This is a genomic window from Microcoleus sp. B4-D4, from assembly GCF_036705185.1.
Taxonomy (GTDB): Bacteria; Cyanobacteriota; Cyanobacteriia; order Cyanobacteriales; family Microcoleaceae; genus Microcoleus.
Window position 1 is genome coordinate 1 of sequence record NZ_JAUBTX010000052.1, and the last position, 45,090, is coordinate 45,090.

Annotated in this window: 12 protein-coding genes; 2 read left to right on the top strand and 10 right to left on the bottom strand. The window is 42.5% G+C overall.

Annotated features, from left to right (window positions below; all coding sequences use genetic code 11):
- The 9 genes from QUB13_RS25805 to QUB13_RS25845 all read right to left on the bottom strand — a co-directional run.
- The coding region (locus QUB13_RS25805) for an ATP-binding protein (protein WP_333386633.1) at positions 1-4,620 on the bottom strand (4,620 nt) is incomplete at its 3' end.
- Positions 4,621-4,689: 69 nt separating this feature from the next.
- Complete coding sequence (locus tag QUB13_RS25810) at positions 4,690-10,080, bottom strand: trifunctional serine/threonine-protein kinase/ATP-binding protein/sensor histidine kinase (RefSeq protein WP_333386636.1); 5,391 nt, start codon at positions 10,078-10,080, stop codon at positions 4,690-4,692.
- Between the two features lie 69 nt (positions 10,081-10,149).
- Positions 10,150-16,005 carry an AAA family ATPase gene (locus QUB13_RS25815; RefSeq protein ID WP_333386639.1) on the bottom strand — a complete coding sequence of 1,952 codons (5,856 nt, stop codon included), beginning with the start codon at positions 16,003-16,005 and terminating at the stop codon, positions 10,150-10,152.
- Positions 16,006-16,078: 73 nt separating this feature from the next.
- Positions 16,079-21,535, bottom strand: a complete 5,457-nt coding sequence (locus tag QUB13_RS25820) for a trifunctional serine/threonine-protein kinase/ATP-binding protein/sensor histidine kinase (RefSeq protein ID WP_333386642.1) — start codon at positions 21,533-21,535, stop codon at positions 16,079-16,081.
- A gap of 69 nt (positions 21,536-21,604) precedes the next feature.
- Entirely contained in the window at positions 21,605-27,526 is a 5,922-nt protein-coding gene (locus tag QUB13_RS25825) for a trifunctional serine/threonine-protein kinase/ATP-binding protein/sensor histidine kinase (RefSeq protein WP_333386645.1), read from the bottom strand.
- A 52-nt stretch (positions 27,527-27,578) separates the two neighbouring features.
- Complete coding sequence (locus QUB13_RS25830) at positions 27,579-28,859, bottom strand: hybrid sensor histidine kinase/response regulator (RefSeq protein WP_333386648.1); 1,281 nt, start codon at positions 28,857-28,859, stop codon at positions 27,579-27,581.
- Positions 28,860-28,880: 21 nt separating this feature from the next.
- Positions 28,881-31,592 carry a hybrid sensor histidine kinase/response regulator gene (locus tag QUB13_RS25835; RefSeq protein WP_333386651.1) on the bottom strand — a complete coding sequence of 904 codons (2,712 nt, stop codon included), beginning with the start codon at positions 31,590-31,592 and terminating at the stop codon, positions 28,881-28,883.
- Between the two features lie 133 nt (positions 31,593-31,725).
- Positions 31,726-37,956, bottom strand: coding sequence for an ATP-binding sensor histidine kinase (locus QUB13_RS25840; protein WP_333386653.1), 6,231 nt, complete (start codon positions 37,954-37,956; stop codon positions 31,726-31,728).
- 66 nt (positions 37,957-38,022) lie between these two features.
- On the bottom strand, positions 38,023-43,539 hold the full coding sequence (locus QUB13_RS25845; RefSeq protein ID WP_333386656.1) for a trifunctional serine/threonine-protein kinase/ATP-binding protein/sensor histidine kinase: 5,517 nt from the start codon (positions 43,537-43,539) through the stop codon (positions 38,023-38,025).
- 343 nt (positions 43,540-43,882) lie between these two features.
- On the opposite strand from QUB13_RS25845, the gene QUB13_RS25850 reads away from it, so the two are divergent.
- Positions 43,883-44,092 carry a hypothetical protein gene (locus QUB13_RS25850; protein WP_333386658.1) on the top strand — a complete coding sequence of 70 codons (210 nt, stop codon included), beginning with the start codon at positions 43,883-43,885 and terminating at the stop codon, positions 44,090-44,092.
- Positions 44,093-44,374: 282 nt separating this feature from the next.
- Positions 44,375-44,755: a hypothetical protein gene (locus tag QUB13_RS25855; RefSeq protein WP_333386661.1), complete on the top strand. Its 381-nt coding sequence runs from the start codon at positions 44,375-44,377 to the stop codon at positions 44,753-44,755.
- Positions 44,756-44,892: 137 nt separating this feature from the next.
- On the opposite strand, the gene QUB13_RS25860 is transcribed toward QUB13_RS25855, so the two are convergent.
- A partial coding sequence (locus QUB13_RS25860; protein WP_333386664.1) for an ATP-binding protein occupies positions 44,893-45,090 on the bottom strand: 198 nt, incomplete at its 5' end.

Sequence of the window (45,090 nt, forward strand, 5' to 3'; positions counted from 1 at the left end):
AGCCGACATCTTTTCGCTTTGAATCATTTGCAATTGGCTTTGCTGCAAGTCATGCAAGGCTTGCTCTAGCTGTTGGGCATAAGTTTGTGACTGCTCATAAAGTCGGGCATTTTCTAGGGAGATAGCAGCTTGAGCGCAGAGTAAATTGAGCAGTTCAACGCGATCGCTCGTAAATGCCCCCGTTACTAAAGTATTTTCTAGATATAAAATGCCCATCAACTTGCCCTGATTTAAAATAGGGCTACACAAGATACTCTTCGGCTGCTGACGAATAATATACGGGTCATTAGCTAAAGTCGGATCGGCGATCGCATCAAGTAGCACAACAGTCTGCTTGCTGTGCTTGACTTTATAAATTAGTTTCAGGGGAATGTCCTGACTCTCTTCAACCGGAATCCACTGCAACACAACTGGCTCTGTATTTTCAGTTATTGACCCCTTAACCAGCAAGCGATCGGATCGCAAGAGCATTAACACACACTTATCTGCTCCCGCATTTTCAACAACAATAGAAAGCAACGATGAAAGCAGTTTGGACAGTTCGATTTCACTGGAGAGAGTTTGGGAAGCTTTGAGAATTGCAGCTAAATCTAAAGCTACAGAGACACTACTACTACTGGAAGTGGCTCCACTGGTGGATGTAACAGTTCCCAAGGTGAAGATAGTTTCGTGAGGGGAGAGGGGAGAACGAGTTTGTTGGAGAATGGGAGCAAGCAGTTGCCGATAGCGTGTTTCCAAGTCGGCGACTTTGGCTTTGGCACCCCAACGAGCATAGCCATAGTAGGCGTTTGTCATGTATTCTCCAGCAATGCGCTGTTTGCCCCATTCCAGGTAGAACTTTGCCGCCAGTTCGTTAGCCAGTGCTTCTACTTGGATATAGCCGTTGGTTTTTGCTCCTGCGATCGCGCGATCGTAGCTATCTCCTGCTTCATAATTATTGCCTAAAACCCGATATTTTTCAGCTTCTACTAGGTCGTATTTATGTTGAAAGTTCATCGGTGCGGAAACTGCACGATGGTAGAGTATGGCTTGATTTTTGGAAACCCGCTCCAGCAGTTCGGTTTTGTCTGTGGCTTCGGTATAGGTAGCCAGTGCTGTCAGGGAATCGTAAAAGTAAAAAACTAATTCGCTAATCCCGCTTCCTGCAACTGCTAGGGTTTGACGCACTTCTATTGCATCTTGAATTGCCTGTGGATATTGATTAAGGAGATAGGAAGTAGTCAGGCTATAGACCCAATAATAATGCAATCCAATTAAATCATTAGTAGCGGTGAGTGCGGCGTGTATTTGCTCTGTTTTATTTGTCAAAGTTGACTGGTTTTGACTATTTTGGAGCCGTTCAACTGCTTGTAAAACAATGTAAGAGTAGTTTAAAGATGTTTTGAGATTGAGCTTGGATAGGGTATTTAAATAAGGTTCTGTTTCTGTCACCAAAGTATTTAAATCCTTACCAGTTATATAAACGCACTGACACAGATGGTGGACGTGATAGCCTGCAAACTCTGAATCGCCGACTTCCTGGGCTGTCTGGAAACCTTCCCTGTATAAAGCTAAACTGTTGCGAAAATGAGATTTATAGTGGATAAAAAATGCGGCCAGGAGAAGATTAACTTTTGGCTGCATAAAACGTGCATTGAGTTTTGCCACTAATTGTGATGACATCTGAGCAAAGTCATAAGCTGTATCCAAATCCCCTAACATCTTACTCAATAAAACCGCATAGTTACTGTAACTAAAAGCTGATAGGGAGTTATTACCTTTCTGAATCGACAACAGAACTTGAGTCAGAACAATAAATGGAAATAGTTGGGAAGCAGAAAGATAGGCTGCGCCGGTAACACTAGAAAGTAACTGCATAATTGCCAATGCTTCTGGTTCGGTCATCACCGGCAAATCGAGTAAATCTTCAGCAGTTCTACCATTAAGCAATTCCGTTACCTTTTCTACAGCCGATGTTATATCTGTCGGTGTCGGTTGCTCTGGAAGATAAGTGTTAAATTTGGTTAAAGCAGTCTGGGCAATCGCGATCGCCTCTTGAAATCTCCCCTGGGTTGTATAGGCTTGAATCTGGATTTCGTAGGCTTTGACGTACTCCGTCGCTTGGAGATTTGCAGCTAAAATTACCTTTACTCCCTGCTCAATTTGCTCGTAATTACCGCATAAATACGCCGCTTCTGTTGCTCCTTCCTGCAATCCTAAGATCAGGCTGGTTTGGGTCTGCCAAGCACCATCAGACAGCAAATTTATACCTGTAGTGAAATATTTAAAAGCTGGTTCGTAAGCATTTGAGGCTTTAGCTTTGCGTCCAGCAATTAAATTAAGTTGGGCAAGATTATCTTTTTCCGATTGGTCAAGGATAATTGCGATCGCCCTGTTCCAATGGTTGACAATCTCGAAAATCTTGGCTTCTAGTTCGGTGTCTGGGGTGCTTTGTCGCAGCAACCGAGCGATCGCTAAATGAGTTGACTGTTGTCGATCTTCTGGAATCAAGGAATAAGCCGCTTGTTGAACGCGATCGTGTAAAAACCGATAAGTAGGATTTGCTGAAGCTTTGAAAACTTGTTCGCTATCTGATTGGGTGAAGAATTTATAGATTTTTGTTGTGGGAATTACTAACCCTTCTTGCAATGCTTTCCATAAATCTGTAGCCGTTTTACCCGCCGTTTTCTCACTGACAATTACCAAAGTATTCAAATCAAATTCAGCCCCAATACAAGCCGCCAACTTCAGGATTTCCTGAGTTGCTATCGACAATTTCTGTAATTGCAATGCCATAAATTCTACTACATCATCAGTAATTGCTAAGGCTTTAACTCGAGCAAGATCGCATTGCCAATGTTGAGTTTCCCAATCAAAACTAATTAAATTTTCATCATGTAATGCTTTAAGAAACTGAGTTGCAAAAAAAGGATTTCCTTGGGTTTTTTGATTGACTAATTTAGTTAGGGGTTTAGCTAGAGATAATTCACAATTCAGGGTATCTGCTACCAACTGATTCATGTCTGATTCCCTTAAGGATGACAATGTAATTTTATTTACTGTTGCTCCAGCTTTCACAATCTCATCTACAGTTAAAATAAATGGATGGACGGGAGAAACTTCATTATCCCGATAAGCTCCTAATACTAATAAATATCCCGTATCCTGAATTAATAACTTTAATAAATTCAAGGAAGCAGAATCTGACCATTGCAAGTCATCTAAAAACATCACTAAAGGATGTTCTTTGGTTGTGAAAACTTGCACAAAATTTTGAAATAGTAAATTAAAGCGATTTTGGGCAGCAGTTCCTGATAATTCTGTCGCTGGTGGCTGTTTGCCGATGATGTTTTCCAATTCAGGAATTACGTCAATTAAGACTTGTCCATTATCCCCCACTGCTTCGAGAATTTGGGTTTTCCAAGTTTGCAATTGCTCATCGGATTCTGATAATAATTGCCCCATTAAATCTCGAAATGCTTGCACGAAAGCACTAAAGGGAATATTGCGATTTAATTGGTCATATTTACCTTTAATAAAATAACCACGTTGTCTAACAATGGGTTTATGAACTTCGTTGACAACCGCAGTTTTCCCAATTCCAGAAAACCCAGCTACCAGCATCATTTCTATTGCACCCAGACTGACTCTTTCAAATGCTTGTAGTAAAGTTTCTACTTCGGTTTCTCGACCATAAAGTTTTTCTGGGATAATGAAGCGATCGCATACATCCCTTTGTCCAATTTCAAAGCTCTCAATCGAACCCGTAACTTGTAGTCGATCTAAACACTTTTCTAAATCAAACTTCAGTCCCAATGCACTTTGATAGCGACATTCGGCATTCTTTGCCATCAATTTTGTGACAATTTCTGATAGTACAGAGGGAATTTCCGAATTAATTTCATGCACTAAGGGCGAGGCTTTGGCAATATGAGAATGTACTAATTCCATTGCATCTTTGGATTCAAAAGGTAATTTCCCGGTGAGTAATTCGTAGAAAGTCACACCTAAAGAATAAAAATCAGTTCGGTAGTCTATTCCCCGATTCATTCGGCCTGTTTGTTCTGGAGAAATATAAGCAAGTGTCCCTTCTAAGATATTGGGATTAATTAGTGTTTGGGTTTCCCTTGGTAGTAAAGAGGCAATACTAAAGTCAATTAATTTGACTTGTTTGGTCTCAGGATTAATTAAGATATTACTGGGTTTAATATCTTTGTGAATGATGCGCTCGCGATACAATATATCTAAGGTATTGCACAGTGCGCTCGCCATTTCTAAAAACTCTCTCAAAGATATTGCATTCTTCCCTTTAATCACCCATTCCTGAAGGGAAATCCCACCAAAATCTTCCATGATTAACGCATAGCCATTTTGATAGGGTTCCAGGTTATAAGTTTGGACTATACTAGGTGAGTTGAGATTTTTGGCAATGGTATATTGATTGCGAAACTGTACCAATTCGCTAAAGGTAGGATAGTCGTTTTTCAGCAGTTTGATGACGACAGGTAATTGGTCATTGGTACGGACGGCCCGATATACTAAAGTTCGACTTCCTGAATAAACTGTCTCGATAATTTTATAGTTGGGAATTTGAACGGTTGTGTGAGGTTTGCTGGAGGAGTGAGAGTTATTAATGGTCATAGTTTTTTGAGGATTTATGAGTGAGCGATCGCTTACATGAGTCCGAAGAAGAGGGAAGAATTAACTTGTTTATGCCGCCTTGATGGGTAAGGTGATGATAAATTCTGTTCCTTTTCCTAGTATAGAGTTAACGTTCAGGGAACCGCCATGTTTTTCCTCAACAATTTGACGTGCGATCGCCAAACCCAATCCCGTGCCTTTCCCGACTGCTTTCGTCGTAAATAAATGGTCAAATATCTTTGATTTGACTGATTCAGTCATCCCCATACCATTATCAGCAATGGTAATTTTAACTAGATTATGTTCTACTGAAGTTGTAATGGTAATGCAGTTAGGATTAACTTTGATTTCCGCAAAAGTCCGCCCATGATTTGACTCATCTAAGGCATCGATCGCATTGGCAAGAATGTTCATAAACACCTGGTTAAGCTGTCCAGGGAAACAATTAATCGCCGGAAGATTGCCATAGTCTTTCACTACTTCAATGGCAGGTCGCTGATCGTTGGCTTTCAATCGATATTTGAGAATTAAGATCGTGCTGTCGATGCCAGAGTGGATGTTAAAAGGAACTTTGTAATCTTTGTCAGCTCGGGAAAACGTGCACAGGCTAGTGCTGATATCTTTGATGCGATCGCAACCCAATTGCATCGAGTCAATCATTTTGGGCAAATCTTCGATAATATAGTCTAAATCGATATCTTCGGCATGGTCGGCAATCTCTATTTCCGGGGCGCGATCGCTATAGAGATGGAGATGCTCTACTAAGTCTTGAACTGTGGATTTAGCTTCATTCAAATTGCCAGTTAGGAAGCCGACGGGGTTATTAATTTCATGAGCAACGCCAGCAACTAAGTTTCCCAATGCCGACATCTTTTCGCTTTGAATAATTTGTATTTGTGATTGTTCAAGTTGGTGGGCATAGTTTTGAGACTGCTGATAGAGCCGAGCATTTTCTAAGGAGATCGCTGCTTGGGTACAGAGAAAGTTGATCACTGAGAGTCGATCGCTAGTAAAAACCCCCGCAGTTATTTCATTTTTCAGGTAGAGAATACCTACTAAATGTCCTTGATTGAGAATTGGTAAACATAGTACACTCTTAGGATTATGTTGAATCAGATAATCATCAATGACTGGTAAATCTGTTTGCAAATTGTCGATCACCACCACAGATTGGGTGCGTTTTACATACTGAATTAATTTGATCGGCACATCGGGATGATCTTCTAAGGGTTCGGAGCAAAGTTCTGTAGTTTCTGGGGTGGAAATAGCTCTCACATGCCAAGTTTCCTGATCGGGCAAGACTAATATACACCTATTACCCCCGGAGTTTTGGAGAATAATTTGGGTAAGTTGCTTCAGAAGTTCATCAAGTTCGATCGTACTAGAAAGAGCTTGGGCAGCTTTGATTACTGAGGCAAAATCTAAAGAATCAGAAATACTGGTACTAAAAACTTTAGTGGCTGAGTGAGTAATACTTGTCAAGGTTTCTAGGGCATTGAAGCTGGTTTGGGATTGCTGTAAGATCGATTGGAGTAGTTGGGGATAGCGGATTTCTAGATCGACAACTTTGGCTTTTGCACCCCAGCGAGCATAACAGTAATAAGCTTCAGTCATGTAGACTTGAGCGATTTTTTCTTTACCCCATTCCAGATAGAACTTAGCCGCCAGTTCATTAGCCAGAGCCTCTTCATTAACAAATTCGTTTTCTTTGGCTCCAGAAATAGCTCGATCGTACATTTCCATTGCTTCGGCGTTGCGTCCCAAAACCCGACACTTTTCTGCTTCAACTAAACACCATTTATGCAGGGTATTCATGGGGGCAAAACCTGCCCACTTGTGCAATTTCTGCTGATTTTTAGCGATGTGATCTAGGATTTGCTGTTGCTCTGATTTTGTTGAATGGGGATACAATCCTAGCTGGGATAAAGAATCGTAGAGGTAAAATGGCACAGTGACATATAAGGCAGTACCACCGTCTACATATTGTTTTGCAAGAGTCGCTTGCTGGCAGGCCTTGGCAACTTCACCAAATAAGTAACTTAAATAGGTTTGGTTAACATAATAGACAAATAACCCTGTGCGATCGCCCGCTGCTTTTGCTTTTTGACTAGTGTTTTGCGTTGCCGAATAAGCTGAACCCTCAAGTAAACTAGGGTTACTAGATTCTCCAATTAAGTTTAATGTGATCTGATGATACATACTGGCATAAAATAAAGGATTATGCTGCTTGGCTTGCCTAATCATCTCTACGTAATAGTGCAGCGTTTGGGCTAAACTTAAAAGCTCAGATCCACACCAATATAAATGGCTACCCATGTTCGCAGCACACGCAGAAGCAGACTCTAGGTCGCCAGTTTCCAATCCAATTTGATAGCCTTCCTGAAATCCCAATAAAGTGGAACGGAGGTGCTGTTTCCAATGGAAAATGGTGCAATTCACGGCGGCTAGAACTTTGGGTCGAAGATCCTTTGCATTGAACTGATCTAAGATTTGTAATGACAACTGACCAAACCTATAGCCCTGATTAATATCGCCTAAAGATCCACATAAAATAATCCCATAGCAACTATAAGCAGCGGCAGACAGGGGCGTATTGCCGGATCGCACCGACAAATTTACTTGTTGGAACATCAATAAAGGAAGTAGTTTTGATCCACGAAGAAAAGCCCCACTTATCGCCATGGCAAGTATCCGCATAGCCGCTAATTTTTCCGGACTTGACATAATCGGCAGATTTAGTAAATCATGCCTTGTTTTGCCAGCTAGGATGAGTTTGGTTTTAGCTAACCCTAGTAAAACTTGCAACCTATTTGGGGATCTGGGCAACTGAATCCCAAGTTGGCTGAGGACATTCAGAGAAGTCTGCATTGCTTCTGCCAGACAATTCTGGGCCAGATATACTTGAATTTGAGTTTCGTAGGTGGTGATTTTATCTAGCAGGGTTTTGGCAGATTTCAAGGTGATGGCGGCGATCGCCTCAAATTGCTCAAACTGCCCACTTAGATAAGCAACTTCGCCAGTTGCTTCATGAAGAGCAAGGGTTAGTTCATAATTGGAGTTCCAGCAATCTTCAGGCAATAATTCCATCCCAATTGTGAAATAGGCGATCGCCGCATCATAGGCAGTGGATAATCTTGCTTTCTTGCCTGCGGCAAGATTGAGTTGAGCGAGTTCTGTTCGTTCTCTAGTTTGAGTAATCAAAGATTTTCCCATATTAAAATGTCCGACAATATCAAATATCTTCTCCTCTCTTTCTTGCTCTGAGCAATTTTCCTTAATTAGCTGTCCAATTTTGAGATGAGTAATCTGTTTATTTTCTTCAGGAATTAGCAAATAGGCAGCTTGTTGGACACGATCGTGCAAAAACCGATAAGTAGAATTAGCTGCCGCATCAGCACTAGACACATTATCAGACTGGATAAAGAACTTATAGTTTTCCGTATTGGGAATAATCAAACCTTCTTGCAAAGCCTTCCATAACTCCGTAGCTGCAACTTCTGCTGACCTCTGACTGATAATTGCCAAGGTATCCAAATCAAACTGCGCCCCAATACAAGCAGCCAATTTAAGAGCATCCTGAGTCTCCCTCGGCAACCTCTGCAACTGCAGAGCCATAAACTCTACCACATCATCAGTAATAGCTAGGGCTTTAACTTGAGCAATATCACACTGCCAATACCGTTCGTTTTGATCAAAGATAATTTGCTGATCTTCATACAAAGACTTGAGAAATTGCGTAGTAAAGAAGGGATTGCCTATGGTTTTCTGATAAACCAACTCAGTCAAAGGTTGAGCGATCGATAAATCACAATTCAGAGTGTCAGCTACTAAATAATTTGTATTTAATAAACTTAAAGGTTGGAGCGTAATTGTATTCACCACTGCTCCAGCTTTGCTCATCTCATCTACAGTCGAGATAAACGGATGAGCCGGAGAAACTTCATTATCTCGATAAGCTCCTAAGATCAATAAATACCTTGTATCTTGCATCAACAATTTCAGTAAATTCAGCGAAGCCGAATCAGCCCACTGCAAATCATCAATAAATATCACCAAAGGATGCTCTTGACTAGTAAATACTTTGATAAAGTTCTGAATTAGTAAGTTGAAGCGATTTTGGGCGGCGGTTCCTGATAGTTCCGTAGCGGTGGGTTGTTCACCAATAATCAGTTCTAGTTCGGGGATTACCTCAATTAAAACCTGTCCATTGTCACCCACAGCTTCCAGAATCTTAGTTTTCCATATTTGTAATTGAATATCTGATTCTGATAGCAACTGCCCCATTAAATCTCGAAAGGCTTGAACAAATGCACTGAAGGGAATGTTGCGTTGAAATTGGTCATATTTGCCTTTGATAAAATAGCCACGCTGCCGAGTGATCGGTTTATGAACTTCGTTAACCACGGCGGTTTTACCGATACCTGAAAAACCAGCAACGAGCATCATTTCTGTGTTGCCATCACTAATGCGATCGAAGGCATTCAGCAGTGCCTGAACTTCTTGTTCTCGACCATAGAGTTTTTCGGGGATGATGAAGCGATCACTCAAATCCCTTTCACCTATTTCAAAATATTCAATCTGACTGGTTTTTTGTAATTGTTGGAGACAAAGCTCTAAATCATACTTAATTCCCAAGGCACTCTGATAGCGATCTTCGGCATTCTTTGCCATCAACTTAGTGATGATTTCCGATAATACTAAGGGAATCTGGGGATTGATCTGATGTGCAGAAATAGGAGTTTGTGCCAAGTGACAGTGGACTAATTCCATCGGGTCGTTGGATTTAAACGGCAACTCTCCTGTTAGTAATTCATAAAAAGTTACCCCCAAAGAATAGAAGTCACTGCGATAGTCAATCCCCCGATTCATTCTGCCTGTTTGCTCTGGGGAAAGGTAGGCAAGGGTTCCTTCTAAGGAGTTGGCATTTTGGATTTCTTGGGTTTCTCGTGGTAACAGCGAGGCAATGCTAAAGTCGATTAATTTAATTTCTTTGGTTTCGGGATTAATCAGAATATTGGCAGGTTTGATATCTTTATGAATAATGTGCTGACGATACAATATATCTAAGGTGTTGCAGAGGGCGATCGCTACTGCTAAAAATTCTCTCAAAGATAGTGAGTTCTTCCCCGAACCCGCCCATTCCTGAAGAGAAATACCCCCAAAGTCTTCCATTACTAACGCATAGCTATTCCGATAGGGTTCTAGACTATAGGTTTGGATGATTCCAGGTTGACAAAGGTTTTTAGCAATGGTATACTGGTTACGAAACTGCACGAGTTCGCTAAAGGTAGGATACTCATTTTTCAGGAGTTTGATGACAACAGGTAATTGGTCATGGGTACGGATGGCCCGATATACTAAAGTTCGACTTCCTGAATAAACTGTCTCGACAATTTGATAGTGGGGAATTTGAACGGTTGTGTGAGGTTTGCTGGAGGAGTCAGAGTTATTAATGGTCATAGTTTTTTGAGGATTTATGAGTGAGCGCTCGCTTACAGGAGTCCGAAGAAGAGGGAACAATTAACTTGTTTATGCCGCCTTGATGGGTAAGGTGATGATAAATTCTGTTCCCGATCCTAGTATAGAGTTAACGTTCAGGGAACCGCCATGTTTTTCCTCAACAATTTGACGTGCGATCGCCAAACCCAATCCCGTGCCTTTCCCGACTGCTTTCGTCGTAAATAAATGGTCAAATATCTTTTGTTTGACTGCTTCATTCATCCCGCTACCATTATCAGCAATACTGATTTTTACCTGGTTATTTACTAATAATGTTTGAATGATAATGCTGTTGGGATTAGCCTGGATTTCGGCAAAACTGCGATTTGTATTTGATTCTTCCAGTGCATCGATCGCATTGGCCAAAATGTTCATAAACACCTGGTTAAGCTGTCCAGGGAAACATTCGATCGCAGGAATATTCCCGTAGTCTTTCACTACTTCAATGGCAGGTCGCTGATCGTTGGCTTTCAATCGATATTTGAGAATTAAGATCGTGCTGTCGATGCCCTCATGAATATTAAAAGGAACTTTGTAATCTTTGTCAGCTCTGGAAAACGTGCGGAGACTCGTGCTGATACCTTTGATGCGATCGCATCCCAACTGCATAGAGTCAATCATTTTGGGCAGGTCTTCGATAATATAGTCTAAATCGATATCTTCGGCATGGTCGGCAAGCTCTGTTTCTGGGGCGCGATCTCGATAGAGATTGAGATGCTCCACTAAGTCTTGAACTGTGGATTTAGCTTCATTCAAATTGCCAGTTAGGAAGCCGACGGGGTTATTAATTTCATGAGCAACGCCAGCAACTAAGTTTCCCAATGCCGACATCTTTTCGCTTTGAATCATTTGCAATTGGGTTTGCTGTAAGTCATGTAAGGCTTGCTCTAATTCTTGAGATTTTTGGATAATACCGGCTTCGGCACGTTTGCGATCGCTAATATCCAAAAACAATCCATCCCAAACGAGTGAACCATCAGCAAATCTTTGGATTTGAGATTCCCCATGAATCCACTTGATAATTCCTGATGGGGTGATGATTCGCCCTTCCCAGTGCCAGGAAGATTCGGTTTGAATGGTGTGAGTTTGAGACTGTAGAAAACTTGCGATGTCATCTGGATGCACCATATTGGTGAAAAACTGCCAATTGGACATAGCTTGCTCTGGGGTAATTTCCAGCAAGTTGTAACAGTCAGCACTAATGTAGCTCAACGATATAGCCCCATCGGCAGTCATGGGATATTGAAAAACTACCCCAGGCACATTGTTTACCAAGCTATGGAAGCGAGAGTTAGTCGCACTCAACTCATTGAGCGATCGCTCTAGCTGTTGGGAATAGGTTTGTGACTGCTCATAAAGTCGCGCATTTTCCAGAGAAATTGCCGCCTGAGTGCAGAGTAAATTGAGCAGTTCAACGCGATCGCTTGTAAATGCCCCCGTTGCTAAATTATTTTCTAGATATAAAATCCCCATCAACTTGCCCTGATGCAAAATCGGGCTGCACAAGATACTTTTAGGCTGCTGACGGATGATATAGGGGTCATTAGCTAAGGTGAGATCGGCACTCGCATTAATTAGCACAGCAGTCTGCCTGTTGTGCTTCACTTTATAAATCAGCTTCAGGGGAATGTCTTGACTGTCCTCAATGGGAAGACGCTGCAACACGACTGGTTTTGACCCCTCGATAATTGACCCTTCGATCAGCAAGTGCGAGTCTCGTAAGAGCATTAATACACACTTATCAGCCCCCGCATTTTCGATGACGATCGCAAGTAACGATGCAAGCAGTTTTTCCAGTTCAATTTCACCGGAAATAGTTTGAGAAGCTTTGAGAATCGCTTTTAAATCTAGGCTATCTGAGACACTACTACTGGATGTGGCGGAACCGGTGGAAGTGACACTCCCCAATGCGAAGATAGTTTCGTTAGTTGAGAGGGGAGAACGGGTTTGCTGTAATATCGGAGCAAGTAATTGGGGATAGCGAGTTTCTAAATCAGCGACTTTGGCTTTAGCGCCCCAGCGAGCATAGGCATAGTAGGCTTGGGTGATGTATGACTGAGCTATGTGCTCTTTGCCCCATGCGAGGTAGAACTTTGCCGCCAGTTCATTGGCAAGGGCTTCTTCTTGGACATATTCGTTGGCTTTAGCTCCAGAAATAGCCTTGTCGTATAGCTCAATTGCTTCACTTTTCTGTCCTAAGACTCGACATTTTTCAGCTTCTACCAAATCAACCTTATGCTGATAATTCATCGGGGCATGGTGCGCCCAATGCTGTAACTTAGTTTGGTTTTCTGCCACCCGCTCTAATACTTTTGATAACTCCCCTAAAGATTGACTCGATAGTGCCAGAGCAATCAAAGAATCATAGAGATATAATGCAGGTTCACCGACTGTTCCCACACACCCAATTAAATAGTTTCTGCCCTCAACTGCATAATTGTTAGCTGATTCAAATTCCCCAAACAAAAAGCAAAGCATTACCTTATACAAATAGAAGTAATACAACCCATATAGGTCATTTCCAGACCGGAGCAGAGAGAGAAATTCCGTCTCTTGGAGGACTGACCCAGACAAAATGGTGGGATGCTCCGCAAAACCCAGTAAATTTAAAATAGATTGCCAATACATCAGACAGTAATTAGCTGATGTCAATTGGTTAATTGACGCTAAACCATTGTAGTAAGTGCGTGTATCTTGCTCCAAGGTAACAAGGGGTTGACCGCACCAAAAAGAATGCCGACAGAAATTGTGGCCATTATATCCGGCGTATTCCAGGCTTCCGACTTCCAGAGCATTCGCGTAGCTCTCCCTAAAGAGTGGTAACGTTTCTTTGATGTGAGATTTGCGGTGGAGGATAAAACAAGCCAGCAACATTAATACTTCAGGTTTAGTCGCTTTAGCATCGAATTTTGAAACTACATTCAATGCCAACTGCCCAAACTGGATAGCTAAATCCACATCCTGCTGCATATTACAGACAATCATGCTATAGCAAGCATAGTTAAAAGCTGAAATAGCGATGTTTCCGTACTGCAAAGACAATTTGACTGATAAGGAAGTCAGTAATGGGAACAAAGGAGGGACACAGACGTAAGCTGCTGGCATGAGGCTGGTGGCCATCTGGATAATGGCAATTTTGTTTGCATCAGTCATGACACTGAGGTGCACAAAATCTTCAATTCCCCTATCTCCAATCAGTTCGCTAATCTCTTGCATTGACTGTTGAATATCGGTCAGCGTGGGTGTTTCGGGAAAGGTCACACCCAATTGTCGCAATATCTGGATGCCGAGCGCAATGGCTTCAATCAGTTTATTCTGAGAGGTATTGACTTGAATTCTCAGGCGGTAAACATTGAGCTTTTCCAGTAAAGAGTGTGCCTGTTTAATAACAATATCAATCAACTGTTCCATCGTCTCAAAGTCACTGCCTAGCATTGCCACTTCCGCTGCTAATTCATAGAAGGCGAGGGTGATTTCATACTGCTGTTGCCAAGCGTTTTCCCGCAACAGAGACAATCCCACTGCGGCATATTCACGAGCCGCTTGATAGGCGGTAGCGGCTTTGGCTTTGCGACAGGCGATGAGGTTAAGTTTTGCTAGTTCATCTCGTTCTGTTTGCTGGGTAATTAAAGACTTTCCGTGATTTAATTGATTAACAATTTCAAAAATACGGTCTTCTGTTGCTGAGGAGGAAATCTGTTGTAAAAGCAGTTGTCCGATTTGGTAATGAGTCGTCTGTTTTTGGTCGTCTGGAATCAGGGAATAGGCGGCTTGTTGTACTCGGTCATGTAAAAATCGATAAGTTGGATTCGCTGCTGTATCAGCAACCAATGCACTGTCAGACTGAATAAAGAACTTATATATCTCTGTATTCGGAATAATCAAACCTTCTTGTAAGGCTTTCCATAAATCATCTGCGGTTATTTCCGGGGATTTTTCTGAAACAATCGCCAGGGTATTTAAATCAAACTGTGCCCCAATACAAGCAGCCAGTTTAAGAGTATTCTGAGTTGTCAGCGACAATTTCTGTAATTGTAGTGCCATAAACTCGACGACATCATCTGTCAGAGAAAGCGATCGGACTGCCGTAATATCGGATTGCCAATGTCGTGTTTCCCAGTCAAAAGTAATGTATTTATCTTCATGCAATGATTTCAGAAACTGGGTAGCAAAGAAGGGATTACCCTGAGTTTTTTGGCACACCAATTCGGTCAAAGGTTGAGCTAAGGATAATTCGCAATTTAGCGTATCTGCTACCAACTGATTCAGATTGACTAAACTTAATGGTTGTAGTGTAATGGTGTTGACTGCTGCGCCAGTTTTAACTATTTCATCTACAGTGAGAATGAAGGGGTGAGCGGGTGACACTTCATTATCTCGATACGCACCCAAGACTAATAAATGTCCGGTTTCTGACATCAACAATTGCAGCAATTTCAGTGAGGCTGAATCCGCCCACTGCAAGTCGTCCAAAAATATCACTAAGGGATGTTCAACGCTAGTGAAAACTTGCACGAATTTCTGCATGAGCAGATTAAAGCGATTCTGGGCAGCAGTTCCTGATAGTTCTGTGGCTAATGGTTGAGCGCCAATAATGCCTTTGAGTTCGGGAATGACATCAATCAAAACTTGTCCGTTGTCTCCAACGGCTTCCAGAATTTTGCTTTTCCATGTTTGTAACTGAGCATCGGATTCAGAGAGCAATTGCCCCATCAAATCTCGAAATGCTTGCACAAAAGCACTGAAGGGAATGTTGCGATTAAATTGATCATATTTGCCTTTGATAAAATAACCCCGTTGCCGCACAATTGGTTTATGAACTTCGTTGATAACTGCTGTTTTCCCAATTCCCGAAAAACCAGCGACCAGCATCATTTCTGTTGCACCAAGGCTAACTCGCTCAAAGGCTTGTAATAAAGTTGATACTTCGGTTTCTCGACCATAGAGTTTTTCAGGAATCGAGAAGCGTTCGCACACATCCCGTTGTCCAATTTCAAAGCTCTCAATTGAACCCGTTTCTTGGAGTTGAGTTAAACATTTTTCTAAATCAAACTTAATTCCTAATGCACTTTGATAGCGGTTTTCAGCATTTTTTGCCATCATTTTCATCACGAGATCGCAAATAACTTGGGGAATTTCTTCTGTATTCCCTAAAAGTGGTGGTTGTTTGGCAATATGAGAATGTACCAACTCCATTGCATCATTTGATTCAAAAGGTAACTTCCCTGTCAGTAATTCGTAGAAAGTTACACCCAAAGAATAAAAGTCAGTCCGATAGTCAATTCCCCGATTCATCCTTCCTGTTTGTTCTGGGGAAATATAAGCAAGTGTCCCTTCTAAGACATTGGGATTGATTAGTGTTTGTGTTTCCCTTGGGAGTAGAGACGCAATACTAAAGTCAATTAATTTGACTTGTTTAGTTTCGGGATTAATTAAAATATTGCTGGGTTTGATGTCTTTGTGAATAATGCGATCGCGATACAATATATCTAAGGTGTTGCAGAGTGCGATCGCCATTTCTAAAAACTCTCTCAAAGATATTGCATTCTTCCCTTTAATCACCCATTCCTGAAGGGAAATCCCACCAAAATCTTCCATGATTAACGCATAGCCATTTTGATAGGGTTCCAGGTTATAAGTTTGGACTATACTAGGTGAGTTGAGATTTTTGGCAATGGTATATTGATTGCGAAACTGCACGAGTTCGCTAAAGGTAGGATACTCATTTTTCAGGAGTTTGATGACAACAGGTAATTGGTCATGGGTACGGATGGCCCGATATACTAGGGTGCGACTTCCTGAATAAACTGTGGAGACAATTTGATAGTTGGGAATTTGAACGGTTGTGCGATCGTTGCTGGAGGAGTGAGAGTTATTAATGGTCATGGTTTTTTGAGGATTTATGAGTGAGCGATCGCTTACATACATGAGTCCGAAGAAGAGGGAAGAATTAACTTGTTTATGCCGCCTTGATGGGTAAGATGATGATGAATTCTGTTCCTGTTCCCATTATAGAGTTGACGTTCAGGGAACCGCCATGTTTTTCTACTACAATTTGACGCGCGATCGCCAAACCCAATCCCGTGCCTTTCCCGACTGCTTTCGTCGTAAATAAATGGTCAAATATTTTTTGTTTGACTGATTCATTCATCCCGCTACCATTATCAGCAATACTGATTTTTACCTGGTTATTTACTAATAATGTTTGAATGATAATGCTGTTGGGATTAGCCTGGATTTCGGCAAAACTGCGATTTGTATTTGATTCTTCCAGTGCATCGATCGCATTGGCTATAATGTTCATAAACACCTGGTTAAGCTGTCCCGGGAAGCATTCGATCGCAGGAATATTCCCGTAGTCTTTCACTACTTCAATGGCAGGTCGCTGATCGTTGGCTTTCAATCGATATTTGAGAATTAAGATCGTGCTGTCGATGCCAGAGTGGATGTTAAAAGGAACTTTGTAGTCTTTGTCAGCACGAGAGAAAGTGCGGAGTGAAGTGCTGATACCTTTGATGCGATCGCAGCCCAATTGCATCGAGTCAATCATTTTGGGCAAATCTTCGATGATATAGTCTAAATCGATATCTTCGGCATGGTCTGCAAGCTCTGTTTCCGGGGCGCGAGATCGATAGAGATTGAGATGCTCCACTAAGTCTTGAACTGTGGATTTAGCTTCATTCAAATTGCCAGTTAGGAAGCCGACGGGGTTATTAATTTCATGAGCAACGCCAGCAACTAAGTTTCCCAATGCCGACATCTTTTCGCTTTGAATCATTTGCAATTGGGTTTGCTGTAAGTTTTGTAAGGCTTGTTCTAGCTGCTGGGCATAGATTTGTGACTGCTCATAAAGTCGGGCATTTTCTATAGAAATTGCCGCTTGAGCGCATAACAGATTGAGTAATTCGACGCGATCGCTCGTAAACGCTCCCTTGGCTAAATTATTTTCTAGATATAAAATGCCCAATAATTTACCTTGATGCAAAATCGGGTTGCACAAGATGCTCTGAGGCTGTTGACGCACAATATACGGGTCATTGGTTAAAGTCGGCTCGGCCGTCGCATCCAGCAGCACAACAGTCTGCCGATTGTGCTTCACTTTGTAAATCAGCTTCAGGGGAATGTCCTGGCTATCATCAACAGGAAGGCTTTGCAACACAACTGGCTGCGTCCCTATAGTAATTGACCCTTTAATCAGCAGGCGCGAGTCTCGCAAGAGCATTAACACGCATTTATCAGCCCCCGCATTTTCGATGACGATCGAAAGCAACGATGCCAGCAGTTTTTCCAGTTCGATTTCGCCTGATATAGTTTGGGAAGCTTTGAGAATAGCGGCTAAATCTAAAGCTACAGAGATACTGCTACTACTGGATGTGGCGGAACTGGTAGAGGTGACACTCCCCAATGTAAAGATAGTTTCGTTAGTTGAAAGCGGAGAACGGGTTTGCTGTAATATTGGAGCCAGCAGTTGGGGATAGCGTTGTTCTAAGTCGGCGACTTTGGCTTTTGCTCCCCAACGGGCATAGCAGTAGTAAGCTTCTTGCATATAGCTGGCGGCGACTTTCTCTTTCCCCCAATCGAGATAGAATTTAGCTGCAAGTTCATTTGCTAAGGCTTCTTCTTGAATGAAACCGTTGGCTTTAGCGCCCGCAATGGCCCGCTCATAGCCATCAATTGCCTCTGAGATATTGCCCAAAACTCGACATTTTTCTGCTGCCAAGAGAGCCACCTTGTGCTGGTGATTCATAGGGGCATTCTCTGCCCAGGTTGATAGGTTAGCGTGATGCTGTTCCGCTAAAGCAAGTAGTTGTAACTGCTCATCCTCAGACTTACCTGCTACCACCGCTAAATAGGTTAGCCCCCCATAAAAATGCAAGGCGGGAATATGCAGCATTCCGACAATACTACCTAAATATTGGCTAGCTTCATTGAGATATTCAAGGGCGCGGTTATAATCACCAAACAAATAAGCCAAGATCAGCTTGTAGGTGTAAGCAATCCCAAGACCTGTTAGTTGCTTATTTTGAAGGTACTGTGGAAATATTTTCGTCTCGTCATAAGCATCTCCAATCAACAGAGTTGGTTGATGGGTTTTTTCAAGCAAGCGCCCAAACAATGCTTGGTTCATTGTTAAGAAGGCTAGGGCATTATCCTGCTTTAGTGAAGCAATGACCGAACAAAACTGAGCGATTTCTGATTGAAGGGCAGATAATTCCTTTCCGGCATAGAAATAAGCGTAAAAATAGTGGGCCATACAATAGCTTAAATACAAAAAGTCACCGACTTCTATTCCTACTAAATATCCCTGCTTGAGCAAAGCAGCCATAGAAATCATAGATTCTTTTTGATGCTGGACACAGGCAGCAAAATGAAGTATTGTCAAACACTTGTACGCTTTTGTATTGAGCCGATCGATTAAAGTTAAAGCCATTTTCCCCAAGTGATAGCCCCGCTCGACTTGACCCAAGCCCGTCGTTAAGACCAAGCCATAGGTAGCATAGCCAACACTCGAAACAGGAGCATTGCCAAACTGGAGCGACAAGCTCACAATTTTTGCACAAACAAAGGGCAGAAATGTAGGTCGAGCTTGTAATACCATTGGCATGATCGTTCCCAGCAGTTCCATTGCAGCAATTGTCGTCGGGTCAGTCATTACAGGCAAGTTGACCAAATCCTCAATGACTTTCCCCTCTAGCTCGACTTCCGCATTTTGTATGGTTTGTTCGCTTAGGCTCGGTGTGATGTCTGAGGGAAATTCTATCCCCAATTGAGTGACGGCTTGAGCAGCAATGGCGATCGCATCCGCCAATTGATTCTGAGCCGTCAACACCCTGATTTGCACCATATAAACAGGCACTTTATCCAAAACCGTCTGAGCCTTATCCAAAACCTGTTGAACTTGGGCGATCGCTTCCTCAAAATCAGCCTTTGAACAGGCCACATCTGCGGCGATCTCATGGAGTTTTAAGCTCAACTCATACTGAGTTTGCCAACTATCTTCCGAGAGTAATTCCAGTCCCACCGTCACCAAGTCTCTCGCCACACCGTAAGCGGTTGCCTTTTTCGCTTTTTCGATCGCAGCTAGATTTAGTCGAATCAAAGACTCACGTTCGGCTTGATGACTTAGCAACCCACGACTTAGATTTAGATGACTGACAATATCAAATAACTTCTCCTCTCGCTCTGCTTTTGACAAACGAGTTTGGAGTAACTGACCCATTTTGAGGTGAGTGGCCTGTTTTTGGTCTTCAGGAATTAGTGAGTAGGCGGCCTGTTGCACGCGATCGTGGAAAAAGCGATAGTGAATTTGCTCCGAAATCTCTTCACTCAGGGATCGATGCTCCTGGGGTTGATTATCATCCAAATAAAACTTATAGATTTTACCCTCCGGCACAATCAGCCCCTCTTTGAGCGCAGACCACAAAGTCAAGGCTACTTGAATTTCGTCTTGTTCTGAAACAATCGTCAAAGTCTTGAGGTCAAATTTTGCCCCAATACAAGCGGCAAATTTAAGCTGTTCTTGGGTGGTAACGGGCAGTTTTCGTAACTGCAAAGCCATGAATTCCACCACATCATCGGTTAAGGCTGCATCCTGTACCTGCACTAGGTCGCATTGCCAGTGACAAACCTCCCGGTCAAAAGTAATCAGACTATCTTGATGTAATGCCTTAAGAAATTGGGTCGCAAAGAACGGATTGCCCTGGGTTTTTTGTATGACCAGGTTGGTTAAGGGCTGCACAGCGCTTTGTGAGGCTTGAAAAGCATCAGCAATTAGGTGATTGAGGCTATCAGCACTCAAGGGACTGAGGGTGAGAGTTTCAAGGGTAACATCGGCATTTTCTAGGGTCTTAACTGTCATCAAAAAGGGATGACCGGGAAATACTTCATTATCTCGATAGGCTCCTAAGACTAAGAGACATTGAGAGTGAGATTGGGCTTCCGTCAACAAACTTTGCATGAGGTTCAAGGAGGCGGAGTCAGCCCATTGCAGGTCATCGATAAAGATGACTAGGGGATGTTCTACCTTCGCAAAAACCTGAATAAAGTTTTGGAACAGGAGGTTAAAGCGATTTTGGGCTGCCTCACCAGAAAGTTCTGGAGTGGGAGGTTGTGACCCAATAATCCGTTCGAGTTCAGGAATCAAATCGATGAGGACTTGACCGCTATCTCCTAGTGCTTTGAGCAGGTTTTCTTTCCAGGTTTGTAACTGCCGATCGGATTCTGAGAGTAGTTGATTCATCAAATCTCGCAGTGCTTGGACAAAGGCTAACAGGGGAATGTTGCGGTTGAATTGGTCGAATTTGCCTTTGATGAAGTAGCCTTTTTGCTGGGTAATGGGTTTGTGGACTTCATTGACTACGGCGGTTTTGCCAATCCCAGAGAATCCCGCCACTAGCATGAGTTCTGAGCTGCCTTGGGAAACGCGATCGAAGGCTTTAAGTAATGCTTGAACCTCAGTTTCTCGACCATAGAGTTTCTCAGGGATGAGGAAGCGATCGCATACATCCCTTCGCGCAATTTCAAAACTTTCAATTTCACCAGTTTCTTGAAGTTGAGTTAGACATTTTTCTAAGTCAAACTTCAATCCCAAAGCACTTTTATATCTATCTTCGGCATTTTTTGCCATCAATTTGCTGACAATTTTTGATAGTACAGAGGAAATTTCCGAGTTAATTTCATGTATTAATGGCGAGGCTTTGGCAATATGAGAATGTACCAACTCCATTGGATCATTGGATTCAAAAGGTAACTTTCCGGTTAGTAATTCAAAGAAAGTCACACCCAAAGAATAAAAGTCAGTCCGATAGTCCATTCCCCGATTCATTCGGCCTGTTTGTTCTGGGGAAATATAAGCAAGTGTCCCTTCTAAGACATTGGGATTGATGAGTGTTTGTGTTTCTCGCGGCAGTAGAGACGCAATACTAAAGTCAATTAATTTGACTTGTTTAGTTTCGGGATTAATTAAAATATTGCTGGGTTTGATGTCTTTATGAATGATGCGATCGCGATACAATATATCTAAGGTGTTGCAGAGGGCGATCGCAATTTCTAAAAACTCTCTTAATGAGAATGCGTTTTTCCCCGAACCCGCCCATTCCTGAAGAGAAATACCCCCAAAGTCTTCCATTACTAACGCATAGCTATTCCGATAGGGTTCTAGACTATAGGTTTGGATGATTCCAGGTTGACAAAGGTTTTTAGCAATGGTATATTGATTGCGAAACTGTACCAATTCGCTAAAGGTAGGATAGTCGTTTTTCAGGAGTTTGATGACGACAGGTAATCGATCGTGGGTACGGATAGCCCGATATACTAAAGTTCGACTTCCTGAATAAACTGTCTCGACAATTTGATAGTGGGGAATTTGAACGGTTGTGCGATCGTTGCTGGAGGAGTGAGAGTTATTAATGGTCATAGTTTTTTGAGGATTTATGAGTGAGCGATCGCTTACATGAGTCCGAATGCTAGGGAACTATTAACTTGTTTATGCCGCCTTGATGGGTAAGGTGATGATAAATTCTGTTCCCGCTCCTAGTATAGAGTTAACGTTCAGGGAACCGCCATGTTTTTCCTCAACGATTTGACGCGCGATCGCCAATCCCAATCCGGTTCCTTTCCCGACTGCTTTCGTCGTAAATAAATGGTCAAATATCTTTTGTTTGACTGATTCATTCATCCCCCTTCCATTATCTGTTATGCCAATTTTTACTGCATCATTTTCTACTGATGTTTGAATAGTAATGAGGTTGAGATGAGCCTTGATTTGGGCAAAAGTTAGCCCAATATTTGATTCATCTAAAGTATCAATTGCATTGGCTATAATATTCATAAATACCTGATTTAGCTGACCGGCAAAGCACTCAACTTTAGGTAAATCTCCATAGTTTTTCATGACTTCTATGGCAGGACGTTGATCATTAGCTTTTAGGCGATGTTTGATAATTAAGAGCGTGCTGTCAATGCCTTCGTGAATGTTAAACGGCACTTTGTAGTCTCGATCTGCACGAGAGAAAGTACGTAAACTGGTACTGATATTTTTTAGCCTGTCACACGCCGTAGACATGGAATCAATTATCTTAGGTAAGTCTTCTAAGCTATATTCCAAATCAATTTCTTCGGCATGGTCGATAATTTGCTCGCTCTTGTTGTGGAAAGTTTCTTGATAGAGTTTCAAGTGTTCGATCAGCTCTGCAATAGTAGGTTTAGTTTCTTGAAGACTGGCAGCAATGAACCCCAATGGGTTATTCATTTCATGGGCGACACCAGCAACTAAATTACCTAAAGCCGACATTTTTTCACTTTGAACCATTTGTAATTGGGCGTTTTGCAAATCGGTTAGTGCTTGTTCTAAGTCGAAGGATTTTTGCTGTAGGGCAAGTTCGGCCCGTTTGCGATCGGTAATATCTCGCATCACAACTACCGCACCGACTTTGTTACCCCAAGGATCGAAAATCGCTTGTCCGCTAGCTAACAAACTCCTCCGAGAACCCTGCTTCGGTGCAATGACTATTTCGGCATTTTCGACGATTTCTCCTTGCAAAGCGCGAAACAGAGGAATTTCCGTTGATGATAGCAGTGTTTGACCATCAGGTTGATAGAGTGAGAAATGTTCTGCCCATTGTTCTGGTGGTACTGATTCCACTGGTAAGCCATGAAATTCGCGAGTTGCATTGTTAAATAAGGTCAAATTACCACTAGCATTACAGACAACAATGCCATCGGTAATATTATGAATGATCGCATTCAAAAACTCTCGCTCTTTAGCTAGAGATGCTTCGGTTTGTTGTAATTGTTCGAGCGATGCTTGTAATGACTTGGATTTTTCCTGTTCTAGCTCGTAAAGTCGGGCATTTTCTAGAGAAATAGCGGCTTGAGCGCAGAGTAGGTTGAGTAGTTCGATGCGATCGTGGGTAAATGCTCCCGTTGCTAAGTTGTTTTCTAGATATAAAATGCCTATTAACTTACCTTGATGCAAAAGCGGGCTACACAAAATACTCTTGGGTTGCTGATTAATGATATATGGATCGTGAGCTAAAGTCAGATCGGCATCCACATCAATTAGCACAGTAGTCTGCTTGTGATGCTTGACTTTGTAAATTAGTTTCAGGGGAATTTCTTGACTGTCTTCAACGGGAATGTGCTGCAACACGACTGGCTCCATCCCCACGCTAATTGACCCTTTGATTAGCAGGCGCGAGTCTTGCAAGAGTATTAACACGCACTTATCGGCTCCTGCATTTTCAATCACAATAGAAAGCAACGATGAAAGCAGTTTTTCGAGTTCGATTTCGCTTGAGATAGTTTGGGAAGCTTTGATAAGAGTTTTTAAATCTAGGGTATCTGAGACACTGCTACTGCTAGAAGTGGCAGAAGTTGTGGAGGTGACACTTCCCAAGGCGAAGATGGTTTCATTAGTGGAGAGGGGAGAACGGGTTTGCTGTAATATGGGAGCCAGCAGTTGGGGATAGCGTTTTTCTAAGTCGGCAACTTTAGCTTTAGCACCCCAACGAGCATAGGCATAGTAGGCGTTCGTGATGTATGACTGAGCTATCAGCTCTTTGCCCCAGTCGAGGTAGAATTTGGCGGCCAGTTCGTTAGCAAGTGCTTCTTCTTGGATATAACCGTTTTCTTTGGCTCCTGAAATGGCGCGATCGTAATAGTCGATCGCTGAGGCTTTTTCACCTAACACTCGATGCTTTTGGGCCTCCACCAAATGCCACTTGTGCAAGTGGTTCATCGGTGCATGGTGTGCCCGCTTCTGCAACGAAGCCTGATTTTCTGCTACCCGTTGCAGGCGATCGGTCAAATCAGAATCCCCACTACAATCTCCAGTTAAAGCAGCAAGAGAATCATAGAAGTAAAAGATTGGCACCGTAACAATACCTGCCCCTGCTGCTAAATACTGTCTGCCCTCAGTCGCAATCTCTGACAGGGATTGCGCCGTTTCACCAAACAGGTAGCCAAGAATCAGTTTATGCAGATAGAAGAAATGAAGCCCCATCAGATCGTTGGCTGCCAACAACTGGGGTAGGAACTGCGCCTCGTCGCACAGATCGCCCACCAAAAGCTGGGAATTGTGAGCATTGCCCAACAGTTTTAAAACCGCCTGTCTGAGTATTTGAAAGCAGTTAAACGTCTGAACCTGCTTGAGATTCTTCGGCATCTGACTGTAGACGTGGATATCTCGCTCCAGGGTTAAGAGTTCCTGACTGCTGAAGTAGGCAATTTTGCAGCTATGAAATGCAGCATAACCCGCAAATTCCAAATCTCCGGTATCTAATCCAATTTGGTAGCCTTCCCGTAGAACTGGCACTGACATTTGCAAATGAGTAGTTCCATGCAGAACAAATGCCCCCAATATGACGCGGATTCTACATTCAACCTCCTTGGCATTGAGTTTTTCGATGACCGCTAACGCTAGCTTGCCAGCCCGCTCTGCCGCTTCCATGTCTTCTAAAATGCCATTCAAGAGCAGGCCATAGCTGACATAAAAGAAGGCAGAGAACGGTGCGTTGCCATGTTGAATCGAGGCATTTACCTGCGAAAAAATCAGTAATGGATATAACAAAGGATTTGTATTATAAATGCCTGGTGCAGCGCTGGCGGCAATTCTCATCGCTGCCAGGGGTTCAGATGCCGTCATGGGGGGCAGGTTTAATAACTCCTCGATCGGTCTACCTGCCAACAGGTTCACCGTATACTGAAATCCCTGCTGGATATCTTCCTGAGTAGGACAATCGGGTAATTGAATACCCAATTGACTTAGCACTTGTTTCGCCAAGGCGAGCGCATCCAAGAATTGATGCTGGAATATATGGTTTTGAATCTCTATCTCGTAGATTTTCACCCGATCGAGTAGTGTTTTCGCTTCTTGCAACACTATCTCGGCCCAATGTTCCATTTGCTCAAGTTCTCCAGCAAGAAAGGCATTTTCAGCCGCCAATTCATGCAACATTAGAGCCAATTCATACTGACTTTGCCAGCAATCGGGCTTTAGCAGCGTGATTCCTGTAGTTGCGTAGGTCATAGCAGACTCATAGGCGGTTGCAGACCTGGCTCTTTTGGCAGCGAGTCCGTTTAATTGGGCAATTTTCTCTCGTTCTGCGGGCCGGGCGACCAATTTCAATCCCCTGTTCAGGTGATTGACGATATCAAATAGTTTGTTGTTCTGTTCTATGTCCGATGTGCGATCGAGCAGCAGTTGACCTATATTCAGATGGATTGAGGCTTTCTGGCGATCGGGAATCAGGGAATAGGCGGCTTGTTGGACGCGATCGTGTAAAAAGCTATATTTAGCTATTTCTTTAGAGCTATTCTCACTTTCCACTGCCGATTCTTGCCGCTCTTCCCCATGATAAAATTTATAAAGACTACTAATTGGTAAAATCAATCCTTCTTGCAATGCTCTCCACAAATTAGAGGCAGTTTCTACCTCTGAGTGTTCCGAAACAATTGCCAAAGTTACTAAATCAAACTGATTGCCAATACAAGCTGCTAACTGCAATACCTGTTGAGTTGAGGGAGGCAGTTTTTCTAATTGCAATGCCATAAAAGCCACAATATCATCCGTAACCGCTTGCTGCTTCACTTGTGCAATGTCACATTGCCAATAACCCTCAGTACAGTTAAACTGAATCAGTTGCTCTTGATGTAATACCTTGAGAAACTGTGTAGCAAAAAAGGGATTTCCTTGGGTTTTATGAAATACCAATTGAGAAATAGGGAAGGCTAAATTTTCTCTGCATTTCAGGGTATCAGCAACTAATTGATTCACTGTGACTTGACTCAGTGGTGCTAAAGTAATCGTATTAATTGTGAACAGTGTTTTTTGAATCTCACTCAAGGTCAACATCAAAGGATGTGCTGGATTAACTTCGTTATCACGGTACGCACCAATTAATAAAAGATGACTTGTATCAGCCATTAATAATTGCATCAACTTCAGCGATGCTGAATCTGCCCATTGCAAATCATCTAAGAACATTACTAAGGGATGTTCAGCACTGGTAAAGACTTGGGTGAATTTTTGAAACAATAAATTAAAGCGATTTTGGGCGGCTGTTCCTGATAATTCTGGTGCGGATGGTTGTTCACCAATAATTGTTTCTAGTTCGGGGATGACTTCAATAATTACTTGACCATTTTCTCCAACTGCTGATAATATTTGGTTTTTCCATTGGTGGATTTGTGGATCGCTTTCGGTTAACAATTGTCCCATTAAATCTCGGAACGCTTGCACAAAAGCACTGAAGGGAATATTCCGTTGAAATTGGTCAAATTTTCCTTTGATAAAATAACCGCGTTGCCTGACAATGGGTTTATGAACTTCGTTGACAACGGCTGTTTTTCCAATCCCCGAAAAACCAGCGACTAGCATCATTTCTGTGGCTCCAAGACTGACTCGCTCAAAGGCTTGGAGTAGAGTTTCTACCTCGGCTTCTCGTCCGTAGAGTCGATCGGGGATGAGGAAGCGATCGCTCAAATCCTGCTCTCCCAGTTCAAAGGATTCAATTGAACCTGTTGCTTGCAGTTGAATTAAACATTTTTCTAGATCGTATTTCAAACCTAATGCACTTTGATAGCGGGATTCGGCATTTTTTGCCATCAGTTTCATTACGATATCTGACAGCACTTGCGGATTTTTTTCCTGGTTAAAACTTCCCGGTTCTCTGTTCCATAAAAGTGGTGGTTGTTTGGCAATATGGCAATGCACCAATTCCATCGGATCGTTTGATTGAAATGGTAATTCTCCTGTGAGTAATTCGTAGAAAGTCACACCTAAAGAATAAAAATCAGTTCGGTAGTCAATTCCCCGATTCATTCGGCCTGTTTGTTCTGGGGAAATATAAGCCAGTGTCCCTTCTAAGACATTGGGATTGATTAGTGTTTGTGTTTCCCTTGGGAGTAGAGACGCAATACTAAAGTCAATTAATTTGACTTGTTTAGTTTCGGGATTAATTAAAATATTGCTGGGTTTGATGTCTTTGTGAATAATGCGATCGCGATACAATATATCTAAGGTGTTGCAGAGTGCGATCGCGACTTCTAAAAATTCTCTCAAGAAGAATGCGTTTTTCCCCGAACCCGCCCATTCCTTAAGAGAAATCCCCCCAAAGTCTTCCATCACTAACGCATAGCCATTTTGATAGGGCTCTAGACTATAGGTTTGGATGATTCCAGGTTGACAAAGGTTTTTAGCAATGGTATACTGATTGCGAAAATGCACGAGTTCGCTGAAGCTGGGATAGTCATTTTTCAGCAGTTTGATGACGACAGGTAATTGGTCATGGGTACGAACAGCCCGATATACTACGGTGCGACTTCCTGAATAAACTGTTTCGCTAATTTGATAGTCGAGAATTTGAACATTTGTCTGACTGCCGCTGTTTTTGTCGGAGTTATTCATGGCTATTGTTGTTTGAGAATTGATGAGTAAGCCAAGGGAAAAATTAACTTGTTTATTCTTCCTTAGTAGGTAAGGTGATGATAAACTCAGTTCCTGCTCCTAGTATAGAGTTAACGTGAATTAAACCGCCATGCTTGTCAACGATAATTTGTTGGGCGATCGCTAATCCCAAACCCGTGCCTTTCCCTACACTCTTAGTAGTAAATAAATTATCAAAAACTTGCTCCCGCACCGCTTCAGTCATGCCAATACCATTGTCTTTAATGCGAATTACTACCTGTTGTCTATCGCTAGATAATTCTGTCTTGACGATAATTTGATTAGGATGAGCTTTAATCTCTGCATAACTCCGTCCAATATTTAACTCATCCAAAGCATCGACCGCATTCCCCAAAATATTCATAAATACCTGATTTAATTGTCCAGCATAGCACTCAATTTTTGGGAAATCGCCATAGTCCTTAATAACTTGGATTTCGGGGCGAGTGTCGTTGGCTTTCAGACGATGCTTGAGGATCATAATTGTACTATCAATGCCCTCGTGAATATTACAGGCAACGGGGCGATCGGTATCAGCACGAGAAAATGTCCGCAAGCTGATGCTAATGTCTTTAATCCGGTTTACTCCTTCTTGCATCGAGCCAACTAACTTAGGTAAGTCTTCACGGATGTAGTCGAGGTCAATCGCTTCAATTTCCTCTTGAATTGCCAGACTGAAATTAGCAGATTCTTGCTGAACTAAATCCAACAATCCAAACAAATCTTTGATATAGTCTAAAGCGGGCTGAATATTGCCAGAAATAAAGCCAACTGGGTTATTAATTTCGTGGGCAACACCAGCCACCAAATTGCCCAGAGCTGACAATTTTTCGCGTTGAATGATTTGGAGCTGAGCTGCTTGTAATTCAGCAGTTTTTTGCGCCACTTGCTGTTCTAAATTTTGAGTCAATAGACGTAACTGTAAATGAGTTTTCACCCGCGCTAACACTTCTTGTTCTTGAAAGGGCTTGGTAACGTAGTCTACTGCACCAAGTTTAAGCCCTTTAACTTTGTTGTCTACATCAGCCAGAGCGGTCATAAAGATAATCGGAATATCACAAGTTTTGGCATTAGCTTTAAGGCGTTCGCAAGTTTCAAATCCATCAATTCCCGGCATCATCACATCTAGTAAAATCAGATCGGGAGGTCGTCGCTCAACTTGTTGGAGGGCGCGTTCGCCACTGGTAGCGATCGCCACCTTATACCCCGCATTACTCAACGCTTCCGAGATCACATCCAGATTGGTGGGAGTATCATCAACGATTAAAATTAAGCCAGTTAAACCTGTTGTCATAATCATAGTCTTCCTTAACTTTTAAGTATTAGTAAGATGTTTTTGAATCAACTCCTCAATCTTTTCAGCCTGGAATTGCTTAGCTAATTGTATGACTTCCTGAATAAAGGGCTGATAGCGCTCATCCTTTTGCCCAATTTCGGCAGCGGTTTCTACGAGTTCTCTCAGCAGACCATCCTGGGTCAGTTCTAGTAAAATTTGCAAGTCTGTCGCCGATGGGGGAATTATCTCTTTCGTAGATACTTTATTATTACTCGTGCTTAACTCAGTTCCATCATATTTCCAGGTTAGTTGTAAATGTTTGGCCACCAAAATCAACAACTCCTCTGCATCAACGGGTTTTGTCAGAAAGTCATCTCCACCCATATTTAAGCTTTTATGCTGGTCTATTTCTGCCACCGATGCCGAAGAAACTATCACCCGTAAATGCTTGATATCCTCCGATTTTCGTAACTGTTTGAGCATTTCAAAGCCATCCATTACTGGCATCGCTAAGTCAGTTATAATTAAATCTGGCAGTTTTTCTAGAGCTTTTTCTAAACATTCTTGACCATTCTCTGCTTCAGTAAATGCGAATCCTAGAGGCTCTAGCAGGTTTGCCAACACTGACCGATTTTCCCAACGGTCATCCACGATCAATATGTGGCGTGGTGGCCCTTCATAGCCGATAATTGTGCGCCCGTCTTTGACAGAATTTTTTTGTGCCCAGTCGGTGGCGATCGGCAGTGCTACTTTAAAGTAGAAGTTACTGCCTATTCCCAGATGGCTTTCAACTTGAATTTTTCCGCCCATCAATTCCACAATTCTTTGACTGATGGCTAAACCTAAGCCTGTGCCTTCTGCGTGGCGTTTGCGATCGCCTACTTGTTCAAATGCTTGGAATAGTTTGTTTACTTGGTCAGATGCGATGCCAACTCCTGTATCGATCGCTTGAAATTTAAGCTGAGGCAATGGCATCGTTGCATTTGATTCTATCATTTCTACCTTGAGGGTCACGCTGCCTTTATCGGTGAATTTAATCGCATTTCCTAAGAGATTGAGTAGCACTTGGCGGAGTCGTTTTTCGTCAGTTAGAATTCCTGTGGGTAAGTTTGTATCTGGTTGATAAATGAACTCGATACCTTTTTGGTCTGAACGCACTCGACAGATTTCTACTACTCCTTGCAGGAAAGATGGCAAGTGAATGGCTTTGGAGGTAAGTTCTAGCTTGCGGGCTTCGATTTTGGAAAGGTCTAAAATATCGTTGATTAATGTTAGGAGGTGAGAGCCGCATTGGTGGATGATATTCACACCGTGACGTTCTTTTTCGGGTATAGTTTTGGTACGTTCGAGAATTTGGGCATAGCCGAGAATCCCGTTGAGAGGTGTGCGGAGTTCGTGGCTCATGTTGGCGAGGAAATCGCTCTTGGCTTGGTTGGCGTTATCGGCTGCTTCTTTGGCAATAGTGAGTTCGGCGGTGCGTTCTTCTACACGAGTTTCTAGTTCTGTAAAGGAAGCTCGCAATTGCCCTGCCATTTGGTTAAAGGAACCAGCTAGGGCTTCTAATTCATTAATACCTTTGACTGCTACTGTTTGGTCGAGAGCGCCAGATGCGATCGCCTCACTTGCTTGCTGTAATTTTAGAATCGGTCGAGCAATCCAGCGCGAAGTAAATATACCCAAGATAGTTGCCACAACTAATGCCCCCAAACAAAGCAGGATAGTAGTGCGGGTGTTGGCATCAATTTGTGCCATGAAATCTGATTCTGGTACTACAATGACACTGAGCCAATCAATGCCTCGTTCATCTCGAATAGTGGAAACTTGCACCAATTGCCGCTGCTCCGCCAGCATAAACTCAAGTTGCTGACTCTGCTCAATATCATTGAAATTACCAAAGCGATCGAGGATTGCTTTGGCTGTGGCACTAATTACCGGACTTTCCGACTTGATAGCGGGAATTTGTTCCAAGGTATTTTTTTTAGGATCAATAATGTAAGGGCTTTCAATCTTGGAACTGGCAATCAGGTTGCCCGATCGATCAATGATAAAGGTTTGTCCGGTCTGACCTACTTTTAACGTGCTGAGGAAATGATGAATTTTCTCAATCCGAAGGATGCTATTTTGAACGCCTAAGAACACGCCATTTTTGTCATAGATGGGTTGGGTTAAAGCAATTGAAGCGACTTTTACAGCGATGCCCAAATAAGGATTTGTCCAGATTGGTCTTCCAGCTTCCTGGGCATTTTTATACCAGGGGCGAGAGCGGGGGTCAAAATTTGCTTGAGTTTCTATCAGCAGAGCCCGTTCACCTTTTTCATCAAGTTGGTAGATTTTGCGCTGAGGTAGATCCGCTTTGTTCCCAACCAAAGCCATAATGCCTTTATTTTGTCTATCCTCTACTTGTATACTCGTACCGTCAGCCAGACTAACTTGCATGACTTCGACCGTATTTTTGCTGACTAACTGCCAAAAAGTCCGTTCCAGTTTGGTGACATCGGTTAAATCAATCTGCTCCTCTTGAGCAGCCGCGATGATAGTTTGTCCAGCAACATAAGGTTTTTCTAAGTAGTTGAGAACTTGGAGGTTAATGCGATAGCCGATCTCTTCACGCAACTGACTAGAAACATCATTGACAGCTATCTGTCCATTTCGCAGGGACAGATAGCCAGTCAGTCCGACGGCAGCAAAGACTTGCAATACAAACGGAACTACTAGCACAAGTCTTAAAGGTATGGTTTTATTTGGATTCATGTTAGATCCTGAGAATGGTGTACTTGCAGATTTACCGAAAAAGGCGAGCAAGCCCTGATGTTTTGCAATAACGAGTGTTACTTTGGTAGTGTTTCAAATGTGTTGATATAATATTCAATTCAATTCTATTCCCTTAGATGACAGGGATAGTGATCGAAAACACAGTCCCCTCGCTATGGACAGAATCAACTTTAATTTGTCCGTGATGTTTTTCGACAACGATTTGTTGAGCGATCGCCAATCCCAACCCCGTGCCTTTCCCTACACTCTTAGTAGTAAATAAATTATCAAAAACTTTCTCAAGCACTGATTCATTCATACCAATGCCATTGTCTTTAATCCGAATTACTACCTGTTTTCTATCTCCAGATAATTCTGTATTGACAATAATTTGATTAGGATTGGCTTTAATCTCTGCATAACTACGTCCAATATTTAACTCATCCAAAGCATCGATTGCATTCCCCAAAATATTCATAAATACCTGATTTAATTGTCCGGCATAGCATTCGATTTTTGGTAGATCGCCATAGTGCTTAATAACTTGGATTTTGGGGCGAGTGTCGTTGGCTTTCAGACGATGCTTGAGGATCATAATTGTACTATCAATTCCCTCGTGGATATTACAGGCCACGGGGCGATCGCTATCCGCACGCGAGAATGTCCGCAGACTGATGCTAATGTCTTGAATTCGCTTCACGCCTTCTTGCATCGATTCAATTAACTTGGGTAAGTCTTCCCGGATGTAGTCAAGCTCAATATTTTCAAGTTCCTCTTGAATTTCTGGATCTAGTTGGGGATATTTTTGTTGCACTAGATCGATCAATCCAAACAAATCGTTTATGTAATCTAAGGCTGGGGTAATATTACCAGTCAGGAAGCCGACAGGGTTGTTAATTTCGTGAGCTACACCAGCAACTAAGTTGCCCAATGCTGACATCTTTTCGCTTTGAATCATTTGTAATTGGGTTTGCTGCAAGTTTTGTAAGGCTTGCTCTAATTCTTGAGATTTTTGGATGATGGCGGCTTCGGCACGTTTGCGATCGCTAATATCTAGCAGATTACCAAGAATCACTGCTTTGCCATCGAGGATGATGCGGTTGAGGGTGACATAGACCTCAAAGGCCGTGCCACTATCAATTTTTCTGACATTCCACTCAAATTCAATTGTTTCTCCGGCTAATACCCTTTTCCACCAGTCTTCTACCAGATGGAACGGATTATCGGGTGTAGAATAGTCATCCAAGATCGAGCATTGCAGCGCTTTCTCTCGCTCCACACCAAACATTTCTAATACTCGGTTATTAACATCTAGCACCTTGCCATCCAGATCGTGAATTATGATGGCACTACTGACGTTGTTGAAGATGGTACGGAGGTTATGCTCGGAAATTTGTAGGGCAGTTTCCGCAGCTTTATATTCAGCTTCGCTGCGTTTACGATCGCTCACATCAAAGACAACACCATCCCATACAGTTGACTCATCGGCTCGTCGTTCTGGTTGAGATATTGCTTGCACCCATTTTATCGTGCCGGACGAGGTGACACTGCGCCATTCATGATTAAATGGGGTCAGGGTTTGGGCAGATTTGGTAATTGCTTGTTCAAGATCAGCAAGATCGCCGGCATAAACTGCATCGAAGACATTAATGATTCCTGCCATCACCATTTCTGGCTCAGCTTCATACAGATTGATGCAACCAGAACTTGCGTAGGTTATAGACTTAGCACCATCCGCAGCCAACTGTAATTGAAAGACCATCCCTGGAATATTGTCAGCCATCTTATGGAAGCGGGCTTCGCTGGCACGGAGTTCTGTCAAAGCTTGTTGTGACTGTTGATAGAGGCGGGCATTTTCGAGGGAAATTGCTGCTTGGGAGCAGAGCAGATTGAGCAGTTCGACGCGATCGCTGGTAAATGCTCCAACAGTGAGATTATTTTCTAAATATAAAATCCCAATCAACTTACCTTGATTGAGAATTGGACTACAAAGCACACTTTTAGGCTGGTGTTTTTCAATATAGCGATCGCCAGAAAACTCAGGATATAACCTAGCATCAACCAGTACCAGAGGTTTCAAACTCCGCTTAACAGTATTCACCAAAGCGATCGCCACATTCTGACTTGATTCTAGCGGCATCGGTGGTAATAGCTGCGGTTCTTGTCCCTCTTCCACAAAGGCTGCTACCTGTAACTCAATATCTTGTTTAAGCAATAACACACACTTACTTGCCCCAGCATTTGTCATCACTATTTGTAACAGAGTAGTCAAGAGTTGATCGAGTTCAATTTCCCCTGAAATAGCTTGAGATACTTTAAGCAGAGTTGCCAAATCTAGAACTTCCGAGACGCTACTAGAGGTTTTGGTAGAAGCGATCGTTCCCAGTGAGATAGTTTCCTGGAAAGAGACAGAGGCATGAGGTTGCTGAAGGATGGGCGCGAGGAGTTGAGGATAACGTTTTTCTAAATCAGTAACTTTAGCTTTGGCTCCCCATCGGGCATAACAGTAATAGGCTTCAGTCATGTAGGCTTGGGCAATTTTTTCTTTACCCCAATCGAGATAAAATTTTGCTGCAAGTTCATTACCTAGTGCTTCTTCGTTGAGAAATAGATGTTCTTTAGCGAGGTAAATGGCGCGATCGTACAGTTCAAGTGCCGATAATTTATCTCCAGAAATACGCGCCATTTCTGCTGAAATTAGCTCGGAGGCAGCGCTAAAATTCTCCGAACAGTTTTGCGCCCAAACAGCTAATTGCTGTTTATACTCTATCAACTTTTGCCACAGATCGGATTGTTTTGTCTGTGGTATTCGATCGTAACTTTGGCATAACAATAGAGCATAGATAAAGCGATGTCTGGCATAGGGAAGTAAGCCTTGGGGAGCAACATTAACAATCTCAGATTCAGCTTTCTCGGCAGATTCTAAAGCTGACTCTGGGCAATCGCAGAGGTAGAGTATTTGGCTTTTAAGAATAGTATAAATACAGATAACTTGCCAATTTTTATGTTTTCGGCAGCGTTCGAGATACTCATCTTCTATAGTTTCTGACCAAATTTTTGTTCCTCTCAACTTGGCTACAAGCATTTGACCACCAGTTAGTATATCGATAGACCATTGATTTTTTTGTTGTTGACTAAAAGCCAGCGATTGATTAATTTCTGCCTCTAATTGCTTCAGTTCTACTCCCTGGTAAAAACGACAGTACATATTGTGTCCAAAAGCATAAGCAGCATATTGTAAATTGCTTGATTCCCAACCAATTTGATAGGAATTTTGGTAATCTTGGCTGGCTACCTTAAGAGGGTGAGACCAATGACGGAGAGAACTACCAATCATTAAATAGGCTACACTTTCAGCCGAACTATTATTAAACTTGGGCATTAATTGCAGCGTTAAATCGATTAACTCACCTGTATTTTGATAGTTATTTAAAGCATAACCGCGTAAGCCACCGTAGGCTGGGTAAATATAGCCTATTTCAGGTGTATTACCATACTGCAAACACAAATTAACAGCCTTGGCACAAATGACTGACCACAGACGCTGATGCGAGCGATAGGTGGGCGGGCCCATAGCAATAGCTAACTTTGTAGCCATTTTTTTCTCAGGATCGGTCATCATGGGTAAATCACTGAGAGAAGCAATCCCTCGGCTTTCTAAGATGGCTTGAGCAGTCGCAATTTCGCGATCGCGTACCACCTCAAAATCCTCATCGGTAATATCAATACCAAACAAGGATAAAGCTTTAATCCCCGCAGCAATAGCTTCTGGATACTCAGCTCGTAGGGTATATTGAATAATTGCCAAGTTGTAAATTTCTGCCTTTTCTAGGGCAGTTCTTGTTCGTTCGAGAGTGCGATCGATCCAGATTTGTGATGCTTCAATATTGCCATTCAAATATTCAACTTCAACCCGTTCTTTGTGGAGCGCAAAGCATAATTCATATTGAATATTCCAACAGTCTTCTCTCAATAGTTCCATGCCAGTAGTTATATACTCACAGGCAACAGTATATGCCGTAGAATTTTTAGCTTTTCGTCCTGCCAATAAGTTTAATTGGCTCAATCTTTCCTGTTCTTCTGGATCGTTTAATAAGTAGCGACCGCGATTTAGTTGATTGGCAATCTCGAATAAGATTTCCTCACGCTCTGCCAAAACAGTATTTCTTAAAAGTAGTTGACCGATCTGTAGATGTGTTGCTTGCTTGCGCTCGTTCGGAATCAGAGAATAAGCAGCTTGCTGGACGCGATCGTGCAGAAACTTGTAGGAACAGGTATCAACCTTTTTTGATAATATTTGAACTGTGGCTGATTCCTCGGCTTGATAAAACTTGTATACCTCATTAATTGGAATTACAAATCCTTCTTGCAATGCTTTCCACAAGTCCGAAGCGGTTTCGATCTGAGACTTTTCATAGACGATCGCCAACGTCCCCAAATCAAACTGATTGCCAATACAGGCTGCCAGTTTCAAAATATCTTGAGTGTTGGGTGGCAATTTCTGAAGCTGTACTGCCATGAATTCCACCACATCATCGGTGAGGGCAAGCGATCGCACTTGCGCTACATCACACTGCCAGGAGCCTGTATTCCAGTCAAACGCAATCAGCCCATCCTCATACAACGCCTTGAGAAACTGCGTCGTAAAAAACGGATTGCCCTTGGCTTTTTGATAGACTAACTCTGTTAACAGCATTGCCCGTTCGATCGCACAACTCAAAGTGTCTGCAATCATAAGATTCACATCAGATTGGCTTAACGCAGTCAATGCGATCGTGTTGACAGTTGCCTTTGTTTTTTGGATTTCTTCCAACGCCAGCATCAGCGGATGAGCTAGAAAAACTTCATTATCGCGGTAAGCACCAATAATCAACAGATAGCCCCCCTCTGCTTGACTCATCAACAACTTCATCAAACTCAAAGATGCTGAATCTGCCCACTGTAAATCGTCCAGAAACATCACTAATGGATGCTCTAACGTGGCAAACACCTCAATGAACTTCACAATCAGTAGATTGAAGCGATTCTGTGCCGCACTACCAGCAAGTTCGATCGCAGATGGTTGTTTGCCAATAATTTCTTCTAGTTCGGGAATTACATCGATCAAGACTTGCCCGTTTTCACCCAAAGCAGACAGAATTTTGGCTTTCCACTGTTCTAACTGAGAATCGCTTTCACTCAGCAGTTGGCCCATCAGATCGCGGAATGTTTGTACTAATCCAGAAAACGGGATATTGCGTTGAAACTGATCGTACTTGCCTTTGATGAAGTAGCCTTTCGATCGCACGATTGGCTTATGCACTTCATTGACAATTGCCGTTTTGCCAATCCCCGAAAAGCCTGTCACTAGCATTAGCTCAGATGAGCCGTTGACGACTCGTCCAAATGCTTGGATTAAGGTTTCTATTTCCGCTTCTCGTCCAAAAAGTTTATCGGGTATTAAAAAGCGATCGCTTAAGTCTCTCTGTCCAATTTGAAAATATTCAATCTTTGCTGTTTCATTCAATTGAAACAGACATTGTTCTAAATCATGTTTGAGTCCCAATGTACTGTGATAGCGGTCTTCGGCATTTTTGGCGATTAATTTCATCACAATATCGCAGAGAACTTGAGGAATATCTTTTCCTTTCCCCCTTGTTCTTAAATTGGGCGGTTGTTTAGCAATATGGCAATGCACCAACTCCATTGGGTCGTCAGACAAAAACGGAAGTTTTCCAGTTAGTAATTCAAACCAGGTGATACCTAACGAGTAATAGTCACTGCGATAGTCTATACCTCGATTCATCCGTCCGGTTTGCTCTGGGGAGAGATATGCTAGGGTTCCTTCTAAGGCATTAATGCTCTGAATTTGCTGGGTTTCTCTCGGCAGTAGTGTCGAGATGGAGAAGTCAATTAATTTAACTTGCTTTGTATCCGGGTGAATAAGGATATTGGCAGGCTTAATATCCTTGTGAATGACGCGCTGTTGATGTATGGAATGGAGGATATCTGTCAATGACAAAGCAATAGGGAGAAACCCCTCTATTGTTAGTGTTTTTTTCTGCGTAAATTGTTCTAAGGAAATGCCGCCAAAATCTTCCATTACCAGGGCATATCCGTTATGATAAGGTTCCAAACTGTAGGGTTTGACAAGGCCGGGAATGTCTAAATTTTTGGCAATGCTATACTGATTGCGAAACTGCACCAGTTCGCTAAAAGTGGGATATTGCCGTTTCATCAGCTTGATAATTACAGGTAATTGGTCATCGGTACGGACTGCCCGATAAACTATTGTTCGACTCCCTGCATAAACTGTTTGGGTGATTTGATAGTTGGGAATTTGAATGCTTGTGGGAGAGTTGCTGTTTTTATGGGAGTTATTCATAGCCGTTTTTGTTTGACAATTGATGAGTGAATAGTGGGTCAAATGAGTCTGAGTGCTAGGTAAAAATTAACTTTTTTGTTTTGCTTGAATTGGTAAGGTGATAATAAATTTTGTTCCTCGGCCTGGTGTCGATTTAACCTTAATTGAACCGCCATGTTTTTCAGCGATCGCTTGATAGCTAATTGACAGCCCCAACCCTGTTCCTTTACCCACGGGTTTAGTTGTGAAAAAAGGATCGAATATGCGCGATAGGATTTTCTTTGGAATACCGACTCCGTTATCGGCGATGATAATCTGCACTTGTTTTTGTTCTGTCTTGACTGTGCTAATCCAAATCCGATTCTGGTTGGTACTAATCTCTTGGAAACTACGCTTTCGATTGGTCTCTTCCAAGGCATCAATTGCATTCAGTATCAAATTCATAAACACTTGGTTAATTTCTCTGGCGTAGCATTCGACCAACGGCAGATCGCCATAGTTTTTGACAATTTCAATCGCCGGATGTTCTGCCTGTCCTTTGAGTCGATGCTGCAAAATCATTAAGGTGTTATCAATACCTTCATGGAGATTCACTGCTTTGTATTCTGATTCATCCAAGCGCGAAAAGCTGCGTAAAGATAGAACAATTTGCCGAATTCGCTCAGAACCGAGTTGCATCGATTCAAGTATTTTATGTAAATCCTCTGTCAAGAAATTCAATTCCGCAGTTTCTAGCTCTGCTTGCAGGGATGCCGGTGGATTAGGATAGTGGGATTGATAGGAGCTTAATAACTGCAATAGCTGTTGTGTATATTGATGAATGTGATTTACGTTTCCATGAATAAAGTTAATCGGGTTGTTAATTTCATGGGCAATCCCTGCTACCAGTTGTCCCAAAGCCGACATTTTTTCACTTTGCACCATCTGGGTTTGGGTACGATGTAATTCTTTTAAGGTCGTTTGCAGTTGGTCATTTTTTTGGTTTAATGCTTTGGTGCGTTCTTGCACCTTGTCTTCTAGTTCGGTGTACAACCTAGCATTCTCTAAGGAAATTGCTGCTTGTGACATTAATAAATTCAAAACTTCGAGCCGCCTGCGCGTAAATGCTGCCACAGTCAGGTTATTTTCCAAATATAAAATGCCAATCAACTTACCTTGGTTAAGAATTGGCGCACACAGAATACTCTTGGGTGAATGGTGCAGAATATAGGGATCTGCCGCTAGGGTTGGCTCGATCGCTGCATTCTCGATCGCAGCCAAGCAGAGAGTATTTTTGACCCGATTGATGAGGCTAACAGGTACTATTTGACCATCGTCCAAGGGCAGGGATAGTGCATCCGCACCGCTACGCGATCGCAAAACAATGGCAGGCTGTTCGAGTTGGGATAATGCCTCAATTACCCAGAGATCGCCTTTTGGCATCAGCAACGCACATTTATCGGCTCCCGCATTTTTGAGCACTACCTGAAGTAGGGTTGAGAGTAATTTATCCAACTCAATTTCACTCGACAGAGATTGAGAGGCTTGGATAATAGTAGCTAGATCGAGGGCTTCTGAGAGGCTAGTTTTACTGAAGCTGGAACTTTGGATCGTTTGAGAGAAGACAGAAATCATCCTTTCGTTCGGATTGGCAGACTGTGGCTGTCTTGACAGTATAGGTGCGAGTAGTTGGGGATAGCGGGTTTCTAAATCAACAACTTTAGCTTGGGACCCCCAGCGGGTGTAACAGTAATAGGCATCAGTCATGTAGGATTGAGCGATTTTTTCTTTGCCCCAATCGAGATAGAATTTGGCGACAACTTCGTTGGCTAAGGCTTCTTCGTTGAGGAATTGGTTTTCTTTGGCAAGTTGAATGGCGCGATCGTAATGTTCGATCGCCTCTGCTTTGTTGCCCAAAATCCGATACTTTTCTGCCTCAACTAAATGCCATTTATGCAAGTAATTCATCGGGGCATTTTGTGCCCACTGATGCAGAATCATTTGATGAGTTTCTGCATCAGCAAGCATGGAGGCTGGCTCTGGTTGATTTGTAGGAACAACTGCCAGGTGCGTCAGGGCAGCATAGAAATGGAAAACGGGAATCAAAACCATTCCTGATACTGCCATCAAACAGGACTTGGCTTGGGTGATATAGTCGAGGCCAGCCTGATAATTGCCATACCAGTAAGCAAGTTGCAGCTTGAAAATGTAGGCATAGGCGATCGCCGTGAGATTATTATCCTGCTGATGCTTCGGCAGCATCACCGTTTCATCGTAGGCAGTACCCCTCAAGCAATCTGGTTGGCTCACCGTTTCTATCAACTGTTGCATCGTTTGTCGCACGAATGACACAAGAAGATGAGCCGAATCTTGTTTCATTTGAACCATAGCAGCACTGTAAGCAGCCAATTCGGATGACAGCGTTTCCAGGTCTACACCTGCGAAAAAAGCAATATAGGCGTAAACTAACAGGTTGTAGCTAGCGTAGAGAAAATCGCCAGTTTCCATGCCACTCCTGTAGCCCTCTTTCAGTGTCGGTAGCATTCTTAACAGCGCTTGCTGGTGATGTTGGATGAAACAGCCAAACAGGGCTAGAGTCATGGACTTCATTCCCGGAGCATTCAACCTCTCTAGCAACGAGAGCGCTAATTTACCGAACCCGTAGCCTGTTTCAACTTCGCCGAAAAAGGCACACAGCACCAAGCCATGAATCGTGTATCCGACCATCGAGGCGGGAGCATTGCCAAACTGGAGCGACAACCGCACCATCGTCGCGCTCAAGAGGGGCACTAAACCTGGCCTTCCCATGTACACTGGGGCAAATAATATTCCTAACAGTTGTATTGCGTCTTGGGCGGTGCGATCGCTCATCACGGGCAGGTCAATCAGTTTGGCAATCTCTCTACCGCTTTGTAGGTGCTTAAGGTCTTGTAAGGCTTTGCCAATATTGGCTTCGTCTACTTCGGTAGGGAATTCTACCCCCAATTGCGCTAGAGCCTCTGTTCCCACCGCGATCGCCTCTAACATTTTGCCCTGAGCAGTTAGTGCCGAAATTTGAATCTCGTAGATTTTTACTTTGTCGAAAATGGTCTGTGCTTGCTGCAAAACTAATGCCGCTAGTTGTTCCATACCCGCAAAGTCAGCATTCAAATAGCTGGCTTCCGTTGCTGCCACATACAGATTTAAAGTTAATTCATACTGATGTTGCCAGCATTTTGTCTGTAATAGGTTAATCCCTGTTTGCAAATAAACCCTTGCTGCGCTGTAAGCTGTAGAATTTCTCGCCTTCAATCCAGCTTGCAAATTCAGTTTAGCTAATGTTTCGCGTTCCTCTGGTTGAGTAATTAACTCAATTCCTAAATTCAAATGCTCGACAATATCAAACAGTTTTTCTTCTCGTTCTATTTCTGAACATTTCTCTTGAAGTAACTGTCCAATTTTGAGATGAGTTGCTTGTTTTTGCTCGTCAGGAATCAGGGAGTAAGCTGCTTGTTGCACCCGGTCATGTAAAAATCGATAAATCGGATTAGCGGCTGCATCAAAAACTGAGGTAGTGTTAGAATCAATAAAGAACTTATAGATTTCTGTATTCGGAATAATCAAACCTTCTTGTAGTGCTTTCCATAGATCGGTCGCTGTTGCTTCTAGGGATTTTTCTGAAACGATCGCCAGCGAATGCAAATCAAACTGCGCCCCAATACAAGCTGCTAGTTTAAGAATATCCTGAGTCTCGGTTGGCAATTTCTGCAATTGCAGGGCTAGAAACTCCACTACATCATCAGTAATTGCTAAAGCTTTGATTTGAGTGATATCGCACTGCCAAGAGCGTGTTACTGAGTCAAAAGTAATCTGTCCATCTTCATGCAATGCTTTAATAAATTGCGTGGCAAAAAATGGATTGCCCTTGGTTTTTTGCATCACCAATTTGGTGAGGGGTTGAGCTAGAGAGAATTGGCAATTTAGCGTGTCTGACACTAACTGATTCATATCTACTAAACTCAATGGTGACAGCGTAATTGTCTTCACCGTTATACCAGTTTTGACGATATCATCGATTGTCAATATCAACGGATGCACAGGCGAAACTTCATTATCCCGATACGCCCCCAAAATTAATAAATTTTCCGTCCCTTCCATTAATAATTGCAGCAATTTTAACGATGCGGAATCTGCCCACTGTAAGTCATCCAAAAACATCACTAAGGGATGTTCTTGACGGCTAAAAACTTGCACAAATTTCTGCATTAGTAAATTAAAGCGATTTTGGGCAGCACTCCCCGACAGTTCTGTGGCTGGGGGTTGAGTTCCAATAATGCGTTCCAGTTCGGGAATCACCTCAATTAAGACTTGTCCGCTATCGCCAACAGCTTCGAGAATCTCGTTTTTCCAGGCTTGCAGTTGTGCATCCGATTCACCAAGCAATTGCCCCATTAAATCTCGGAAGGCTCGCACGAATGCAGCTAAGGGAATATTTCGCTGAAACTGGTTATATTTGCCTTTAATAAAATAGCCTCGTTGTTTGACAATGGGCTTGTGAACTTCATTAATGACGGCGGTTTTACCAATCCCTGAGAAACCCGCTACTAACATTAGTTTGGCTTTGCCTTGGCTGACCTGATTCTCTTGGGGGGATGCTACGCGAACGAAGGCATCCAGTAAACTTTGCACTTCGGTTTCTCTACCGTAGAGTTTTTCAGGGATGAGGAAGCGATCGCTAATATCTCTTTCTCCGAGTGCAAAAGATTCGATATTTCCGGTTGTTTGTAATTGACCTAGACACAATTCTAGATCGTGCTTGATTCCCAGGCTACTCTGATACCGTCCTTCGGCATTCTTCGCCATTAACTTACTAATTATTTTAGATAAAACTAACGGGATGTTAGGCTCGATTTGAGAGACTGGGATGGCAGTTTGTGCTAAGTGACAATGCACCAATTCCATCGGATCGTTTGATTGAAAGGGTAATTTCCCTGTCAGTAATTCATAAAAAGTTACACCCAAAGAATAAAAGTCACTCCGATAGTCAATTCCCCGATTCATTCGACCTGTTTGTTCTGGGGAAATATAAGCAAGTGTTCCTTCTAATACATTGAGATTCATCAAACTTGGCGTTTCTCGTGGTAGTAGAGAGGCGATACTAAAGTCAATTAATTTGACTTGTTTGGTTTCGGGATTTATTAAAATATTACTGGGTTTAATATCTTTATGAATAATGCGATCGCGATATAATATATCTAAGGTATGGCAGAGGGCGATCGCGACATCTAAAAACTCCCTCAAATATATTTTGTTTTCTCCTTTCAAGGCCCATTCTTGAAGAGAAATACCTCCAAAGTCTTCCATCACTAACGCATAGCCATTTTGATAGGGTTCGAGACTATAGGTTTGGATGATTCCAGGTTGACAAAGGTTTTTGGCAATGGTATATTGATTGCGGAACTCCACCAGTTCGCTAAAGCTCGGATAGTCACTTTTCAGGAGTTTGATGACAACAGGTAATCGATCGTTGATACGGATAGCTCGATATACCAAGGTGCGACTTCCTGAATAAACTGTGTCGAGAATTTGATAGTTGGGAATTTGAATGGTTGTGTGAGTGTTGCTATTTTTGTTAGAGTTATTCATAGCTGTTGTTGTTTGAGAATTGATGGGTGAGTAATGGGTTAGATGAGTCTGAATGCTGGGGTAAGAAACCGCCCTAAAACCAGAGAGCGTAAAGATTTAACCCACTTGTGCTAAAAAAATATAGGCAGCCGAATTCTTACAAGCTAGCCTATCCCAAAAATAATGTTACCAACATTCTATCAGACCCACTTACAAAAACAACTGACATCAACCCAGTTTATTTTACTCACAATATTGCTCTCCTTGATAAAATCAGAGAAACAAGTGAGATTAGAGAGACTGTCACGAGTATTTCCCTACCCAATTACTACCGAAAGTCTTGCCAAGCAAATTGCAAAGATTTTTGGACTTACCTCAATTAACGATCGCACTAATTTGGTTCCCTTTGATTGCTTACTGGTTGACAACTTATTGCTCTGTGGGAGAAACTCTATCAGTGGCGATCGATCGGACTCAATGGGGCTGTATCAATCTGTTGACGATCGCCCTAATCGGGGAAAAAAGAGCCATCCCCTTAAAAAGAGTGTTTGTTGCCCAAATTAGGAAGCAGTAAATTACAAGAACAAACCCTCGCTCTCGAAAAAGTTTTACCATTGTTTAAGGAATATAAACTTATCGTTTTGGGGATCGTGAATTTTGTTCGGTAGACGCAAGCAAGGAAACTGGCTCAAAGCAATGGGTGTATCTTTTTGTTGAAGGTCAAAAAAGAATCATTGTATTGAAACAGAAAAGTTAATCTGGCAACGCTTAGATTAATTAGGAGTAGTACCCGGAACTTCGTGGCACTTTCAAGGAGTGAGGGTCAGAAAAACTCAATCAGTAGCAGGATTTGATATTGCTTGTAAATGGAAACGCGATGATCGGAATAAAAGTACAAGATGCCTGGTTTATTTCAACAGATTTAGGCTGGTTGCCATCCGCAATCTCCGCTGATAAACAGCGAATGGGAATTGAAGAAATGTTCCGAGATTGCAAGACAGGATGTTATAATCTAGAAGGGAATAGTTTCAGGGAAAGCCGACTGACTAAGATGATTCTGTTAATGGTTATTGCCTACAGTTCAGCGATATTTCAAGGCATTGAAATTCAGAAAAAGCAGGTACAAAGATATGTATTTCGCCGCTCCGAACTGATAAAAAATACCGTATATGGAGTACATTTGGCGTTGGCAAGGATGGAGAACAGTGGGTTGATTATCTCGATCGACATTCATTAGAAATTCAACAGTTAATGAAGTCAACTCGAAATAAATGTCGCTTTTATCAACAGGGTATACGGGCTGCAACCCTTATTCAGTCTATCTCCTAAACCTTTTTGTCACCCCCCCAGTCTGAATGCTAGGGAAAAATTAACTTATTCTGCCTTAAGGGGTAAGGTGATGATAAACTCTGTCCCTACTCCTAATACAGAATTTACCTCGATTGTACCACCGTGTTTCTCAACTACAATCTGCCGTGCGATCGCCAATCCCAACCCCGTGCCTTTCCCCACGCCTTTGGTTGTAAATAAGTGATCAAAAATATTCGCTTTTACCTCATCTCCCATCCCTAG

Bases quoted from the DNA above. Each gene is read 5' to 3' on its own strand.
- QUB13_RS25840 (WP_333386653.1), bottom strand. From the start codon at position 37,956: ATGAATAACTCCCATAAAAACAGCAACTCTCCCACAAGCATTCAAATT.
- QUB13_RS25825 (WP_333386645.1), bottom strand. From the start codon at position 27,526: ATGAATAACTCCGACAAAAACAGCGGCAGTCAGACAAATGTTCAAATT.
- QUB13_RS25845 (WP_333386656.1), bottom strand. From the start codon at position 43,539: ATGAATAACTCTAACAAAAATAGCAACACTCACACAACCATTCAAATT.
- QUB13_RS25835 (WP_333386651.1), bottom strand. From the start codon at position 31,592: ATGAATCCAAATAAAACCATACCTTTAAGACTTGTGCTAGTAGTTCCG.
- QUB13_RS25830 (WP_333386648.1), bottom strand. From the start codon at position 28,859: ATGACAACAGGTTTAACTGGCTTAATTTTAATCGTTGATGATACTCCC.
- QUB13_RS25820 (WP_333386642.1), bottom strand. From the start codon at position 21,535: ATGACCATTAATAACTCTCACTCCTCCAGCAACGATCGCACAACCGTT.
- QUB13_RS25810 (WP_333386636.1), bottom strand. From the start codon at position 10,080: ATGACCATTAATAACTCTGACTCCTCCAGCAAACCTCACACAACCGTT.
- QUB13_RS25815 (WP_333386639.1), bottom strand. From the start codon at position 16,005: ATGACCATTAATAACTCTCACTCCTCCAGCAACGATCGCACAACCGTT.